A 54,782-nucleotide genomic window follows, 5' to 3' on the forward strand; every position below is an offset into this window, starting at 1 on the left:
TCGTGCCGGTGCTGGTGTTTACGGTCTTCGGGCTGCTCGTCGGCATTCCCGGCCTGATCCTGCTGACGTTCCGCACGTTCGTCGTGCTCAACGAGACGCTGCGCCAGATCGTCATTACCAGGCAGTTCGGCCCGCTGAATCTTCGCAAGCACCGTGATCTCGCCGATTACCATTTCATCAGCATCACCGACGATTACGACGCGGATCTGACGACCTATGAGGTCAATCTCTGTGGCAACAAGGGCACCGAGCCGATCACGCTGATGAGCTTTACCAGGCGCGAGGAGGCCGGCAGGTTCGCAAGCGAGGTCGGCCGCGTCCTCAAACTGCCGGCGCGCAATTATGTCGGCACCGAGCCGGACGCGGACTGAGCAAGTCCGGCCACGGCCTGTTGCTCCCCGTTCCGGAAATTGCCATCCTCGCGGCTGAAAACCGCGATGGAAGGTCATGACCTCAGCGAATAATTCGATCCCTGCGATTCGACCGCGCGGCAAGGGCCATCAGTTTCTCCTGTACGGCGACTCCTGCTCGGGCGTGCCGGGGGCCTTGCACGAAAGGACCTTCGCCGAGGTCAATTCGGTCGTTCAGCGCCTGAGACCGCAGCCTGAATTCATTCTGTTTCCGGGTGACGAGATCATCGGGCTGACGCCGGATCCGGACGCGCTGCGCGCGCAGTGGCGCCATTGGCTGGATACGGAAATGGCATGGCTCGACCGTGCGGCCATTCCGATGTGGCACACGACCGGCAATCACACCACCTACGATGTGATGAGCGAGGCGGTGTTTCGCGAAGCGCTTGATATGCCGGACAATGGGCCGCCGGGGCAGGCGGGTCTCTCCTATTTCGTGCGGCGCGGCGACCTCCTGATGGTGTTCGTCAACACGCTCTGGAGTGGCCTTGGCGGCGAAGGCCATCTCGAGCTCGCGTGGCTGGAAGCAACGCTCAGAGAGCATGGTGATGCCCGGCACAAGCTCGTCCTTGGTCATCACCCGGTGTTTCCCATCAACGGCTTTACGGCGACGTATCAGCGGGAGATCGGCCACGAATATGCGCGCCCGTTCTGGGACATCCTGGTGAACCACAACGTGCTGGCCTATCTGTGCAGCCACATCCTCGCCTTCGATGTGCAGGCGCATCGCGGCGTCCTGCAGATTTGCACGGCGGGCGCGGGAACGGCTCACCGGATGCCGGAAGGTGTCGAGTATCTGCATTGCGTTCAGGCCGCGCTTGACGAGGAGGGCCTGCGTTATCAGGTGCTCGACGTTCACGGCGCGGTCAGGGAGACGTTGGAATGGCCGCTGCGCGATGCTGATCCCGCCCGGTGGAGGGCGCTGCCGCCCGGGGAAGCCGAAGCGCCGTTCAGCGGATGTGTGGAGAGCGGACAGAGCATCGAGCTGAGACTGGTGGGACAAAGCGCTGCGACCGATGTCGCATCAGCCCAGACGATTTTCACGGCTTTCGCGCCTGGTTCGATCGCGCCGTTCTGGCTTGGGCTTCGGGGACCGAGGCAAACTCTGACAGCCATCGTGGGGCGTGAGCCGGGACGCAGTCCATCCTATTGGCTTGGACCTGACCTTCCGGCAGGCGAACGCTTCGATATTCACATCGCGATCTATCCGGATATGGGCCCCGGCGGTCTGCTCTACCGCCATCACGACTCCAAGCGTTGGTCGTCCTTCACATCAGCGACGGCGCGAGGGCTGGAGCAGCTTGCGTGGCCGCGGCACTGGGCGATCGGTCACGGACAAGGCGGCCGCGAAGACCGCGCCTTCAGAGGTGCCGCGCTGAGTTTGCTGATCGCGTGAACGAGCCTGGAGAGATCGGCTCGATCAGCTCAAGATATCCTTCTGCATCTTGCCGCCGTAGAAATGGAAGAACGGCACCGGCGCGTCGTGGCGCAGCGGGCCGGTTGCAAGGCGGGTGTCGAGCTCGTTGAGCACGTTGCGCGTCATCGGATGCAGATCGGCGAGCGGCTTTGAGCCGAGCTCGACCCAGACCAGCTCGACCAGCTCGGCATCGGCATGGATCACGCCGTCGATGCGGTGGGTGATCGCGGAGGCATCCGCGGTGAAGAAGCGGGTGTCGAAGCGCTTGACGCGGCCGGGCGGGGTGATCGCGCGCGCGATCAGGAACAGGCTTGAGGGATCAGGCAGCAGGCCCGCATCCGCGAACGGCTTCCAGGCGCCATCGAGCTTCGGTGCCTTGCCCTCGCTCTTGCGGCCGAGGCAGAGGCCGGTCTCCTCGCAGGCCTCGCGGATCGCGGCGATGGCGAGCGATTTTGCGCGTGAGGCCGGCGTCTTCGGGCTGCCCTTGGCGAGATTGGCTTCGAGCTCGGCGGTGATGGGGGCAGCGCACGGCACGCGGTAGTCGGCCTTGTCGACACGGCCGCCGGGGAAGACGAATTTCCCGGGCATGAACACCACCTTGTCGTGGCGCTTGCCGACCAGCACTTTGGGGATGGCGCCGCTGCGATCGACCAGGATCAGCGTCGCCGCATCCTTCGGGCGGAAATAGGGATGATGGTCGGCTTCCTTGCCCTCGTGGATTTTTGCCTTTTCCGCCTGCGCCGTATCCGTCATGTCCTCACCCAAACCGCTTTTGCTTATTTTCCTTACACCGGCGGAATACCATCCGGAGGGTTCTCGTCAAAGCCGTGCATGCGCAGAGCCCATTGCAGGCCGACCACAGCTCCCTTCACCGGCTGGAGCAGCGCGAGCGAGGCGAAGAACGTGAAGGGCAGATAGGCGGCAAAGCTGATCCAGACCGGCGTGGTGTAGTTGGTCTCGATCCAGAGGATCGTGGGCACCACGATGTGGCCGACGATGACGATGACGAGATAGGCGGGCAGATCGTCGGCGCGGTGCGGCGTGAAGTCGAGGCCGCACACCGAGCAATTGTCCGCCGTCTTCAGGAAGGCACGGAACAGTTTTCCCTCGCCGCAGCGCGGGCAGCGGCCGCGAAAGCCGCGCTTCATGGCCGTCCAGACGTCGCGCTTCTCGACGAGGCCGGTTTCGCGCGTCCAGATTTTTGGCGCCGTGCTCATCGTCACCATGCCTTGCCCTTCTGACCCCCGCCTTTTCCCTTGTTCTTCTTACCCTTGCCGGGCTTCTTTTGCTTCGCCGGCTTGTGCTTCTTCGCCGGACTGCGTCCGGGATGCGCCTTGAACGAGGGGCGGCGCTGCGGACCGGATGGTCTGCGGCCCCGCGGCGCGGTCTCGCCGGTCGATGACGACGACAGCAGCTCGAACCGCAGCGCGCCTGCGATGGGGGCTGCTTCTATCAGACGGACGTCGACCACGTCACCCAGCTGATGCATGGTGCCGCTGCGCGTGCCGACGAGGGCGTGGCGGCCCTCGTCATAGTTGAAATATTCCGTGCCGAGGGACCTTATCGGGATCAGGCCGTCGGCGCCGGTCTCGGCGAGCTTGACGAACAGGCCGGCGCGCGTGACGCCGGAGACGCGGCCCTGAAAACTCGAGCCGATACGGTCGGCAAGGTGATGCGCAATCAGGCGGTCCACGGTTTCGCGCTCCGCCTTCATGGCGCGCCGCTCGGTCACCGAGATATGGGCTGCGACCTCGCTTAAGGTTTCCGGCGTTTCGCTGTCGGGCAGGGCGCCTTCGCCGAGCCCGAGTGCGCGGACCAGCGCGCGGTGCACGACGAGATCGGCATAGCGGCGGATCGGCGAGGTGAAATGCGCGTAGCGGCGCAGGTTCAGGCCGAAGTGCCCATAATTCTCCGAGGAGTATTCCGCCTGTGCCTGGGCACGCAGCACGACCTCGCTCACCAGCGGGAAGTGGTCGTGGCCTTCGAGCTGGGCCAGCACGCGGTTGAACAAAGCCGGGCGCAGTGCGCCTGATTTCGCGAAGGGAACGTCGAGCGTCTTCAAGAACTCTGCGAGCGCGTGGACCTTCTCCAGCGTTGGCTCGTCATGCACGCGGTAGATCAGCGGCAGCGACTTCTTCTCCAGCATCTCGGCTGCCGCGACATTGGCGAGGATCATGAACTCCTCGATCAATTTATGCGCGTCGAGTCTGTCAGGGACGATGACACGATCAACCGTGCCGTCGCTCTTCAGCAGGATCTTGCGCTCGGGCAGATCGAGATTGAGCGGATCGCGCTCGTCGCGGGCGCGCTTGGCGCAGGCATAAGCGGCGTAGAGCGGCCTCAAGATCGGATCGAGCAGGGGGCCGGTGGTGTCGTCAGGCCGGCTGTCGATCGCGGCCTGCGCCTGCGCGTAGCTCAGCTTCGCCGCCGAGCGCATCAGGATGCGGTGGAACGTGTGCGACCGCTTGCGGCCGTCGGGGCCGAGCACCATCCGCACCGCGAGCGCGCCGCGCGGCTCGCCCGGGACCAGCGAGCAGAGATTGTTGGAGATGCGCTCGGGCAGCATCGGCACGACGCGGTCGGGGAAATAGACCGAATTGCCGCGGTCGAGCGCATCGCGGTCGAGCGCGGTGCCCGGCCGGACGTAGAAGCTGACGTCGGCAATGGCGACGTTGACGATGAAGCCGCCCTTGTTGTTGGGATCGTCGTCCGGCTGCGCGTGGACCGCGTCGTCGTGATCCTTGGCGTCGGGCGGATCGATGGTGACGAGCGGGACGTCGCGCCAGTCCTCGCGGCCCTTCAGATTGGCCGGCTCCGCCGCTTCGGCTTCGCGCTCTGCCGCGGGGCGGAATTGCAGCGGAATGTCGTGCGCGTAGATCGCGATCAGGCTGATCGCCTTCTCCGACTTGACCGAGCCGAGCTTCTCCTTGACCCGGCCGGAGGCCAGCCCAAAGCTGCGGGTGCGGACGATGTCGACGCTGACGAGGTCGCCATCCTGCGCGCCGTGCGTGTCGGCGGCGGCGATGTTGAGCTCGCGGTCGGCACCCTTCTTGTCGATCGGGACCAGCCGCCCGCCGCCTTCGGGAAGCACGCGGAAGACGCCGAGGATGCGGCTTTTCGTCTTGTCGAAGACCTTGATGATGTGGCCGCGATAGGCCGGGCCTTCACTCTCATTGGTCGGCTCGACGCGCAGCAGCACGCGATCGCCGACGCCAGCCGTGGTGCCGGGCTTGGGCCGGCGCGGTAGTACGACGAGGATTTTGGGCGGTTCGCCGCTTTCGACCTCGTCCCATTCGGTGGGGGCGGCGATCAGCTCGCCGTCAGTATCGCGGCCGCTGATGTCGGCGACCAGCGTCGGCGGGAGCGCGTCCGGCTCGGAGACCTTGTGGCGCTTTTTCTTGATGGTGCCGTCGTCGGCGAGCTCGCGCAGCATGCGCTTGAGCTCGATGCGATCGGCGTTCTTCAGGCCGAACTCGCGCGCAATTTCGCGGGTGCCGACGTTTCCCTGATTTGCCTTGATGAAGGCGACGATGGCTGCCCGGTCGGGAAAGCCACGGTCATTCTTGCGTTTCACTTAACCTCTTAAGTCGTGCCGGCACTCTTCTTGGCCGGAGCTTTGGCGGCAGCCGCCTTGGTCGGCGACGTTTTGGCCGTCGACGACACGGCTGCGCGCGCCTTGCTGGTGGATTCGGTTTTCGGTTTGGCCGCCTTCTTGGCGGCCGGTTTTTTGGTCTTCGGCGCGGCGTCGTCGCCGTCCGCGGCCTTTTTGGCCTTGGCAGGCTTGGCCGCCTTCTTCGGTTTCTTGCCGCCGCCCTTGGCCGCGCGCTCGTCGATCAGCGCGATCGCCTGCGGCAGCGTGACGGCGTCCTTTTCGAACTCGGCCGGGATCGTCGCGTTGACGCCGCCTGCGGTGACATAGGCGCCATAGCGGCCGCTCTTCACGGTGACGGTGCCGAGCGTCGGATGATCGCCGATCGCCTTGCCGGGGTCGGCGCCGAAGCGCCGGCTCGGGCCCTTGGCGACCTTCTCCGCGATCAGCGTCACGGCGCGGTTGAGGCCGATGTCGAAGACTTCGTCGCCGGCCTCCAGGCTGGCATAGGTCTTCTCGTGCTTTACGAACGGCCCGAAGCGGCCGAGGCCGGCGGTGATCGGCTCACCGGTCTCCGGATGCTTGCCGATCTCACGCGGCAGCGACAGCAGCTTCAGCGCAAGCTCGAGCTCGACATCACCGGGCGAGGTGCCCTTCGGAATGCCTGCGCGCTTCGGCTTCTCGCCTTCCTCGTAATCCTTCTGCTCGCCGAGCTGGATATAGGGGCCGAAGCGGCCGGCCTTGACCCAGACATCGCGACCGGTGTCAGGATCCTGGCCGAGCGAACGGTCGGCGGTGGTCTCGCTGTCGGCGGCGAGCTGACGGGTGTAGCGGCATTCCGGATAGTTCGAGCAGCCGACAAAGGCGCCGAACTTGCCGGCCTTCAGATTGAGCCGGCCGTTGCCGCAGCTCGGGCACTGCCTGATATCGCCGCCATCGGTGCGCGGCGGATAGATGTGCTGGCCCAGCATGTCGTCGAGCACGTCGAGCACCTGGGCGACGCGCAGGTCCTTGATCTCGTCGACGGCGCCGATGAAGCCGGTCCAGAAATCCTTCAGCACCTGCTGCCAGGAGATCTCGTTGTTGGAGATGCGATCGAGCTGCTCTTCCAGATTGGCGGTGAAGTCGTATTCGACGTAGCGGGCAAAGAAGCTTTCGAGGAACGCGACCACGACGCGGCCCTTGTCCTCGCCGTGCAGGCGCTTCTTCTCCAGCTTGACGTAGCCGCGGTCCTTCAGCACCTGGAGGATCGAGGCATAGGTCGAGGGCCGGCCGATGCCGAGTTCTTCCATGCGCTTGACCAGCGATGCTTCCGAGAAGCGCGGCGGCGGCTCGGTGAAATGCTGGGTGACGGCGAGCGACTGCCGCTTGAGCGCGTCGTTCGGGCTCATCGCGGGCAGGCGGCGGGAGTCTTCGTCTTCCTCGTCGTCGCGGCCTTCCTGATAAAGTGCGAGGAAGCCGTCGAACTTGACGACCTGACCGGTGGCGCGCAGCTCCAGCGTGCGGCCGCCGGCCTTCGCCGTGATGTCGACGGTGGTGCGTTCCAGCTCGGCCGATTCCATCTGGCTCGCGATGGTGCGCTTCCAGATCAGCTCATAGAGTCTCGCCTGATCGGCATCGAGCTTGCGGCTCATGCTGTCGGGGCGGCGGGACAGGTCGGTCGGGCGGATCGCTTCGTGCGCTTCCTGGGCGTTCTTGGCCTTGGCCTGGTACTGGCGCGGAGCCTCAGGCACATAGGCGTTGCCGTAATCCTCGCCGATCACCTTGCGCGCCTGGGTGATCGCGGACGGATCGATCTGCACACCGTCGGTCCGCATATAGGTAATGAGTCCGGTGGTCTCGCCGCCGATGTCGATGCCCTCATAGAGGCGCTGGGCGATGCGCATCGTGTGCGCCGGTGCAAAGCCGTATTTGCGGCTGGCTTCCTGCTGCAGCGTCGAGGTGGTGAAGGGCGCCTGCGGATTGCGCCGCGCCGGCTTGGCATCGACAGCGGTCACCGCGTAGGCGGCTGCCTCCAGCGCCTTCTTGAAGTCTTCGGCTTCCGCGCCGGTACCGATGTCCAGGCGCTGGATCTTCTTGCCGTCGGCGCCGACGAGACGGGCCTCGAAGGCATCGCCGCGCGGGGTGAGCAGCGTCGCGATCAGCGACCAGTATTCACGCGCGACGAACTTCTCGATTTCGAGCTCGCGGTCGCAGACCAGGCGCAGCGCCACCGATTGCACGCGGCCGGCCGAGCGGGCGCCGGGCAGCTTGCGCCACAGCACGGGGGAGAGGGTGAAGCCGACGAGATAGTCCAGCGCGCGGCGCGCCATATAGGCGTCGACCAGCGCGCCGTCGATCTGGCGCGGATTCTTCATCGCATCCGTGACCGCCTGCTTGGTGATGGCGTTGAACACCACGCGCTCGATCTTCTGATCCTTCAGCGCGCGCTTCTCTTTCATCACCTCCAGCACGTGCCAGGAGATGGCCTCGCCTTCGCGATCAGGGTCGGTCGCCAGAATCAGGCGGTCGGCATTCTTCAGGGACTTGGCGATATCGTTGAGCCGGCCGGCCGCCTTGGGGTCGACCTCCCAGATCATCTTGAAATTGGCGTCAGGATCGACGGAGCCGTTCTTCGCGGGCAAGTCCCGGACATGGCCGAACGAGGCCAGAACCTCGTAGGACGAGCCCAAATACTTGTTGATCGTCTTGGCTTTCGCCGGCGACTCCACAATGACGATATTCATGTAGTTCCAGTAACTTACGGGGAAAATCTGGGCCGAATTCGACGAGATTCGCGCCGGCCCTTTCGACCCGAACATGGGTGGTGCGACCCTCGCTGTCAAATCGAAGGGTGTTGAAGGGCCCCCGAATGGGAAAAGTTTCATATCGAGAAAGTTGCGAAATACCACCTTGGAGTTGTGGCTGGTGTCAGCGTAGAGTTCCCACGGGGCATGGATTCGGGTGGGGTCTGGTGACAAAGCCAGGAAAGAAACGAGCGCGCTCGGGATCGGGTGCGCCGGGGGGCTCGCGTAACGAGGAACCGGGGGAGGGCGGCGTCGAGGAGGCGGTCGCCTTCATCGCCGAGCAGGTCGGGGCGTTGCGCAAGCTCGCCGAGCGCCACAAGCTCGATGTGCTGCATTATCTCCTGGGGATGACCAAGCTGGAGGCCGACGAGCACCTGCGGCTGCGGAGCAAGCGCAAGCTGTCGTAGTGGCGATTTCGCTTCGCTGCATCAGGGCTGCGGGAAACGCTCACAATGACGGCGTGGTTAGCCGTTGCGGATAGCCATTTTGGCCAATCGCCGGCCGAGATATTCAGCCGTGCTGATGTCGCTCGGTGGCAACGCGCCGTCGACCAAATGTGTCGCCAGGCCAAGCTGGCTGCCTAGACGATTTCGCCCACTCGGATCCTCCCCACCCGGAATATCCAGTCCGCACCAGAGCATGCCGTGCTGCGCGGCCAGAATGGAGAAGTAGGTCAATGTGTGGAGCTGATCGCCGCTTGCGCAAGCGCCCGCGGTGAATCCCGCTGCAATCTTGTTGGCCCAGGCTTGCTTGCTCCATCTGTCGCTCGAAGCGTCCGCAAACGCTTTGAATTGCGCCGCGGGTCCGCCCATGTAGGTGGGGCTGCCAAATGCGACCGCGCCGGCGCGGTCAATCGTTTTCAGCAATTTCTCATTCTGAAACCGGCCCGACACGATGTCGTCGCCTGTGACGCGACAAAGCGCGATGTCCGCCAGGCCATCCGCTCCGCGCGCCGCCGCGTGCGCCAGCTTCTCGGTGGTGCCGGAGATGGAAAAATAGACGATGGCGAGCAGGGGCATGGCGGTGCCATTTTGCGGTGTCTAGCCATCTTTGACGCCGTCGATATTTTGTACAAGCCCCACTACGTCGTCATTGCGAGCGCAGCGAAGCAATCCAGACTATCTCCGTGGAAAGATTCTGGATTGCTTCGCTGCGCTCGCAATGACGGGGTGGCGGCAGTTGCGGCCTATCAGGCCGACCGTCGTCGCGGCGCTGGCCGCAGCTTCACCATCGTATCCGTCTGACTGAGCAAGCGCCCATCCTCCGCGCGCAGCTCCAGCTTCCGCACCGGGCGGCCTTTTTCGCGATCGACCAGGATGGTTGCGATTTCCTCTGGCCGATCGTCGAACGCCTCGCTCCATTGCCGGAGCGCGACCAGGATCGGGAAGGTGCCGCGGCCCTTCGGCGTCAGCACATATTCCTGGTAGGCGCTGCCGTCGGAGGCGGGGGCGGTTTCGAGAATGCCGTGGTCCACGAGTGAGCGCAGCCGGGCCGACAAGATGTTCTTGGCCATGCCGAGCTTGTTCTGAAACTCGCCGAAGCGGCGCAGGCCAAACAGCGCCTCGCGAATGATCAGCAGCGACCACCAGTCGCCGATCGCTTCCAGCGCGCGTGCGATCGGGCAGGAATCGCCCTCGAAGCTGGTTCTCTTCACCATCGTCTTTGGTCCTGTCGCATTCGCCCGATTGCGGCGGCGATCACGCGCTTGTGTGGTTGCATCATAAAACCAAATGGCCTAGATGGCAACATAGTTTTATGATGCAACCACTGGAGGCGAGCATGAGACTGAAGAACAAGACGGCACTGATTACGGGCGGCAACAGCGGCATTGGCCTGGCGACCGCAAAACTGTTCGTGGCGGAGGGCGCGAAGGTGGTGATCACCGGGCGCAACAAGGAGACGCTGGCGGCTGCCGCGAAGGAGCTCGGGGCGAACGGACTTGCCGTCGAAGCCGACATCACCGACATCGCGGCCACGGAAAAGGCGATCGCGCAGGCGGTCGAGAAATTCGGCAAGCTCGACATCGTGTTCGCGAATGCAGGCATCCCCGGCAACACACCCGTTGGCGGCACCACGCTCGCCGCGTTCGAGCAGGTGATCCGCACCAACCTGACCTCGGTCTTCTTCACCGTGCAGGCGGCATTGCCTCACCTCAACGACAACGCATCCATCATCCTCAACGGATCGGTGATCTCGGTGCTGGGCAATCCCGGCTATGCGGCCTACGCCGCGAGCAAGGCTGGCGTGCGCGGGATGGCGCGCGTGCTCGCGTCCGAGCTTTCGCCGCGCGGCATCCGCGTCAATGTGGTGGCGCCAGGCGCGATCCGTACGCCGATCTGGAAGGGCGCCGCACCGACGGAACAGGCATTCGCCGTCCTGGAAGGCCGCATCGCCAAGACGACTCCGCTCGGGCGTATTGGTGAAGTGGATCACATTTCGAAGACGGTGCTGTTTCTCGCCTCGGACGATTCTGCTCACGTCACGAGTGCGGAGATCTTCGTCGATGGCGGCTCGACAGGATCGCCAGCCGGCGCGCCGATCTATCGCGGCTGATCGATCTTTGCGAAAATTGAATCGGTCGGCGCGACGACATCGGTTGCGCCGGCCGGTTCCCTCGTCTTGCGAGACGTATTTTCCGAACCTTTACGTGAGGTGTTGAACCTTCGCATGCGCTGCCAAGACCCTCTTACGGGCAGGGGGTCATAAGACTCATTTCAAGGGAGCCCGTGATGCCAAAGGCAGCTCGCATTTTTCCGTCGATTTCAGAACCGCGTATTTACACCGAACGTTCCGCCATTCCCGCAAAGCGCTCCGACACATCCGAATTCATCGGGGTCGCGATTTTTTCCGGCATCGGCCTGTTCATTTCGCTGATGGCCGTCATCCTCGGCGTGCAGGGCGCCTGGTTTTAGCCCGGCCGGCCTGTTCAGCCGCCGCCGGAAACCGGCAGCGGCTGTTGCGGTTGGCGTGGTCTTTAGGCCGCGTGCAGGCTGGTGGCTGCCTGGAGCGCGCCGGCAATCGCTTTCTCACGATGCTCCGGGCCAACCTGGATGCCGTCGGCGATGATGAATTCAGGATTTGTAATGCCCATGAAGGCGAACACGCCGCGCAAATACGTCTCAAGGTGCTCCAGCGCTGCGGCCGGCGAGCCCGCGCCGTAATAGCCGCCCCGCGAGATCGCGACGATCACGCGCTTGCCGCCGGCGAGGCCCTGCGGGCCGTTCGCGTCATATTTGAACGTCTTCCCCGCCACCAGGACCCGGTCGATCCAGGCCTTGAGCTGGCTCGGAAGCGTGAAATTGTACATGGGCGCGCCGATCACCACGATGTCGGCAGCCAGGAACTCGTTCAGCACAGCCGCGCTCGCGGCAAGGTCCGGTCCGAGTTCCGCCGGCGCAGGCGCGCCTTGGGCTGCCGCCAGATGCGAGCCGGAGAGGTGGGCGAGCGGGGTCTGGGTCAGGTCGCGGTAGACGATGTCGAGCGAGGGCGTCGCCTGCTTGAGACGGTCGACGATGGCGGCGGAAACCTGTCTGGAGACGGAGTGGGGGCCGAGCACGCTGGAGTCGAGATGGAGCAGTTTCATTTGGGTCACCCATGGTATATGTTTGTAACCAGCGCTACATGAGTGACTGTCGAATTCCCCGCAAGAACGCACTTTTTTGAGCCATGGGCACATCATTGACACCTGAGAACACCGATTTGCCTGCCGCGCCGCTGCTGGATCGCGACCATTCCGACTGCCGCGGGGTCGCCTCGATCCTGGCGCGGGTCGGCGACAAATGGAGCGTGTTCGTCATCATGATGCTGAGCGACGGACCAAAACGCTTCAATGAGCTGAAGCGGATGATCAACGGCATCTCGCAGCGGATGCTGACGTTGACGCTGCGCGGACTGGAGCGCGACGGGCTCGTCACGCGCACGATCTTTCCGACCATTCCGCCGCGCGTGGATTACGAACTGACCGATCTCGGCCGCGGGCTTCAGCAGCCGGTGAAGGCGCTCGGCGAATGGGCGATGGAGCATCAGGAGCAGATCGCATCGGCGCGGATGCGCTTTGACGAGCGGAACGGCGGCTAGAGCAGCGACACCAATCCGCCGCCGTGACGTTCGAGCCGGCCGGCGAGTTCGAGCTCCAGCAGCACGGTGCGCACGATCGCGGGCGAGGCGCCGGACATCCGCACGAGATCGTCGATTCCGATCGGCACGGGGCCGAGCAGGCCGGTGATCTGGTCGCGGTCGTGCCCTTGCGGATCGCTCTCGAACGGCTCGCTGTCGGGTTCGCGCATCGGAGCCATCAGCGGCCGCTCCATGATCGGCTGAACCGCGTTGATGATGTCGGCAGCTTCCGTGACGAGCGTCGCGCCCTGCTTGATCAGATCGTTGGTGCCGGCCGCGCGCGGATCGAGCGGCGAGCCGGGGACGGCGAACACCTCGCGGCCCTGTTCGGCCGCCATGCGCGCGGATATCAGCGAGCCCGAGCGGTGCGCGGCCTCCACCACGACCACGCCGAGCGAGGCACCCGAGATCAGCCGGTTGCGGCGGGGAAAATCGCGGGCCCGCGGCTCGTGGCCGAGCGGCATCTCGGAGATCGCCGCACCCGCATGGTCGAGGATCGCTGAGAGCAGGTCGCCATGTTCGGGCGGATAGATGCAATCGTGTCCGCCGGCGAGCACGGCGATGGTGCCGCTTGCGACGCTCGCGCGATGCGCGGCCTGGTCGACACCGCGCGCCAGCCCCGAGATGACGATGAAGCCGGCCTCGCCAAGCTCACGGGCCAGCTGGCCGGCGAATTTCAAGCCGGCGCCGGAGGCATTGCGCGAGCCGACGATCGCAATCATCGGCCGCATCAGGGTCGTGTTGTCACCGCGCACGGCGAGCAGCGGCGGCGCATCGTCGATCATCGCCAGCCGTGACGGATAGCCATCCTCGCCCGGCGCGACCCAGGCGATGCCGAATTTGCGGCTCGCGGCAAGCTCGGCCCTGGCTTCATCCGCGCTACAGATGCGCCCCGATCGCTGCGCACCGCCATGGCGCGCCAGATCCGGCAGCCGCTCCAGTGCGGCGCGCGGGCTGCCGAAATGATCGACCAGCGAGCGGAAGGTGCGCGGTCCGACATTGTCGGAGCGGATCAGCCGCAAGCGGTCGATCCGGTCGGTCTCGGTCAGCTCCACGCTGGGGGTGATGGCGTCCACGGTGTCTCCTTGCAGGCACAGCATGGAACAACCTGAGGGCGTGGGCAAGAACTCCCTGCACTTGCTGCCTTAACCGACTAAAGCAAAGGACGAATGGGGCACAGGCTGACGCGTTCCGCTCGGCGGGAAAGCCGACGTGATCTTTGCCGAGTTGATCAAACGACTGAAGCCCATTGCGTCAAAGGGACCAAGTGCAGGATCATATGAGGCTGCGACGGAGGCCCTTTCCGCGATATTCTTCATAGCTTGTATTGCAGCCCTTGAACTCCAACAGGTAGTATTGAAACAGATTTGAAGCTGGCGGGTATTTGATGTGGCTTTTTTTAGCTCGCGGTTGGCAACTCCTCCGCTCTGAGATTGTTTTTGGATTTCTGATCGGAACAGTGTTTTGGGCAGGAGTGCTCGCGTGGCAAGCCGCCGATGCTCCGACGGATGTTGAGAAGCAAAAATGTTATGAGGTCGCTGAGAAGTCTGGCCACAAGACTGACGAGTGCAAAACCTTCTGGCAGAAGGCTACTTCCGATCCTGTAGCCTTCTTTACATTGTGGCTCGTTATCTTCACTGGCGGTTTGACGGTTTCCACCATCTTGCTTTGGCAAGCTGGTGAAAAACAACGGCATAGTAGTGAGATGATCGCGGGTCGGCAGCGACGTAGCTCTGAACGAGCTGCCTATCTGCAAAGGATGTCCGACAGAAGCGCCAATGAAGCCGCTCATGGAAGCGTAGCAGTCGCTAAGCGCGCCTTGACCACTACTGAAAGGGCATTTGTCTTCATTGACGGATTTAATGTCGAATTGACGACTTTGGCGGACGGCGAGAGAAACGATGCCGCGGAAGCGCATCTTTCCGACAGGTACAAAGCCGACCCGGGCCTCGTCATCACTCGTTTTGCCGCCCAGCCAAGATGGAAAAACAGCGGCACGACCCCGGCAAGGAAGCTAAAAATCCGAGTGAACTGGCGAGGCCCCTCAGGACCTATGCAGCCTGAATTCGAATACAGAGAAGAGGCGACACCGTATTTTCTCGGCCCTCAGGCCGTAGAGCCCAGCGACTACGTTGAGATGACCGGAACCCAGGCGTTGATCAATTGGGTTATGAACCCTTTGCCGCCGTCCCCAATGATGTTCATTTGGGGGCGGGCCGATTACGAGGATGTTTTTGGGAAGCCCCATTTCACCGAATGGTGCTACCAGCTCAGATTGAGCCGGCCGGTCCGAGGAGACCGGATGAGCGCTCAGTTTATCCAATGGGGTGAACATAACCGCACCGATGATGGCTAGAAGTCGGGCGGGTATCGTCCATTTCGCGGATGAACGGCGTTAGGTGCCAACGCTTTCCCAAGGCGGGGGACGACGTTCTTTCTGACTTGCCTTGCCGCAATGGAATTCGAACAGTTGAAGGAGATATGAGCTGCAGCTCATTTATTAAGTTCGTAGAATCGCTCTAGCAAATTGTGACGCTGGGAAAGAAGGCCTTCCTCTATCTGCTGCTTTTCGCGTTCGAGAAAGGCCACAGCCCGTGTGCACTGACGGTGAACAATTGCCCATTTTCTGAGAGCCAATGGATCAATACCGGCCGGTCTATGTTCCATGGGGGTTCGTTCGACCTCATCTTCCGCCGCGTACCCCGCAGATTTTACGATGCCTTCGAATCTTCCTCTCCTATCTGCGCCTGCGTCAAGCTTTCGCCTTACCAACTCTAAGAATTCAGTTTTTGATTTATTCTCCACGTCGAACGACCCGCCAAGTTGGAGCGGGCTGTCAACGCTGTTCACAGGAGCTACTTTGAGTATCGACTCCAACTGAAGCGCTGCGGATTGATAAAGCGCATAGTTCATCAGAAGCAGGATATCGCGATTGAATTGCGGACTCGAAGCTAGCCGATCTATTCGCGCGTCGGTTTCTTTCGTCAGATTTGCTACTGTGGTTACGAGATTGCTATGATCCTCCAAGATGGCGGATGCAGGTGACGTCTCAATTCTATCGACTCGTTCAAGCAGCCCTTGGAGTGCTTTATTCAGAGCTTCCGTCGTGGGATTGGTCTCAGCCAAGGCTCTCTTTTTTGCGCGGCCGGTGAAGGCGACTAGAACAAAAAATAGCACGAGTAGGAGAAACCAAGACTGAGGGTTGGTCGCGACGCTAGTGATCCAACCGGTTAGCGGAGGGTAGATTTCCTTGAGTAAGCCCCAAAGCAATCCAACAAGAAACAGGGCGGCCGCCAGCCCTACGAACGTCCATATCCGCCAACCCGCCGCCTTCACAGCTTCCACGACGGCCAAAAAAGCCGAGGTCCAGAAGAAAAGCTGGATAACGAGGTCTTCTCCAGTAAGCATAGAAAACGCCCCCTATGACAACTTAACCTAGGGGCGGAAGAATCTGAATAGATGCAACCGTCCCGGCGTATATGGACCGCCCGGTGGTATTTGCGCCCTAACACCGCGAGGCCGGACCTTGTCGGAGCGGATCAGCCGCAGGCGGTCGAGCCGCTCTAGCTCGGTCAGCTCTATGCTGGGATTGATGGCGTCCACGGCATCTCCTTGTGCGGGCAGCATGGAACAACCTGAGGGCGTTGCGCAACGGCTTCGTGTGCTTGCGCGGTCTCGCTCCGATGCTAAAAGCGATGGCAATAAGAAGGGTTTTGCCATGATCTCACTTGCCGACCTCCAGCGCCGCATTGAAGCGGGCGAGCTTTCGCCCGATGCCGCCATTGCCCAGTCGCACGCGGCGATCGAGGCCAGGGAGAAGGACGTTCGCGCCTTCGTCCGTCACGACAAATCGGCGAAGGCGCAAGCCACCGGGCCGCTGCGTGGCATCGCGGTCGGCATCAAGGACATCATCGACACCGCCAACATGCCGACCGAGATGGGCTCGGAGATCTATCGCGGCTGGCAGCCGCGCAGCGACGCGCCTGTTGTGATGATGCTGAAGCGGGCAGGCGCCACCATCATCGGCAAGACCACGACGACGGCGTTTGCCTCGCGCGATCCGACCCCGACACTCAATCCGCACAATGTTGGCCATACGCCGGGCGGCTCGTCCTCGGGCTCAGCGGCGGCCGTCGGCGCCGGCATGATCCCGCTGGCGCTGGGTACCCAGACCGGCGGCTCGGTGATCCGCCCCGCCGCCTATTGCGGGGCCGCTGCGATCAAGCCGTCGTTCCGGATGCTGCCGACCATCGGCGTGAAGTGCTATTCGTGGGCCCTCGACACGGTCGGCCTGTTTGGATCGCGTGCGGAGGATCTTGCGCGCGGACTGCTGGCGATGACCGGCCGCAGCGAATTCGACGGCATCGCCGCGGCCAAGGCGCCGCGCATCGGCGTGGTCAGGCAGGAATTTGCCGAGGCCGTGGAGCCTGCGGCCGAGGAGGGCCTGCAGGCCGCGATCAAGGCGGCCGAGAAGGCCGGCGCCAGTGTGAAGACCATCGACCTGCCTGAAGCGGTGCAGGAGGCCTGGCGCATCCATCCCATCATCCAGGATTTCGAGGCGCATCGCGCGCTCGCCTGGGAGTTTTCGGAGCATCACGACGAGATTGCGCCGATGCTGCGCGCCAGCCTCGATGAGACCGTCGGACTGACGCCCACGGAATATGACGACGCACGCCGGGTCGCCCGTCGTGGCCGCCGCGAGCTCGGCGAGCTGTTCGAAAGTTTCGACGTGCTGCTGACCTATTCGGCGCCGGGCACCGCGCCGGCCAAGGAGCTCGCCTCGACCGGCTCGCCCCGTTACAACCGGCTGTGGACGCTGATGGGCAATCCTTGCGTCAACGTGCCCGTAATGAAAGTGGGCGGCCTGCCGATCGGCGTGCAGGTGATCGCCCGTTTCGGCAATGATCCCGTCGCGCTTGCGGCGGCGTGGTTCCTGGAGGATGCGCTGGCGAAATCAGGCTAGCACGGGCTCGGCCGAAACGATGCGCTCGCCGGATGCTGGCGGCGCAGCACTGCCATCTGCGCCTTGGCCGAGCCAGCGTTCGGCGGCTTCGCGGCCGCTCCGGTGCAGGAGGCGGATGAAGCCGCGGCCGAGATCGGTGGACGAGCGGTGCGCAAGCCCGTCAACGGAGTCCTCTGCTGCGATCCTGGAGAGCCGCAGTGAAGGCTGCGTGTGCGACTGCGCCCATTCGAGCGTCGAAATCTCGGCATTGAGCACAGCATTCGCGGTGATCTGATCGAGCCGGCGGTCGATCGCGGCGAGCGTGATCGGCACGTAGCTGTCACGGGACGGGGTGAGCTGCACCAGCAGCACATCCATTGCCGCCGTTTCCTGCACCAGCTTGATCAGCGGCGGATTACCGCCATAGCCACCGTCCCAATAGGCCTCGCCGTCGATCTCGACGGCGCAGTGAACCAGCGGCGGACAGGTCGAGGCCAGCGCGACGTCGGCGGTGATGGCGTCGTTGCGAAAAATCTGCTGCTGGCCGTCGCGGATCCGCGTCGCCGCGATCAGCAGCTTTGGGCAGGCCGCATCGCGCAGCGTCGCAAAATTGATGTCGCGCGACAGCGCCTGCCGCAGCGGATCGAGATCGAACGGATCGAACTGGCCGGAGCGCAGCGTCAGGCCGAACGCGACCGAGCTTCCGGCCGGCGAAAAGCCGCCGACCAGCATCAACGAGCGGAACGAGGCCTCGTGCATCAGGCGGATCCAGAACCGGTTCAGCCGCGCGCGCGCAGCCTCGCGGCCGCCCTCGGCGAGGCCGCAGGCGAGCAGCAGCGCGTTGACGGCGCCGGCGCTGGCGCCGCTGATGGTGTCGATCTCGATATCAGGCTGTTCCAGCAGCCGCTCCAGCACGCCCCAAGTGAAGGCGGCGAAGGTGCCGCCGCCCTGGAGCGCCAGCGAGAGTTTGCGCGGCGGCCATTGTCCAGGGCGAGCCCGGTTGCGCGTGACGGGCTCGGCCGGGGGCACGAATTCGACCGGGGCGGCAGCTTTCGCCACGGGGGCAGGCGGTGCCGGTGGAGCAGCGGGCGCAGGTTCCGGGACGGGAGGCGGCGAGGGCGCATCGGACCAGATGTTGGTCGTCGAGAGCAGTTGGCTCGCCGCGGTGCGCGCAGCACCTTGCGAACCACCGTCGATATGCGCGCCGACAATCTTCTCGCTCATTCTGAGCAACCGCGTATCGCCATTTCCGCCGTCAGGATGACAGGCATGGAACCTGTTCGCCACTACCTGCCGCGCGTAATGCGGAGGTTGCGAACAGGAATTGGCATATAATACGGTCGAGGCGCGTCGGTATCCGTACTTTTTTTTCCGGCGTCAGATTTGTTTTGACGCATTCTCTTGACGCACTTCGCTCGAAAAAGCTCTAGGCCTTCTCGCCGATCCGGCTTTCCTTGCCCGCTTGCAATCGCCTGATGTTCTCGCGATGCGCGTAGAACAGCAGCAGCGTCAGCACCGCCGATAGCGCCGACAGAGCGAGATGGCCGAACCACCACAGGAACAGCGGCGTGATGAAGGACGCCACCAGCGCCGAGAGCGAGGAGTAGCGGGTGGTGAAGGCGGTCGCCAGCCAAAGCACGCAGAACACCAGTGCGGCCGGCCAGAACAGGCCGAGCAGGATGCCGATATAGACCGCGACACCCTTGCCGCCCCTAAACTTGAGCCAGACCGGGAAGAGATGGCCGAGGAAGGCGCCGAGGCCTGCCACCATGGCAGCATTGGGTCCTGCGATGGTGCCGGCGATGATCACGGCCGCGGTGCCCTTGAGCGCATCGAGCAGCAGGGTGCCCGCGGCAAGGCTCTTGCGTCCTGTGCGCAGCACATTGGTGGCGCCGATGCTGCCGGAGCCGATTGAGCGGATATCCTGCGTGCCGGCAAGCCTGGTCAGGATCAGCCCGAACGGAATCGAGCCGAGCAGGTAGCCGATGACCAAGGCCACCGGCAGGAAGGCTTCAAGCCCCATGTTTGCAAAGTCCTTGGCTGCATCCCCATGCTGAACTGCGACGCCACGCATGAATTCGCCCGTCAGACATGTTCGTACACCGTCCGTCCGCCGACAATGGTGCGCACCACGCGGCCTGTAAAGCGGGCCTCGTCGAACGGGGTGTTCTTGCAGGGCGATTTGAGGTCGGCGGGATCGACCACCCAGGGAACATCCGGGTCGATCACGATGACGTCGGCCGGGCTGCCGGCGCGCAGGGTTCCGCCCGGTAGGCCCAGAAGTTCCGCCGGTCGGGTCGACATCGCCCGGATCAGCGTCTTCAGGTCCAGTTCCTCATTATGCACCAATCGCAGGCCTGCGGGCAGCATGGTCTCAAGCCCGATGGCACCGGGTGCTGCTTCCGCGAACGGCAGGCGCTTGACCTCGACGTCCTGCGGATTGTGGTCGGACATGATGACGTCGATGAGGCCGGAGGCGACGGCTGCGACCAGCGCGCGGCGGTCGTCCTCGGTGCGCAGCGGCGGCGACAGTTTCAGGAAGGAACGGTAGGGCCCGATATCGTTCTCGTTCAGCGCAAGGTGGTTGATCGAGGCCGAGGCAGTCACGGCGAGGCCAGCGTCACGGGCGCGCTTGAGCACGTCGAGTGAGTCGATGCAGGTCAGCGAGGCCGCGTGATAGCGCCCGCCGGTCAGCGCGACAAGGCGCATGTCGCGTTCCAGCATCACGGCTTCCGCCGCGTTCGGGATGCCCATCAGGCCGAGCCGCGAGGCGAATTCGCCCTCGTTCATCACGCCTTCGCCGACGAGATCGGGATCCTCGGTGTAGTGCACGATCAGCGCGTCGAAATCGCGGGCGTAGGTCAGGGCGCGGCGCATCACCTGCGCATTGGTCACGCTCTTGTCGCTGTCGCTGAAGGCGATGGCGCCGGCGGCCTTGAGGAGGCCGAACTCGGTCATCTCCTCGCCGTGCATCCCTTTGGTCAGCGCCGCCATCGGCAGGATGTTGACGATCGCGGTGTCGCGGGCGCGGCGCATCACGAAGTCGACCGTCGCCGAATTGTCGATGACGGGCTCCGTGTCGGGCTGGCAGATGATGGTGGTGATGCCGCCGGTCGCAGCCGCCTGGCTCGCGGAGGCAAAGGTCTCGCGATGGCTGAAGCCGGGCTCGCCGACGAAGGCACGCATGTCGATCAGGCCGGGGGCCACGATCTTGCCGGCGCAGTTGACGACGTCGGTGCCCTCGGGGACGCCGGCAGCGCCAATGCCGCGGCGGGTCTCGCGGATGATGCCGTCGGCAATCAGGACATCGCCGGGGCCGTCGAAATCCCTGGAGGGATCGACGACGCGGGCGTTGGCGAGCAGGATGGGACGTCGGTCAGTCAGCATGAGCATCACGCGTTCGGCAGATTGCGGGCGAGCGCTTCGAGCACGGCCATGCGTACGGCCACGCCCATCTCGACCTGTTCGCGGATCAGCGATTGCGCGCCGTCGGCGACCGCGGTGTCGATCTCGACGCCGCGGTTCATCGGGCCGGGATGCATGACGAGCGCGTCCGGCTTGGCGTAGGCGAGCTTTTTCTGGTCCAGACCGAAATAGTTGAAATATTCGGAGGTCGACGGCACGAACGAGCCGTTCATGCGCTCGCGCTGCAGCCGCAGCATCATGACGATGTCGGCGCCGTTGAGCCCCTCGCGCATGTCGCGCGCGACTTCAACGCCCATCCGCTCGATGCCGGGCGGCAGCAGCGTGGAGGGGCCGACGACGCGGACGCGGGCGCCCATGGTGTTGAGCAGGATGATGTTGGAACGGGCGACGCGCGAATGCAGCACGTCGCCGCAGATCGCGACCACCAGGCCCTCGAGCCGGCCCTTGTTGCGGCGAATGGTCAGGGCGTCGAGCAGCGCCTGGGTCGGATGCTCGTGCGCGCCGTCGCCGGCATTGATCACGGAACCGTCAACCTTGCGCGCCAGCAGTTCCACCGCACCCGACGCGTGATGCCGAACCACCAGGATATCCGGGTGCATGGCGTTGAGCGTCATGGCGGTGTCGACCAGCGTCTCGCCCTTTTTGATGGACGAGGAAGACACCGACATGTTCATGACGTCGGCGCCGAGCCGCTTGCCGGCGAGCTCGAACGAGGATTGGGTTCGGGTGGAGGCCTCGAAGAAGAGGTTCACCTGCGTCCGTCCACGCAGGACGGTGCGCTTCTTGTCAACCTGGCGGTTGAGCTCGACATATTCTTCGGACAGGTCGAGGAGGCCGGTGATGTCGGCCGCGGAAAGGCCCTCGATGCCCAGCAAATGCCGGTGGCCGAGGACGAAGGTCGATTTCGATGTCATTAAAGCGAGAGCTATAGGCGCGGATGGCTGGGGGGGCAAGGGCCAATGCCGGGGTGGGGAGTTATCCCCTGATCTGTAGCCTTGTCGTCATTCCGGGGCGATGCGAAGCATCGAACTGGGGTGCGCCCTTGCGCACCCGAGAATCTCGAGATTCCGGGTTCGGCTCTTCGAGCCGCCCCGGAATGACAGGGGAGAACGAATGCGCTTCGTTAGACCAATTTTGATTTCATTTCTCGCGATCACTTCATTCATGCCAGCCCACGCCCAATCGCTCCCCGGCGGCTTCGTCTATCTGCGCGACATCGATCCCGGCATCGTCCAGGACATCCGCTACGCCACATCGAACAATTTCGTTGGCCGTCCGCTCGCCGGCTACGGTGCCGGCGAATGCGTGGTGAAGCGCGAGGTCGGGCTGCGGCTGAAGGCGGTTCAGCAGGAACTGGCGGCGCAAAATCTCTCGCTCAAGATGTTCGACTGCTACCGGCCGGCGCGGGCCTCGCTCGACATGGTCAAGTGGTCGCAGAACGGCCACGAGACGGCAGCCGAGCGGCGCTACAATCCGAAGATCCCGAAGACCGAGCTGTTCCGCCTCGGCTACATCGCGAGCCGCTCGCAGCATTCGACGGGCGCGGCGCTCGATCTCACGCTGGTCGATCTGAAGGCCGACAATTCCGCCAAGTTCGATCCATCGAAAACCTATGCCGACTGCACGGCGCCGGTCGAGGCGCGGCTGCCGGAAGGCAGCGTCGACATGGGCACTGGTTATGACTGCACGGATACGAAGGGGCATACCTCTGCACCGTCGATCACGTCGGACCAGCGCGCCTGGCGCAGGCAGCTGGTGGCTGCGATGGCAAAGCAAGGCTTTGTGAACTATGCGAAGGAGTGGTGGCATTTTTCCCTGCCGGGGGCAGGGGGGGCGGCCTATGATTTCCCGATCCTGCCGCGGCGGAACTGATTCCGGCTGCTAGAAAGCACCATGACTGAGCCCAGCTTCGCGACCCCCGATGTCCCAGACCCCCCGCCGCTCACCGTGACTCCTGCGCCGCCTCGGGTCTGGATGTTCTGGGGCACGGCGGTGTGGGGCCTGCTCATCTTCGTCGCAATGTTCCTCGGCCAGGTCGGCGCGATCCTCTATCTGGTCTGGGACCGTGGCGATCCCCTCGACCTGATGTCGATCCAGCGTGTCGGCCGCGAGCCCGCGGCGCTCGCGCTGTCGGTGACCATGGGCCTGCCGGCGACGCTGGCCGCGGTGTGGCTTGCCATCCGCATCAAGAGGGCCTCGTTCGTCGACTACCTCGCGCTGCACTGGCCGTCCTGGAAGCAACTCCTGTTCGGCGCGGTCGGGCTCATCCTGATCGTGGTCGCCTGGGAGACGATGTCGCGGAGCCTCGGCCGCGAGGCGACGCCGGGCTTCATGACCGATCTGTTGAAATCCGGCCGCGACAAGGGCGCCGCGCTCATGCTGCTGTTCGCATTCAGCGTGGCCGCGCCGATGTCGGAAGAGGTGCTGGCGCGCGGCTTCATGTTCCGGGGCTGGTCGGCGAGCTTCCTGCGCGTGCCCGGCGCGATCATCCTGTCGTCGCTGGTGTGGACGGCGGTGCATCTCCAGTACGACCTGTACTTCCTCGCCGAGGTCTTCTCCATCGGCCTGTGGTTCGGCTACATGCGCTACCGCGCGGGCTCGCTCTGGCTCACGATCGTGCTGCATGCGCTGAACAACATGACCGCGGTGGTGCTGACGATGTGGCTCGGCAGTTGACGCCTGCCGGCAGATAGCGGCTCAACGCCGCCACGTCCGGCCGCGCAGCGCGATCCGGGGCGCCGGTGCGATCGCGAATCCCGTAACGTCCAGAGCCTGGCGTCCAGAGCTTGGCATCCGAGCCGCCGCGCCGGCCTTTGCAGCGAACCAGAGAGGTAACATCCATCGATGTTACCGTTACATCGTTCCGGGAACGGGGCGATTCTGGTCTAATTTGCGTGGGGATTCCGCTTCAAGCGCGTGGGGAATGATGAAGGGCTCGCAGTTGTCTGGCCGGCCGACGCGTCGGCTGCGCGGCTTCGGCCGCGTCCGGCCCGCCAGGTTCGCGGTCGCGGCCTCGATGCCCGTCGCTTGCCCCGTTCCGGTGCCGCCGGACACAGCGCGTATCCCCTGAAGCTTCCATGCCGCCGGCGTCGAGACCCGGCAAATCAGCCCAATCCCGAAAAGGAAATCGATGTCGGAGATCCAAGCTAGCCATGCCAGGCGGACCAGCGTCATGCGGCGCATCCAGGCCATCGTCGCCGTGGTCGTCGTGATCATCTTCGCCGGCTTCGCGGTCTATAATGACATCGCGCAGCGCGCGGCCACCGATGCCGAGCTCGATACGTCGCTGAAGACCATCGGTGACAGCACGGCCCACCATGTCGCCGCCTGGTTCGCCGGCCGGGTCATGCTGACCGAATATGCCGCCTCGCTGGTCTCGGGCCTCGATCCGTCGGCCGACCCGACGCCGCTGTTCGCCCAGAAGACGCTGATCGACAATTTCGCCTTGACGTATTTCGGCGCGGCCGACGGCAAATTCACGAAATGGCCGAAGACGGAGATCCCGTCCGGCTTCGATCCGCGGCTGCGGCCCTGGTACAAGATGGCGAGTGAGACCAACGCCACGGGGCTGACCGCGCCCTACGTCTCGGCGTCGAGCCGTGAGCTGATCGTCACCGTCGCCGTGCCGGTGCGTCGCGCCGGCGCGCTGGCCGGCGTGGTCGGCAGCGATTTCAACGTCGAGGCTCTGGCCCAGATGCTCAGCGGGAACAATCTCGGTGGGCTCGGCCAGATGTTCCTGGTGGATTCCAGGGGCAGGATTCTGGTGCATCCGCAGCGGGACCTGATCAGCAAGACGCTGGCCGAGGCCTATCCTGTCGGCACGCCCTCGATCGGGCCGGGACTCTATCCGGCCGAGCAGGAGGGGCGGGCCAAGCTCGTGCGGTTCGTGCGCATCCCCGGTCTGCCTGGCGCCGATTGGTTCGTCGGCCTCTCGGTCGACACCGCCACCGCCTATGCCGAGCTGAGGCGTGCGCGCTTCTCCGCCGGGGTCGCGACTGTCGCGGCCGTGATTCTGATCATTCTGATCCTGGGCGCGAGCCTCAACCGGATGGTCGCAAGGCCGATCGGACGGCTGATCTCGGTGATGAACCGTCTGGCCCGCGGCGACCTCGACATCGATCTGGCCGACGCCGGGCGACAGGACGAGATCGGCGCGATGGCGAAGGCCGTCGGTGTGTTCAAGGACAACGCGGTGGAGCGGGCCCGGCTGGAAACGGCGCAAACCGTTGCGCGTTCGGCCAAGGAGCGGCAGGCGGCGGCGATCGAGAGGCTGCTCGTTAGTTTTGATCAGGAGATGGCCGGCGTGCTCGGCGCGGCGACCGCGGCGGCCGACCGGCTGGAAACGACCGCGCGCCAGCTCTCGGTGTCGGCCGAGAGGAGCGCCAACGGCGTATCGAGCGCGGCGGTCTCGGCCGAAAGCGCATCGGCCAATGTGCATGGCGTGGCAGCCGCCTCGGAGCAGCTCGCCGCGTCGATCCACGCGATCGCGCGCCAGGTGGACTCCTCGCGCACGATCGCCCTGAGGGCGTCGGACGCCGCGGCTGCGACCGATGGCACCGTGCGGACCCTCGTGGACACCACCCAGCATATCGGGCAGGTGGTCAAACTGATCCGCGACATCGCCAACCAGACCAATCTGCTCGCGCTCAACGCGACCATCGAGGCGGCGCGGGCAGGCGACGCCGGCAAGGGCTTTTCGGTGGTGGCCTCCGAGGTCAAGAGCCTCGCCGATCAGACTGCCCGCGCCACCGAGGAGATCACCGCCCAGATCGAGGAGATGCAGGGCGTCTCCAACTCCGTGGTCACGGCGATCCGCGACATCGCCGCCGTCATTGCCGAGATCAACGGTATCTCCGGCGAGCTCGCGCTCGCCATCGAGCAGCAGCGCAACGCGACGCAGGAAATCTCGCGCAACGTCAACGAGGCGGCGGACGGCACGCAGAGCGTGCTCAACAGCGCCAAGGACGTGACCGAGCGCGCTCGCGAAACCGGCTCGGCCGCAGATGAGGTGCTCGAGGCCGCCGGCTCGCTGTCGCGCCAGTCGATGAGCCTGCGCGACAAGGTGGAGCGCTTCTTCAGGGATATCCGGGCGGCGTAGTTGCTATGCCGCTCCGGCCTCAAGCCACCAGCGCGATCGCAATCGGCATCGTGATGGCCGCCAGAATCGTCTGCAGCGTGATGATCTGCGCCAGCAGCGGCGCGTCGCCGCCCATCTGGCGGGCCAGCACATAGGCGCTGGGTGAGGTCGGGACCGCCGCGCAGATCGCGACGATCGCGAGGCTGTCACCCGAGAGGCCGAACCAGACGGCGAGCACCAGCGCGAGCACGGGCATCAGGACCAGCTTGAACGTCACGCCGAGCGTTGCGCTCACACTCGGGCGGAGCAGGCCGTTGAGCTGCAGGCCGGCTCCGGTGACGAGCAGGCCGATCGCGAGCGAGGAACGGCTCAGTGCATCGGCGACTTCGTGCCAGAGTTTTGGCAGCGGCAGATGGATGACATTGATGATGAGGCCGACGACGCAGGCCCAGATCAGGGGATTGCGGATCACCGTCATGACGATGGCGCGGGCTGACTGTTTTTCGGGTGAGGCATAGTGCGCCAGCACGGCGACACTGAACACGTTGACCAGCGGGATGATCGCGACCATGGCCACGGAGGCCAGCGCCAGCCCGACATCGCCGAACATGTTGGCGGAAACGGAGAGCGCCACATAGGTCTGCCAGCGCGTCGCGCCCTGGAAGATCGAGGTGAAGGCGGGGCCGTCGATGTCGAGCCGCGCCAGGGCCGGGCGCAGCGCGAGGCAGAGCAGCGACATCGCGAGCGCCGACAGCAGCAATGCGCCGCCGACGCCCGCGACTGGTACCTTGGAGAGATCAGCCTTCACCAGCGTCTGGATCAGCAGCATCGGAAACAACACGAAATAGGTCAGCCGCTCCAGCCCGTGCCATTGCGTGTCCAGCCGCATCAGGCTGTGCCGGAGCACGACGCCGAGCACAATGAGGATGAAGACCGGCAGCAGCGCCGCGATCACGACGGCCATGGGATCAACCGGTTCCGCTGCGCAAGTTCGCGAGGCGGTCGAGTGCGCCTTGCAGGATGAAGATCGCGGCGTGCTCGTCGATCACTTCGGCGCGCTTGGCGCGGCTCACATCCATGCCGATCAGCTCGCGCTCGACCGCCGCGGTCGACAGCCGCTCGTCCCAGAGGCCGATGGGGAGTGTGGTCAGGCCGGCGAGGTTGCGGGCGAAGGCGCGGGTTGATTGCGCGCGCGGGCCCTCGCTGCCGTCCATGTTGATGGGAAGGCCGAGCACGAAGCCGACCACCTTGCGCTCGGTGGCAATCGCGAGCAGCCGGGCGGCGTCCTGCTTGAACGCCTTGCGCTGGATGGTCTCGACGCCGGTGGCTAACCGACGATCCGGGTTGGATACGGCGACGCCGATGGTCTTGGTGCCGAGATCAAGGCCGACCAGCCCGCCGCGTTCGGGCCAGTGGGTTGCGGCATCGATCAGGGGCAGGATAAGAGCAGGCATGGTTTTAGCGCATATCACGCGTCGCGCTGCGGAGTGAACCCGGAACATGGATGCACTGACGTTATTCGGCTTGTTTGCCGTCACCGCGATGCTGGTCTGCTATGCGATGGAGGACCGCAGCCACTGGTTCGTGCTGCTGTTCGCCATCTCCTGTGCGCTCGGCTCGGCCTACGGCTTCCTACAAGGCGCCTGGCCGTTCGGGCTCGTCGAGGCGATCTGGGCCCTGGTTGCGCTGCGGCGCTGGCATCTCAGGCCGCAGAGATAGTTCGGGCGAGGGGCCTGCCGGCGGCAGGCGGCTCCTCGCCCGGATGTCAGATCAGCGGATCGCGATCGGGTTGATCATGGCCTGCACGCCGCCGGACCAGCGCGGTTGTCCGAGCACGAACAGGAACTCATAGCCCTTGTCCTTCGCGAGCGCGGCCGTGTCCATGTTCTCGAGGATGTAGGTCCCGTTCATCGCGAGCAGGATCTGGTGCACCTCGAAAATGTTCTTGGACTCGAACGGCAGCACCTCGAGCGCCCAGGTGTCGGCACCGATCGCGACGACGCCCTTGCCGGTGAGATACTTCGCGCCTTCGACGCCAAGACCCGGCTCGCCGGCCGAGTAGCGCTTGTCGTCCTTGCCGATCAGGCTGAGCCAGCCGGTGTGGAAGAGGACGACGTCACCCTGGCGGATCTCGACGTTCTGCTGCTTGGCGGCTTCCTCGATCTCCTTGACGTTGAAGGCGGTGCCTTCCTTCACGATGTCGGTTTTGAAATAGGCGGCCATGTCGAGCAGCACGCCGCGCGTGACGATCGGCGGCACCTTCTCGATGCCGAGCTTCTTCAACCCGTTCGGGTCGGCGAAATCGGCGAGCTTGTTGCCGTTGTAATAGACGTGCTCGACGCCGAGATGGCCGAGACCGTCGAGCTGGCTGCCGATGCCGACCCAGGTGTCGAGGATATCGTCGTTATAGGTTGCCTTGTTGGGCCCGAGACCGGGGATGCCGGCCTGTCCGGGCTGCACGATGGTGAGCTTGAAGGCGCGCGGCGGGTAGGCGGGCGTCTGCGGCGTGACGGGAATGCCGAGGGCGTAGGTCTTGCCGGTCTTCACCAGCGAGGCCGCTTTCAGCACGAGTTCGGGCGTCATGTAGTTGGCGGCGCCGATCTCGTCGTTCGGGCCCCATTTCGATTTGGTCCAGTCCTGTGCGCTTGCAGTTCCAGTCATCGCCGACAACGCGGCGATGCAGCACAACACGAGCGTATTGCGCATCGATAGTCCTCCCGATGTTTTTGCTTCGTTATGGTTTTGCGCCGGCCAGTCGCGCATCCTAACGTAGAACACCTACGGGCTTCAAAACTTTTCGACCTGTAGTGCTGCGACGGCTGAACGCGGCATCGGCCGCGCGCAGCGCGGGATGATTCAAGTACGACAGATTTGTGACATTGAATTGCGCGCGATGGAACGCTGCGCCGGTGTCAGGCCGCGATGACCTGATCGTCTTTTTTTAAGCAGGAGATGAAACCTTGCAGCGCGCTGTATTGGTGTCCGGCGCTGCGCTGGATGAAGAGTGTCTCGACGCGCGCGTGCGATGGGCTCAGCGCGTGGATCGACACGCTGCCATTCATCGCGCTGCGTTCGACGACAGCGCGCGGCAGCAGCGTCACGCCCATATCGGCGGCGACGCAACCGATCATGCCGTCGAGCGTGCCGAGCTCGAAGCGTGCGGCCGACGGCCAGCCGAACTCGACGAACACCTGTTCGAGCCGTTGGCGATAGGTGCAGCCGGTGCGGAACACCAATGCGGTCGGACCGGACTCCGGCGTGCCGGCGCGCAGCTCGGCGAGCGAGCTCCAGCGCCGTGCGCTGACCAGCACCAGCTCTTCGCGGAAGGCGCTTGTCGCAGTGAGGTCGGCATGCGCGATGGGACCTGCGACGAAGGCGCCGTCGAGTGTGCCTTCGAGCACGCCGGCGACGAGGTCTGCGGTGGTTGCGGTACGCAAGGAGAGGCGCACGGCCGGGAAGCGGCGGTGGAAATCGGCCAGCAGCGGCGGCAGCCGTACGGCGGCCGTTGTCTCCATCGAGCCGATCGCCAGCGGTCCCTTCGGCTCGCCATCGTCGCGCGCGGCGAGCACCGCTTCGCGCGACAACGCGGCCATCCGTTGCGCGTAGGGAAGCAGGCGTTTGCCGGCGCCGGTCAGCGTCATGCCGCGGCTGTGGCGCTCGAACAGCGGTGTGCCGATTTCCGCTTCGAGCGCCTTCACGCGCTGGGTGACGTTCGACTGCACCGTGTTCAGCTCTTCGGCTGCGCGGGTGATGCCGCCGGTGCGGGCGACGGCGGCAAAGGTCTGGATATCGCTGAGTTCCATGGCGTCGTTTCACTTTTGTGATGGCAGCGTTCGCAACAATTCATTTTTCGAGAATGCTAGTCGCGCTTACTCTCACTGTCCAGATCGGGAGGGGCCATGCCCATTGCGACGCCGCTGACCACACTGCTGGAGATCAGGCATCCCATCCTGCTGGCGCCGATGGATATCGTCGCGGGCAGCCGGCTGGTGACGGCGGTCAGCCGTGCCGGCGGCTTCGGCATTCTCGGTGGCGGCTATGGTGAGAGGGCGTGGCTGGAGCAGGAGACCGCGAAGCTCGCTCAGCTGCGTGCGCCGTTCGGGATCGGCTTCATCACCTGGAGTCTCGCCAAGCGGCCCGAGCTGCTCGACGTCGCGCTCGCCGCAAAACCATCCGCGATCATGTTGTCGTTCGGCGATCCCGCGCCGTTCGCAGCAAGGATCAAGTCTACAGGCGCACGGCTGATCTGCCAGGTGCAGGATGAGACGATGGCGCGGCAGGCGCTCGATGCCGGCGCCGATATCCTGATCGCGCAGGGCATGGAGGCGGGCGGTCATGGCGCGTCACGCACCACCGTCGATCTCGTGCCTGCGATCGTCGATCTCGCGGCGGGCCGCGTGCCTGTCGTCGCGGCCGGCGGTATCGCCGACGGGCGCGGGCTCGCCGCCATGATGATGCTGGGCGCGGGCGGTGTGCTGCTCGGCACGCGCTTCTATGCGAGCCAGGAGGCCGACGGCGCCGAGGACGCCAAGCGGCGCATCTGCGCGGCGAACAGCGGCTCCACCGTGCGTGGCATCATCTTCGATCTCTCCCGCAACAATGTCTGGCCGGCGCCGTTCACGGGAAGGTGTCTCATCAACGACCATGCCAGGCGCTGGATGGGGCGCGAGGTCGAGCTGATGCAGAATGTTGCCGCAGTCGCGGCGGACTATATCGCTGCGAAAGAAACCGGCAATTTCGATATCGCCGCCGTCATCGCGGGCGAGGCGGTCGGCTTGATCCATGATATTCCACCGGCGGCCGAGATCGTCGAACGGATTGCGACCGAAGCCGAGCAGCATCTCGCCGGCCGGCGCAACTCCATCACGTCCGTCGCCTGAACCATGAGAGACAGCACCATGTGGCCTGACCGTCGACTGATCGACCTTTTCAAGACCGAATTCCCGATCGTGCTGGCGCCGATGGCCGGCGTGATGGATGCGGAGCTGGTGATCGCCGTGGCAGAGGGCGGCGGGCTCGGTTCACTACCAAGCGCGATGCTGTCGCCGGAGAAGGCGCGCGAGCAGGTCAACATCATTCGCCAGCGCGTGAAGGCGCCGGTGAACATGAACTTCTTCTGCCACACGCCGATCGATCTCACGTCGGAGGCCGAGGCGCGCTGGAAGCAGCGGCTGGCGAGCTATTACACTGAGCACGGTCTCGATCCGGCGGCGCCGATCAATGCGGCGAACCGTGCGCCGTTTGACGCCTCTTTCTGCGAGGTCGTCGAGGAGCTGAAGCCGGAGATCGTCAGCTTTCATTTCGGCCTGCCGGAGCCGGCACTGCTCAAGCGCGTCAAGGCGGCGGGCTGCCTCGTCATCTCGTCGGCGACGACAGTGAAGGAAGCGGTCTGGCTCGAGCAGCACGGCGTCGACGCCGTGATCGCGCAGGGCGCCGAGGCCGGCGGCCATCGCGGCATGTTCCTGACCGATAAGATATCGGAGCAGCCGGGCACCTTCGCGCTGGTGCCGCAGGTCGCCGACGCGGTGAAAGTGCCTGTTATCGCGGCGGGCGGTATCGCCGACGGGCGCGGCATTGCTGCCGCGTTCGCGCTCGGCGCGTCCGGCGTCCAGATCGGCAGCGCTTACTTGCGCTGTCCAGAGTCCAAGGTGAGCGCGGCGGGCCGTGCAGCGCTGGCCGAGGGGCGGGACGATTCCACCGTCATCACCAATGTCATGACCGGCCGGCCGGCACGCGGGGTGCAGAACCGCCTGATGCGTGAGGCGGGCCCGATCTCGCCGGATGCGCCGCCGTTCCCCCATGCGGCAACCGCGCTGGGGCCGCTGAAGGCGGCCGCCGAAAAACAGGGCAGGGTGGATTTCACCAATCTCTGGGCCGGCCAGGCCATTGCGCTGGGCCGTGAGGTCCCCGCAGCCGAATTGACCCGCGATCTCGCCAAATCGGCGCTGGCACGCATGAAAGCGCTGGCTGGGTAACGGGAAAGCGCCGGTTGCGGCGCAAAACCGGCCTCTGCTATACGGCAGTTAGATTTCGCCGTGAGAGGCCTTATATAATGTCCGTCGACGCCGCTACCGTCCGCCGCATCGCGCATCTGGCGCGCATCGCGGTTTCCGAGGACGAGGTTCCGCATCTTCAGGGCGAGCTCAACGCCATGCTCGCCTTTGTCGAGCAGCTCTCGGAGGTCAATGTCGAGGGCGTGGAGCCGATGACCTCGGTCACCCCGATGCAGATGAAGAAACGGCTCGACGTGGTCAATGACGGCGAGATCGCCGACGATATCGTTGCCAACGCGCCCGCGACCGAAGGTCACTTCTTCCTGGTGCCCAAGGTTGTTGAGTAATTCAATTCAGGACGCCGTCCGATGTGCATGCTTTGCGACGATGAGAAGGCCTATCAGGCCTACATGAATTACCTCGACAAGATGGAGCGGCAGGGCAAGGCTGCCGACCCCAATGTCGCCGTCAATGCCGTGCTCGACGAGATCGAGGCCGCTGCGAATGCCGCCGCCAAGAAAAACGTCAAGAAAAAAGACGACCCGGCCAACGACAAGACCCTGTCTCCATTCTTCTGCAGCCCGATCAATAAATGACCGATTTGACATCGCTGACGCTCGCCGAGGCCCGCAAGGGTCTCGCGTCCAAGACTTTCACGTCACTCGAGCTGACCGACGCGCATCTGAGCGCGATCGAGAAGGCGCGCGTGCTCAATGCCTTCGTGATGGAGACGCCCGATCGCGCGCGCGACATGGCGAAGGCCGTGGACGAGAAGATCGCCAAGGGCGAGGGCGGCCCGCTCGCCGGCATCCCGCTCGGCATCAAGGATCTGTTCGCGACCAAGGGCGTGCGCACCACGGCGTGCTCGAAGATCCTCGGCAATTTCGTGCCGACCTACGAGTCCACCATCACCTCGCAGCTCTGGCGCGACGGCGCGGTGATGCTCGGCAAGCTCAACAATGACGAGTTCGCGATGGGCTCGGCCAACGAGACCTCGTGCTTCGGTCCCGTCGGCAATCCGTGGCGGCGTGAGGGCAGCAACACCACGCTGGTGCCGGGCGGCTCGTCCGGCGGCTCGGCCTCGGCCGTGTCGGCGCTGCTGTGCATGGGCGCGACCGCGACCGATACCGGCGGCTCGATCCGCCAGCCGGCGGCGTTCACCGCGACCGTCGGCATCAAGCCGACCTATGGCCGCTGCTCGCGCTGGGGCATCGTCGCCTTTGCCTCCTCGCTCGACCAGGCAGGCCCGATCGCGCGCACAACGCGCGATGCGGCGATGCTGCTGCGCTCGATGGCCGGGCACGATCCGAAGGACACGACCTCGGTCGACGTTGCCGTGCCGGATTACGAGGCGGCGATCGGCAGGTCCGTGAAGGGTCTCAGGATCGGCATCCCCAAGGAGTATCGCCTCGACGGCATGCCGGCCGAGATCGAAAAGCTCTGGAGCGAGGGCGCGGCGTGGCTGAAGGCGGCCGGCGCCGAGCTCGTCGAAGTGTCGCTGCCGCACACCAAATACGCGCTGCCGGCGTATTACATCGTGGCGCCGGCGGAGGCGTCCTCGAACCTCGCGCGCTATGACGGTGTGCGCTACGGCTTGCGCGAGCAGGGCAAGACCATCATCGAGCAGTACGAGAACACCCGCGCCGAAGGTTTTGGCGCCGAGGTGCGCCGCCGCATCATGATCGGCACTTACGTGCTCTCGGCCGGCTATTATGACGCCTATTATTTGCGCGCCCAGAAGGTGCGCACGCTGATCAAGAAGGACTTTGAGGATTGCTTCGCCAAGGGCGTCAACGCGATCCTGACGCCGGCGACGCCGTCGGCGGCCTTCGGCATCGGCGAGAAGGGCGGCGCCGATCCGGTCGAGATGTATCTCAACGACATCTTCACGGTGACCGTGAACATGGCGGGCCTGCCGGGCATCGCCGTGCCCGCCGGCAAGGACGCGCAGGGCCTGCCGCTCGGCCTGCAGCTGATCGGCCGTCCCTTCGACGAGGAGACGCTGTTCTCGCTCGGCGAGGTGATCGAGCAGGCCGCCGGCCGCTTCACGCCCGCGAGGTGGTGGTGAATGTCGCTGATTTCATCGCAAGCCTCGACGGCGCTGCGCCCGCGCCAGGCCTGAACGCGCCGCTCGCCGGTCTCTGGTGGGCCGGCAAGGGTGACTGGGACCAGGCGCACGGGATCGTTCAGGACGACAATGGCCGCGACGCCGCCTGGGTGCACGCCTATCTGCACCGCGTCGAAGGCGATCTCGGCAATGCCGGCTACTGGTACCGCCAGGCCGGCCAGCCCGCAGCAAAGGATTCATTGGAAGCGGAGTGGGAGCGGATCGCTGCCACGCTGCTCGGGAGCACGACATGAGCACGGCCACGCACAAGCTTCTCAAAGGCGCCACCGGTGACTGGGAGATGGTCATCGGCATGGAGATCCATGCCCAGGTCACCTCGAACTCAAAACTGTTCTCCGGCGCCTCCACCGCGTTCGGCGGCGAGCCGAACAGCCACGTGTCGCTGGTTGACGCGGCGATGCCGGGCATGCTGCCCGTCATCAACGAGGAATGCGTCAGACAGGCTGTCCGGACCGGGCTCGGCCTCAACGCCAAGATCAATCTGCGTTCGGTGTTCGACCGCAAAAACTATTTCTACCCGGACTCGCCGCAGGGCTACCAGATCAGCCAGTACAAGTCGCCCATCGTCGGCGAAGGTGAGGTCGAGGTCGAGCTGGATGGCGGCAAGACCGCGACCATCGGCATCGAGCGCCTTCATCTTGAGCAGGACGCCGGCAAATTGCTGCACGATCAGTCGCCGACCATGTCCCATGTCGACCTCAACCGCTGCGGCGTGGCGCTGATGGAGATCGTATCAAAACCGGACATTCGCGACGCCGAGCAGGCCAAGGCTTACGTGACAAAACTGCGTTCGATCCTGCGCTATCTCGGCACCTGCGACGGCGACATGGAGAAGGGCTCATTGCGCGCCGACGTCAACGTCTCCGTGCGCAAGCCGGGCGCGCCGCTCGGCACCCGCTGCGAGATCAAGAACATGAACTCGATCACCTTCATCGGCCAGGCGATCGAGTACGAGGCACGTCGCCAGATCGAAATCCTCGAGGACGGCGGGGCGATCGACCAGGAAACGCGGCTTTACGATCCCGACAAGGGCGAGACGCGCTCGATGCGCTCGAAGGAAGAGGCGCACGACTATCGCTACTTCCCCGATCCCGACCTGTTGCCGCTCGAGTTCTCGCAAAGCTTCGTCGACGAGCTGAAGACTGAGCTGCCGGAGCTGCCGGACCAGAAGAAGACGCGCTTCGTCGCCAATTTCGGCCTGTCGGCCTACGATGCGAGCGTGCTCGTTGCCGAGCGCGAGAGCGCGGTGTTCTACGAAACCGTGCTCGACAGGCTCGGCAATCGCGCGCGCGACGGCAAGATGGCGGCGAACTGGGTGATCAACGAGCTGTTCGGCCGTCTCAACAAGGAAGGCCGGAATATTACGGGCTCCCCCGTCAACGCCGAGCAGCTGGCTGCGATCGTCGACCTGATCGGCGAGGGCACGATCTCCGGCAAGATCGCCAAGGATCTGTTCGAGATCGTCTGGCAGGAGGGCGGCGATCCCCGCGCGCTGGTCGAAAGCCGCGGCATGAAGCAGGTGACGGATCTTTCGGCGATCGAAAAGGTGGTCGACGACATCATCGCGGCCAATCCCGACAAGGCGGCGCAGGTGAAGGACAAGCCGCAGTCGCTCGGCTGGTTCGTCGGCCAGGTGATGAAGGCGTCCGGCGGCAAAGCCAACCCGCAGAGCGTCAACGACCTGCTCAAGTCCAAGCTCGGCATCTAGCCTCACACGTTCGAACGAGGTGACGGACACGCTTCGTCACCTCGCGTTCGGTTCGCGATGCGACGCTCGCGCGCGTCCTCGGCGGCAAACTTCATCCCGATCGACAGCGCTAAGGCGGCCGAATCGCCGTCGCGCGATTCGCGCAAAACGGCGGCTTGAACACGCTCCGACGAGCGCTCGCGCCGTTAATCATGAAAATATTTTCGTTGCCAAAACTCGCGACTCAGAGTCCGCGAAGCGCCTTTGCGAGGCGATCTCGCGCGTCGCGACATGCGTCACCGCGCCGATCATGCGCAATGCGTGAGTGCAGGAAAATACTTTCTGCATAGTGTTTTCCTGCAATCACTACTCTCGCAAACACCGATGATGCGCCCACTCTCCGCGATCGCGCGAACACGTCGTGCAGTGCGCTTGCGTCGCGCTCGCCAAGCGCACGTGCCTTGCTGCGTCAACACTTCTTTAAGCGAGACGCTGTTTTTTTCGTTGTGTTGGTGTATTCGGGATGAGTGTGCATTCGATCCCCGACTGCATGCAGCGATTAAAGCCATCTCACACATCGGAGGGCAACATGGCCAAGAAAGCGAAGAAGGCGAAGAAGGCGAAGAGCGCAGTGAAGAAGACTGCGAAGAAGACCCGCAAGGTCGCGAAGAAGAAGAAGTAACTTCGACTTCTGAAGTTGCCGGCTCCCTGAGAGCCGGCACGTCATCAGCGCCTCCTGGAGGTTCTGGTCGACGATAGAGGGTGTCGGCGAGACATCAGGTCAACGGTCGGATCGTTCTCTTGCACGGTCCGGCAGAAGAAACGAGTTTTCTTCGTTCGGTGCGGTGCCGGTTCTCCGGTTCTGCAATTTCACAGGCGGCCTTCGGGCCAACGTGGAATCTGGTCCTGACGTGTTCGCCGACGCCCTCGTTCGTTTGAGGCCGGGGTATTGCCGGCATTCCCATTCCCGACATCGCTGATCTGATTGCGACGTGGCCGCGCTGCGTTGGCCGTACTGCCTTTGGGCAGGCGAGGGCGCCTGCGGCGTTGTGCGCCGTCTCTCCATGCGCGGTGTCATCGCCCGGCTTCGACCGGGCGATCCAGTCCGCCGCAGCTTCCCGAGTGACGACGGCTGTCTCTGGCATGCCGGGTCACCCGCTTGGCGCCTTCGCTGAAGCTTCGGCGTGCCGAGACCGCAAGTCCCGGCGAAGCCTTGGCGTAGCCGGGTCGCGGGTGACGACAATGGGCGGCGTTGGGCCAGCCACCGCGCGCGATGGTTATCGTTCTCCGAAAATCCCAGGGTAAACCGAATCTAACGAACTGCAGAAGTGTTTGCAAAACAGGGACTTCTTGCATTTGCCACGCGGGCGCCGCGCGCTCGCGTTTACGTCTGCTTCATCGCGATACTTAAACTGCCATTCAAATTTGCCCGCCATCATCACCTCCAACAAGCCGGCAAACGGCATCGGGGATGAGTTGAACAGCGCACGGTCCCAGAAGGGATCATGCAAATCAAAGTTGGACGGGAGCCGCGCTCGGGGGAACGAGCCGGCACAAGAAAAAAGGGGATGCGTTATGTTTCAGGGTACTTTCGATCTCGATACGGCAACGCCGATCGATGCGGGCGCGCTGTCGGACGTGCTGTTCGAGCGCGGGATCTATTGGGCGAGCGGCCGCTCCGGCCTCGTCGATCTCGTCGCCGCGCATAAATGGTTCAACCTCGCCGCCCTCAAGGGCCGCAAGGACGCCGTGGCGCTGCGCCAGGAAGTTGCCGGGCAGATGTCGGAGTCCGAGATCTCGGCCGCGCAGCGTGAGGCGAGGGCGTGGGTGTCTGCTCACTGAACTGAGCGCCGCATCCGCACCCGTGTTTTCACGGGCGAGCCCGGTTGCGCTGAATCAAGTTCCTGCATCGTGCCGCCACCTACATCCGCGCGGCATGAGCGACTTCGATATCAATGAACAGTGGCTGCCGATTCAGATCGCCCCCGACGATTGCGATCTGGAACTCGGACGGCCGCACAAGACCGGCATTCTGCCGTTGACCTTCCCATGCCGCCGCAAGGCCGGCGTCTGGTTCAATGTCTGGGCCGGCGAGGCGGTGCTGATCGCGCCTTCGCATTGGCGGATCTGGCGGTCCGGCCGCTAGGTGCGGACACATCTATATAGAGACTGTGCGAATCGCCTGGCCCCGGCAGCACGCGAATCCTTCGTGAGGCTTGCGAGGCCGGCTACCTGTCAGCTTTCAGCTGAAGGAGCGTACGGATTTCGATTCTGCTGCCAGGTGATGGCGGAGAGGGAGGGATTCGAACCCTCGATACAGCTTGAGACCGTATGACGCTTTAGCAAAGCGTTGCCTTCAGCCACTCGGCCACCTCTCCGGTGCGAGCCTTATGCATCTAATTCGTTGGGCCGGTCAATTTGGAAGCGTGTGTTTTCGCTCGAATATTCCCAGCGATCTTCGAAACACGACGGTTTTCTCGCGGGGCGAGAGCGTAACGTCGCGATGATGGACACAGGTCTGGAACGTCCGGTGCGGGCGGCAAGGATAGTTTGTGCGTATGAGAGGCTTTTCTCTCATTTAAGGCACTGAATTTGCTGCAAGATCGAGATGGGACGGCTCGCGCCTGTGTCGAGGGCGAATCCCGCCGTCTCCATCAGCCCAACTGCCCCGATCCCGATAATCCCCGCTATCCGTATAGAGTGTTCGCCGCGCAGCCCTCGGCGCTGCCGTGGCCGCGCTTGCGCCAGGTAAAGGCTCGCGAAGGGGAGGCTGTGTCGTCTCCTTGAATCTCCTTCTGATTCCACGATTCGAGCGTGTCAGAGCCCGTGCACGCCAAGCTCCAGCCCGCGGTGCCTCAAGTGAGGAACTTTGAAGGCAAATGGAACCGCATAAAAAAATCAAATTAAAACAACGGCTTACGAGGTCGGTCCGATCACATCTGCGTGTTATTTGTGCAACACCCGCCGGAAAACAAGCTTCATTGGCCCGTTTCGGAGCGTTCTGTTGTTGTGTGTGCAAGGACGTTCGGTAATTGTGACTGAGCGACGGAGGGGGGCATCCCGAGGTCGTCCCGTTTTAGGTGGTTCGCTTAAGTCCCTCGCGTTCAGCGGGTGTGTCCGAAGGCGCGAAGCGACTAAGCGGTGAGTTAAGGGACAAGGGAACCAACCTTAGGGTGTTTCACCCAGCGGATCCGGAACCTTCCCTATAGAGCAAACTTGGAGGTTTAACATGAAGTTGGTTAAGAGCCTTTTGCTCGGTTCAGCGGCGGGTCTCATCGCTGTTGGCGGAGCACAGGCAGCCGATCTCCCCGTGAAGGCCAAAGCGGTCGAATACGTGAAGATCTGCTCCCTGTACGGTGCGGGTTTCTATTACATCCCGGGCACCGACACCTGCATCAAGCTGGGTGGTTACCTGCGCGCTGAAGTCGCGCTGGGCACCAACTCGGACTACAGCGGCGGTCTCAACGTTTCGAGCCAGAACGCCAACGGTTCGCGCAACCGTCTGACGAACTACTACACCGCTCGCGCTCGTGAAGATCTCAACATCGACACGCGCACCGCGACCGAGTACGGCGTCGTCCGTACCTTCTTCGACGGCGTGTTCTCCTGGACGACCGGCAACTACGCCGGCAGCAACAGCGGAACCGGCGGCACCGTCTACAGCGGCGCTCTGGCTGCTGGCACCAACCCGCTCACCGGCGCTACGACCTTGTATGGTTCGGCCTCGGGGTCCGTCAACCAGACGGACAGCAACACCTCGGGCGGTTCGCTCGGCGTGTACTATGCCTTCATCCAGTTCGCCGGCTTCACGATGGGTAAGGCCGTGTCGCAGTTCGACGCGCCCTGGACCAACTATCCCGGCAACAACTTCGACAGCCTCGTCGGCGGCAGCGGCACGGTCACTGGTGTCAACCAGTTCACCTACACCGCTGATTTCGGTCAGGGCGTGACGGCGGCCTTCTCGGCTGAAGACGTCTCCTCCTACTATCAGGCCGGCAACCTCAACATGACCGGCGCGTCCGCATACGGCATGCTGCAGGGTGCCTACGGCACCAACGCCATCGGCGGCACGCGTTCGCCGAACCTCGTTGGTATGGTGCGTGTCGACCAGGCTTGGGGTCTCTTCCAGGCGTCGGTTGCTGCGCATGACAACCACGTTGGTTACTACGGCGCTTCCGAGCCGACCGGCCATCCCGACGACAAGTGGGGTTGGGCTGTTCAGCTGGCACTGTCGATCAAGAACATCCCGACTGGTGCGGGTGACGTGATCAACATTTCGGGCGTCTACACCGACGGCGCGACCCGCTACAACTTCCAGAACCTGGCGGGCAGCACCTACTCGATGTTCGGCAGCTCGGGCATCGCCTACCAGAGCATTGGCTTCGCCACCGCTCCGGACACGGTGTACGTGACCGGCAGCTCGCAGGAAACCGTCAAGACCTGGGGCTTCCGTGGCGCTTACACCCATAACTGGGATCCCTACTGGAACACCGCGATCTACGGTGCCTACGCTCAGGCTCAGTACGGTACGCTCGCCAAGACCACGCTTTGCGGCGCGGCTGGCACCGGCGGTGTGTTCGGTGGTGTTGCTGGCGTGACTGGCTGTAACCCGGACTTCGCGATCGGCCAGGTGGGTATCATCACCCGCTGGACCCCGGTCAAGAACCTGACGTTCTCGGCTGACCTCGCCTGGACCCACCTCGACCAGAAGTACTCTGGCACGGTGACCCCGGCCGCTCTGATCGCTGTTCCGGCCAAGCCGGCTGCGACCTACGAGCTGAAGGATCAGGACTCGCTCGTTCTGCTCCTCCGCGCTCAGCGCAACTGGTAAGTTCGGTCTAACGACCTGACAGAAGCCCCGGCGGGAAACCGCCGGGGCTTTTCTTTTTGATGGGTTGCTTTGGTGGTCGAGGGACGGACGGTGGTCGCCCGGCAAGAGTAGCAAAGACGATCGCGGTGTCGGCTCTTGATACGAAAAAGGCCGCCAAAAGAGGCGGCCTCCTGGAGTCAAAGCCGAAACCGTTCTTATTTCAGATCGAGGGCCCGGCAATAATAGGAGCTCTCGATATCCGTCCAGCCCCTCTCCATCCTGTTACTTCGGCACTCGTAGAAGGTCTTGAAGTTGAGAACGTTTCTGCAACCGTTGACCGCCGCACCGGAAAGAGAGCACCCGACATAGGGGCTGTTGCTTGTCTTTGCCGCGACTTGCTGAATGGGGGCGGCGTTCATCGGCCCGATCAACAGGGCGGTAAGAGACAGAACGGACACTGCCAGCATCTTCATTAGCCTTCCTCCTTTTTGTTGCCCGGGACAGCAGATGTCCATCCCGAACGGATGCTATCAAGGCGAGCATCGCGTGTCTCGCTCAATCCAGCGGGGGATGATGACGGGGCGGGTTTCCGCTTCGAAAGACGGCGCCGCTACTCAACGGTGCCGGCGCCGCGGCGCAGGTCAGCCTCGATCTGCAAGCGCGTGCCGCCGCCGAAGCGGGCGCGGTAGACCTGCAGGTTCTCCATGATCCGCTGCACGTAGTTGCGGGTTTCGGAGAACGGAATCAGTTCGACCCAGTCGACCGCGTCGACCTTGGGGTCGCGCGGATCGCCGTAGCGATCGACCCACTTCTTCACGCTGCCGCGGCCGGCGTTGTAGGCGGCGAAGGTCATGATGTAGGAGCCGCGATAATCCTCGAGCAGCCCGCCGAGCTCGGCCGAGCCGAGCGTGGCGTTGTAGACCGAATCGTTCTTCAGCCGGCCAAGGTCGTAGGTCGCACCGTGCCGCTTGCAGACATAGCGCGCGGCGTCCGGCGTCACTTGCATCAGCCCGTAGGCTTGCGCCGGCGAGACCACGGCGGGGTTGAACGCGCTTTCCTGCCGCGCGATGGCATAGACGATGCTGCGCTCGACCTCGGGGCCGATCGGCGTGAACTGTGGAATGCCGTTGACGGGATAGGCGTAGAAGTCGAACGGCAGGCCGCGGTTCAGCGCGGCCTTGCCGAGCAGCAGCATGCCGCGTGCGTCGCTGTAGCGCTGGGTCAGCTCGCCGAGGCCGGTGAGCGCCTCGGGATCGCCGTTCTCGCCCATGTCGGCGAGAACAGGCACCGCCATCTCGCGCTCGTCGAGCTCGTAGAGCAGTTGCGCAGCGCGCACGATCTCGAGCCGCTCGGCGCCGCGGCCGCGCGGCTGGCTGTTGAGCTCGATCTGCGGCAGGCCGAGCTTGGCGCGCGCGAGCTGGCCGTAATAGCTGGTGGATTGCTCGGCGGCGCGCGCATAGGCGTTGCGCGCCTCCTGCTGGCGGCCGGCGGCTTCCGCCGCGCGGCCCTGCCAGTAGCCGGCGCGCGCCAGCGTGGTCGGATTGACGCTGCTGACACCGATGCGGGCAAAATGCTGGGCGGCGGTGGCGGGATCATTGAGGAAGCGCAGCGCAATCCAGCCCGCGGTGAACTCCTGCTCGGTCTTGTAGATGTCGCGCGAGGGCAGGGCCGCATCGCGCGCGATCAGATAGGCGCTGCGGAATTCCTCGGTGTCGATCATCTTGCGTGCCAGCAGGCGCCGCTCGATCCACCATTCGTCGAGATTGTAGAGCCGGTTCGGATCCTTCGGTGCCGACAGCATGAGCTGGGCGGCTTCGGCAAACTTCTCCTCGCGGCGCAAGAGCTGGATCTTGCTGAAGATGAAGCCGGGATCATTGTGCAGCTCGCGCGGTACGGCCTCGAGCAGCGCGTGTGCGTTTGGCGCCTTCTTGACGGCGGCGATGCGGGCCTTGGCGAGTGCGACATAGCCGGCACCGAGGCGCTTGGCGGCGCGCAGCGCGGCCTCGTTCTCGCTGCCATAGAGCAGCGTGTCCATCCGCGCCTTCTGATCGCCCGGCGTGAGCAACGCGCCAAACTGGTCAAGCGCATTGTTCTCGGTATCTTCCGACATCGGATCGCTGCGCCAGGCCTCGCGCACCAGCCGCTCGGCATTGGCGCGGTCGCCACGCGCCAGCATCGCCCTGGCGAGCGTGAAGCGGCCCTTGGCGGAAACGGGGGATTCGTTCTCGAACCACGACCACCCGACCGAATCGTCGCGCCTGTCGTCCCACATGGCGGCCTCGAGGCGGCGACGCAGGAAGGTCTGCGACGGCCAGCTCGGATTGGCGGAGAGGAAGGCGCGATAGCGCTCGACGGTCGCACCATTGTCCTCGCTGCGCAGGATGATCCACTCCGCAAGCTTTCGCGCGACCGGATCCGAGATCGAGGCTGCTTCGTTGGTGGCATCGCCCGGCTTGCGCTTGCGCACGAGCTCGATGACGCTCTCCAGCGTGTCCTTGTCGGCTTGCGACGTCGACGAGGTTGCCGCGACGGCGGCCGGTGTGACCGGCTTGCGCGGTGCGGCGTGCTGACGGGTCGCGGGCGCGAGGACGGGCGCTGGAATTGGTTTGGCGGCGGCTGCCGGCGCGGTCGGCCTGACGGTGGCCGTCACGGCCGGCGCGGGTGCGGCTTTGGGGGGCGAGCCGCTGGCGGTCGGTTTTGATTTTGGCGCGGGGGCCGCGGCTGCGGGCTTGTCCTTCGCGGGATCCTTGCCGGCGCTTTTGCCGGCATCCTTACCGGCGTCCTTGGCCGGCTTCTTCGCAGCATCCTTGGCGGGGGCGCTTGCCGCTCCCTTGTTCGCTCCCTTGTCTGCTCCCTTGGCCGCGTCCTTGCCGGTTCCCTTGGTAGTTCCCTGGGTGGTTCCCTTGGCCGATCCCTTCGCTGTGTCCTTGGCTGCAGGCTTCGCAGTGTCCTTGGGCCCTTCCGCGGGCGTCTCGTTGGACTTGGCCAGCGCGGCGCAGCCGATCGACAGCCCTGCCATCAGGCTCACAACCAGACCTGCGGATCGCCATGCGGCACGAGGAAAGGAGGTCACGGCGTTTCGTCGCCCCGAATCAGTGATGTGGCTCAAGATCTATCTGTACAAGATCTGGCTGTATTTGATTGAATATGCGGACAAAATACCAACAGCCGCTTACCTTTGCCGGGTTTGCACCACCACCGCGGCAAAATCGCGGCCTAAACGGTGCGTCACGCGGAAGCGGCCCTTTTACCGGCGGGATAGACCCGGTATGAAAGGGGCTTGCTCTCAAGATTGCCGCGTACGGAGGAAGTCCATGGCAGCCAAGACGAAATTCCGGGGGTCGTTCACCGCCTTGGTCACGCCGTTCAAGAACGGCTCGCTGGACGAGGCGGCGTTCCGCTCCCTGGTCAACTGGCAGATTTCCGAGGGCACCAACGGCCTGGTCCCGGTCGGCACCACCGGCGAGAGCCCGACGCTCAGCCATGACGAGCACAAGAAGGTCGTCGAATGGTGCATCGCTGAAGCCAAGGGCCGCGTGCCCGTGATTGCCGGTGCCGGCTCGAACTCGACCAAGGAAGCGATCGAGCTCGCCCAGCACGCCGAGAAGGCCGGCGCGGATGCCGTGCTGATCGTGACGCCGTACTACAACAAGCCGACCCAGGAAGGCATGTACCAGCACTTCAAGGCGATCAACGATGCGATCGGCATTCCGATCATCATCTACAACATCCCGCCGCGTTCTGTGATCGACATGTCGGTCGACACCATGAAGCGGCTGTGGGAGCTGAAGAACATCGCCGGCGTCAAGGACGCCACCGCCAGCATGGTTCGCGTCTCGCAGCAGCGCGCCGCGATGGGCGAGGACTTCAACCAGCTCTCGGGCGAGGACGCGACCATCCTCGGCTACATGGCGCATGGCGGCCACGGCTGCATCTCGGTGACCTCGAATGTCGCGCCGCGGCTGTGTTCGGAGTTCCAGGCCGCCTGGGCGAAGGGCGATCACGCCACCGCGCTGAAGCTGCACGACAAGCTGATGCCGCTGCACAACAACCTGTTCATCGAAAGCAATCCGGCGCCGATCAAGTACGCGATGTCGCTGCTCGGCAAGCTCGACGAGACGCTGCGGCTGCCGATGGTGCCGGTCACCGAGCCGACGCGCGTTGCCGTGCGCAGTGCCATGGTGCACGCTGGCTTGATCAATTGATGCGCTAGCGCGTCCGGGGAGCTGTTCATGAGCGTCGAGGAAAAGGGCACGCGGATTCTCAAGGAGTTCCGCGAGTTTGCCGTCAAGGGCAACGTCGTCGATCTCGCGGTCGGCGTCATCATCGGCGCGGCGTTCGGCGCAATCGTCACGTCGCTGGTCGGCGACGTGATCATGCCGATCATCGGCGCGATCACTGGCGGCCTCGACTTCTCGAACTACTTCACTCCATTGTCGAAGGCGGTGACCGCGACCAACCTGGCGGACGCGAAAAAGCAAGGTGCGGTGCTTGCTTGGGGCAGCTTCCTCACGCTGACGATCAACTTCATCATCGTCGCTTTCGTGCTGTTCCTGGTGATCCGCGCCATCAACACGCTGAAGCGCAAGGAGGAGGCGGCGCCCGCGGCTCCGCCAAAACCGTCCGCGGAGGTCGAGCTGCTGACCGAGATCCGCGATCTCCTCAAGAAGTGACGCGCGCGCTTCATCCAAACTGTTAGCTTACGTGCGCATCTCGATCAGGTTTGTCCGTCATGGCCGATAAGAACGAACGTCCTATCAAGGTCATGGCGGAGAATCGCAAGGCCCGCTTCAACTATGCGATCGAGGATACGATCGAGGCCGGCATTGCGCTGACCGGCACCGAGGTCAAGTCGATCCGCAACGGCAAGAGCACGATCGCGGAGTCCTACGCCGATTCCAAGGACGGCGAGATCTGGCTGATCAACGCCACCATTCCCGAATACCTCCAGGGCAACCGCTTCAATCACGAGCCCAAGCGGCCGCGAAAGCTGCTGCTGCATCGCCGGCAGATCAACAAGCTGATGGGCGCGGTCGACCGTGAGGGCATGACGCTGATCCCGCTCAAGCTCTATTTCAACGAGCGCGGTCGCGCCAAATTGCAGCTCGCGGTTGCAAAGGGCAAGAAATTGCACGACAAGCGCGAAACCGAGAAGAAGCGCGACTGGAGCCGAGAGAAGGGCCGCCTGATGCGGGCGAGGGGATAGCGGCAAGAGGATTGCGGATGTCGCAGAAGAACCTGCTCGAGGTCGATTGGACCCAGATTCCCGCGCCGACCGATGACGGTGGCGCCGCGCATCTGAAGGGCCTGACCTTTCCTTCGGTCAGCCTGCTCGCGACCGACGATACCTCAGTGACATTGTCGGCGCTGCGCGGCCGAACCGTGGTGTTTGCCTATCCCCGCACCGGCGAGCCCGGCAAGATCGCCCTGGTGGACGATTGGGACATGATTCCGGGCGCGCGCGGCTGTACCCCGCAGACTTGCGCGTTTCGCGATTTGTTTGCCGAGCTGAAGGCCGCCGGCGCTGCGCAAGTGTTCGGCCTCTCGACCCAGAGCAATGCCTACCAGACCGAGATGGCGTCGCGGCTGCATCTGCCGTTTCCGGTGCTGTCGGACGAGAAGCTGGCGCTGACGCGCGCGCTGAATTTGCCGACCATGGACGTCGCGGGCCTGACGCTGATCAAGCGCCTCGCGCTGATCATCGACGATGCCAGGATTTCGCATGTGTTCTACCCGGTGTTTCCGCCCGACCGGAATGCCGGCGATGTTCTGGACTGGCTCAAGCGCAATCCTGCCAAGGCTAATCCCGCCAAGGCCTAGCCTCAGGGCTAGTCGAGGTCGGTCTTGATCTTCGCGAACACCGACCGGAACATGTCGGTCGTCAGCACGCCGGTATTCGTGTTGTAGCGCGAGCAATGATAGCTGTCGTAGAGCTTGAACGCACCGGCCTGGTGCACCGCGCCGTGCCCGAAAGGCGCCTGCGAGGCCTTCAGATTCAGCGGTTTGAGCACCGTGTCGTGCGCAATTCGCCCGAGGGCCACGATCGCGCGCAGGTTCGGCATCGTCGCGAGATTTGCTGCGAGAAACTGACGGCAGGTGTTGATCTCGACCGGCAGCGGCTTGTTCTGCGGCGGCACGCAGTGGACGGCATTGGCGATCCGGCAGTCGACCAGCTTCAGCCCGTCGTCGGGCCGCGCCTGATAGTTACCCTTGGCAAAGCCGTATTCGAGCAGCGTGGCGTAGAGCAGGTCGCCGGCGTAGTCGCCGGTGAACGGCCGGCCGGTGCGGTTGGCGCCTTGCATGCCCGGCGCCAGGCCAACGATCAGCAGACGTGCCTTGATGTCGCCGAAGGGCGGGACCGGGGCGTTGTGCCACAACGGCTCGCGCGCGCGGTTCGCCTCGCGAAAGGCGACCAGGCGCGGACAGAGCGGACAGTCACGGTCGGGGACGAGGGTGGGGGGCTGGCGGGTTGACCGGGCCGCCTCACTCCTCGAAGTCGTCATCACCCCTCGGCGCCATCGTGGTTGCGCGCTGGAGGAACTGCGGGGCGTGGTGGCGGGCCTCGCGATCGCCGCGATCACGCGGGGCGGGGCGTTCGGACGGGTCGCGGCCGAGCTTGGATTGCAGCTCGACGAGGTCGGTGAAGACATCGGCCTGGCGGCGCAGCTCGTCAGCGATCATCGGCGGCTGGCTGGCGATGGTGGAGATCACCGTGACCCGGACGCCGCGGCGCTGTACGGCCTCGACCAGGGAGCGGAAGTCGCCGTCACCCGAGAACAGCACCATCTGGTCGATGTGCTCGGCGAGCTCCATGGCGTCGACCGCAAGCTCGATGTCCATATTACCTTTGACCTTGCGGCGGCCGGAGGCGTCGATGAACTCCTTGGTCGCCTTGGTCACAACGGTGTAGCCGTTGTAGTCGAGCCAGTCGATCAAGGGACGGATCGAGGAGTATTCCTGATCCTCGATGATGGCGGTGTAGTAGAACGCCCGCAACAGTGTCCCGCGGCTCTGAAACTCCTTCAGCAGTCGCTTGTAATCGATGTCGAAGCCCAGAGTTTTCGCCGTCGCGTAGAGATTGGCTCCATCGATGAAGAGCGCGATCTTGTCGGTAGAGGAAGGTGACATTCAGTTTGCTCGCGTAGAGTTCATGATTGATCGTTTATTGTTGGCGGCAGCAAGCCGCGCAGTCCTAAAGTGCCGCCGAGTCCCGTCGAAACCGCAAATCCGGAGAAGTCGGGGCAATCAAGGTATAGTTATGGCGGACGCTCATACACCCGGCGCCACCCTCGATGGCAGCCCGGGAAACCACCCGTCCCAGCCCCAATGTGGGGGTAGCAGAGCCGTTTGGCGAGGCCAAATCACAAATTGGCCTTGCGAAACTGCCCCGGTCCCTATAACTAGCCCCAATCATCCACATATTTCGTCCCACCCACAACGGAGCGACAGTCCATGGCTCGCGTCACCGTAGAAGATTGCATCGACAAGGTCGACAACCGGTTTGACCTGGTCCTGCTGGCCGCCCACCGTGCCCGCATGATTTCGTCAGGTTCACAACTAACGGTTGACCGCGATAACGACAAGAACCCTGTTGTATCTTTGCGTGAAATTGCCGACACGACCATCTCTCCGGAGGACCTCCGCGAGGAGCTGGTGCACTCGCTCCAGAAGTTCGTCGAAGTCGACGAGCCCGAGCCCGATACGGTGCCGCTGATCGGTTCCGCCGGCGCCAGTGTCGATGCCGACGATACTGAAGTTGCCGTTGAGCGCATGACCGAAGAGGAGCTCCTGAAGGGCCTCGAAGGCCTCGCGCCGCCGGAAGAGCAGCCCGAGGAAGACGAGTAAATCGTCCCGTCGCAATCGTCGACTTCTTGTGATCTTATCAGAGGCCCGAACCCGCGTTCGGGCCTTTGCTTTTGTTGGCGTTTTCGTGGTTACCATAGCGTTGCCGGTTCGCGCCGCGCATCTGTCATCGAATTGATCGGACGCGCGCGTGATCGGAGCTAGGATGTATACAACGGACTGTCTCGTGGTCCGTTTGAAGGCAGGATGGCATGGTGTATCGGCGCCGGAGACCAACGCAGATGCTGGCCGCAACCGAATCGGTTGCGGTGGCTCCGACTGCGCCGGTGGCTCGTCCGGCGAAGCCCCGCGCGCGCATGATGCGTCAATATGACCTCGTCGAACGCGTTAGGTCCTACAATCCCAACACCAACGAAGATCTGCTGAACCGCGCCTATGTCTACGCCATGAAGGCGCACGGCTCGCAGACGCGGGCCTCGGGCGATCCGTATTTCTCGCACCCGCTCGAAGTCGCGGCGATTCTCACCGACCTCAAGCTCGACGACGCCACCATCGTGGCTGCACTGCTGCATGACACGATCGAGGACACCGAAGCGACGCGGGCCGAGATCGACCAGATCTTCGGGCCCGAGATCGGCGCACTGGTCGAGGGCCTGACCAAGCTGAAGCGGCTGGAGCTGGTGTCGCGGGAGGCCAAGCAGGCCGAGAACCTGCGAAAATTGTTGCTGGCCATTGCCGACGATGTTCGCGTGCTGCTGGTCAAGCTCGCCGACCGCCTGCACAACATGCGCACGCTGGATTTCGTGCCGACGGAATCACGCCGCCGCATCGCCGAGGAGACGCTCGACATCTATGCGCCGCTGGCCGGGCGCATGGGCATGCAGGAAATGCGCGAGGAGCTGGAGGACCTGTCCTTCCGCACCCTCGATCCCGAAGCCTATTCGGTGGTGATGCAGCGGCTCGACGCGCTCGCCGAGCGCAACCGCAATCTGATCGGCGAGATCGAGGACCAGCTCTCCAACAATCTGCGTCACCGCGGCCTCGGCGCACGGGTCTATGGCCGTCGCAAGAAGCCCTTCTCGATCTGGACCAAGATGGAGCGCAAGTCGGTCGGCTTCGAGCAATTGTCCGACATCTTCGGCTTTCGCGTCGTCGTCAACGATATCGAGGCCTGCTATCGCGCGCTCGGCATCGTCCACACCACCTGGCCGGTCGTGCCGGGGCGCTTCAAGGACTACATCTCGACGCCGAAGCAGAACGACTACCGCTCGATCCACACCACGGTGATCGGCCCCGGAAATCAGCGGGTCGAGCTGCAAATCCGCACCGAGGCGATGGACCAGATCGCCGAGCGCGGTATCGCCGCGCACGTGTTTTATAAAGAAGGCGTGGGATCGCCGACCGAGTTTCTCAAGCGCGAGTCCACCGCGTTTGCCTGGCTGCGGCACACCATCGGCATCCTCTCGGAGAGCGCGAACCCGGAGGAATTCCTCGAGCACACCAAGCTCGAGCTGTTCCACGACCAGGTGTTCTGCTTCACCCCAAAGGGCAAGCTGATCGCGCTGCCGCGCCATGCCAATGTGATCGACTTTGCCTATGCTGTGCATACCGACGTCGGCAACAGCGCGGTGGGCTGCAAGATCAACGGCAAGTTCTCGCCGCTGTCCTCGGAACTCCAGAATGGCGACGAGGTCGAGGTGCTGACCTCGGAAGCGCAATCGGCGCCGCCGTCGGCCTGGGAAACGCTCGCGGTTACCGGCAAGGCGCGCGCCGCGATCCGACGCGCCACACGTACCGCGGTGCGCGACCAGTATGTCGGCCTCGGCCGGCGCATCGTCGAGCGCCTGTTCGAGCGCGCCAAGATCGAATACGCCGACGACAAGCTCAAGGGCGCGCTGCCGCGCCTCGCGCGCACCTCGATCGAGGACGTCATGGCGGCTGTGGGGCGCGGCGAGATCAAGGCCTCCCACGTCGCGCGCGCGATGTATCCCGATTACAAGGAGGAGCGCATCGCGCGCTATGGCGTCAAGAAGGGGCAGGGGCTTGCCGCCAAGCTCAAGGAGAAGTCGCCGGAGCCGCCGCGCAGCCCGGTCGCCATTCCGATCGGTGGCAACAATTCCGACCTGCCGGTGAAGTTCGCGCCGAACGGCGGCGCAGTGCCCGGCGACCGCATCGTCGGCATCGTCACGCCGGGCGAGGGCATCACGATCTATCCGATCCAGGCGCCGGCGCTGAAGGATTTCGAGGAGGAGCCGGAGCGCTGGCTCGACGTCCGCTGGGACATCGAGGACTCCGCGCCGCAGCGCTTCCCGGCCCGCATCAAGGTCGAGAACGTCAACGAGCCCGGCGCGCTGGCGCAGATCGCGACCGTGATCGCCGAGCATGACGGCAACATCGACAACATCAGCATGCAGCGCCGTTCGCCTGACTTCACGGAGACGACGATCGATCTCGAAGTCTACGACCTGAAGCACCTGAGCGCGATCCTGGCCCAGTTGCGCGCGAAGGCCGTCGTCGCCCGCGTCGAACGTGTTAATGGATAGACGCCTGTCGTATCCGTCTGTCCTTCTGAATTTGTGAGCCTTGCAATGCCCGCTTCTCCGCTCCGCCTCGGCGTCAATATCGACCACGTCGCGACCGTCCGTAATGCACGCGGCGGCCGCCATCCCGATCCGGTGCGCGCCGCGCTGCTGGCGATCGAGGCCGGCGCCGACGGCATCACGGCGCATCTGCGCGAGGATCGCCGGCACATCCGCGACGAGGACATGGCGCGGCTGAAAGCCGGGATATCCAAGCCGCTCAATTTCGAGATGGCGGCGACCGATGACATGATGCGCATCTCGCTCGCCACCAAGCCGCACGCGGTGTGCCTCGTGCCCGAGCGCCGGCAGGAGGTGACGACCGAAGGCGGGTTGGATGTGGTCGGCCAGCACAATGCACTCGCACCCTATATCGCTCGGCTGAACGATGCCGGCATCCGCGTCTCGCTGTTCATCGCCGCCGATCCCGCGCAGATCGAGATGGCGGCGCGGCTGCGTGCGCCCGTGATCGAGGTCCACACTGGCGCCTGGTGCGATGCCGTCGTCGACGGCCACACGGAGAAGGCCGAGGCGGAGTGGAAGCGGATCGTTGCGGGCGTGAAGCTCGCCAAGGATGCGGGGCTCGAGGTTCATGCCGGCCACGGGCTCGATTATGCGACGGCGGAGACGATCGCGGCGCTGCCTGACATCATGGAGCTCAACATCGGCTACTACATGATCGGCGAAGCGCTGTTCGTCGGTCTTGCCGAGACGGTGCGCAGCATGCGCGCGGCGATGGACCGCGGCCGGAGCCGGGCATGATCATCGGCATCGGCTCCGACCTGATCGACATCACCCGCATCGCCAAGGTGATCGAGCGCCATGGCGAACGCTTCCTCGACCGCATCTTCACCGCAGCCGAGCGCGCCAAGGCGGAGCGGCGCGCCAAGAACGAGAAGATGGTGGTGGCGACCTATGCCAAGCGCTTCGCCGCCAAGGAGGCCTGCTCCAAGGCACTCGGCACCGGGATCCGGCGCGGCGTCTGGTGGCGCGATATGGGGGTGGTCAATTTGCCGGGAGGGCGGCCGACCATGCAGCTGACCGGCGGGGCGCTGGCCCGGCTCCAGGCCCTGACCCCTGACGGCTTCGAGGCGCGGATCGACCTGTCGATCACCGACGACTGGCCGCTCGCCCAGGCCTTCGTCGTCATTTCGGCCGTCCCGCTGGCCAAGCCCTGACCGTCGCGCGTGAATTTTATAATTCGTATTAAAAATCAATGCTTTATGCAGTTTTGATGCGATCCTTGATTGCGTGACCTCCGACAACCGTCTAAAAGTCCGCGGACGCAAATCAGGCTGGGCGAATTCGGCTTTACGCCGGAATTGGCCCTCATTATCAGAATCAGGACAATCTCCTTGGGCTGCGAACGATGGGCTGTTCGCGGGAGGAGGGCGCTCTGTGACCGCCGGCCGGAATTGAGAGAGCAATGAGCGTGACTTCGGGAACGAAAACTGAGAGCGGCGTCGGCGAAACGATCCGGGTCGTGATCCACGCTCTCCTGATCGCGCTGGTGATCCGCACCTTTCTGTTCCAGCCCTTCAACATCCCGTCCGGCTCGATGAAAGCGACGCTGCTGGTCGGCGACTATCTGTTCGTCTCGAAATATTCCTACGGCTATAGCCACTACTCGATCCCGTTCTCGCCGCCGCTGTTCTCGGGGCGGATCTGGGGCTCGGACCCGAACCGCGGCGACATCGTCGTGTTTCGCCTGCCCAAGGACGACTCCACCGACTACATCAAGCGCGTGATCGGGCTTCCCGGCGACCGCGTCCAGATGAAGGACGGGCTGCTCTACATCAATGACACGCCGGTCGAGCGGCAGCGCATGAGCGAATATGTCGGCGAGGATCCCTGCGGCGCCGAAAGCGGCGCGATTTCGCGGGTGAAGCGCTGGAAGGAGACGCTGCCGAACGGGGTGTCCTACGAGACGCTGGATTGCGCCGACAACGGCTACATGGACACCACCAACGTCTACACGGTGCCATCGGGCCATTTCTTCATGATGGGGGACAACCGCGACAACTCCACCGACAGCCGCTTCCTTGGCCAGGTCGGGTATGTGCCGCAGGAGAATTTGATCGGCCGCGCCCAGATGATCTTCTTCTCCATCGGCGAAGGCGAGCATGCCTGGATGTTCTGGCGCTGGCCGTGGTCGGTGCGCTGGAATCGGTTCTTCAAAATCGTCCGATGAAAGACGAAGCCAAGGACATCGCGACCCAAACGATCGAGGCGCAAGCCGCTCCTGAGGGCGAAGCTGCACCGAAGACGCCTGCGAAGAAGAAGCGGGTACGCAAGGCCAAGGCGACTGACGCGAATGCGGCACTCGAGGCGCGCATTGGTTACAGCTTTGCGGATCCGAACCAGCTGATCCAGGCGATCACGCATGTCTCGGCGCTGAAGTCTGGTCGCAAGCGCGGCGACAGCTACCAGCGGCTTGAATTCCTCGGCGACCACGTGCTCGGCCTCGTCGTCTCCGACATGCTCTATCACGCTTTCCCGAACGCCGATGAGGGCGAGCTGTCCAAGCGCCTTGCCGAACTCGTGCGCAAGGAAAGCTGCGCCGATGTCGCCAAGTCGCTCGGTCTGCTCGACGACATCAAGCTCGGTTCGGTCGGTTCCAGCGCCGATGCCCGCCTGCGCAAATCCATACTCGGTGACATCTGCGAGGCCGTGATCGGCGCCATCTTCCTCGACGGCGGCCATGCGGCGGCATCCGAGTTCGTCAAGCGCAACTGGACCGAGCGCATGCACAAGCCGCGGCGTCCCTTGCGCGATCCCAAGACCGTGCTGCAGGAATGGGCACAGGGGAAGGGATTGCCGACGCCTGTTTACCGCGAGGTCGAGCGTACCGGCCCGCATCACGATCCGCAATTCCGCGTCGCTGTGGACCTGCCGGGACTGGCGCCCGCGGAAGGTGTCGGCGGCAGCAAACGAGCGGCCGAGAAGGTGGCGGCCTCAGTCATGATCGAACGAGAAGGCGTTGGCGGCGGCAATGACGGCTGAAACAAGCGGTGAGGCGGCCGCCGCGACGCGCTGCGGCTTCGTCGCGCTGATCGGCGCGCCCAATGTCGGCAAGTCCACGCTGGTCAACGCGCTGGTCGGGGCCAAGGTCACGATCGTCTCGCGCAAGGTGCAGACCACGCGCGCACTGATCCGCGGCATCGTCATCGAGAACAATGCGCAGATCATCCTGGTCGATACGCCCGGCATCTTCCTGCCCAAGCGACGACTCGACCGAGCCATGGTCTCGACCGCCTGGAGCGGCGCGCATGATGCCGATCTGGTCTGTGTGCTGATCGACGCCAAGGCCGGAATCGACGAGGAAGCCGAGGCGATCCTCACCAAGGCCGCGAGCGTCAATCACGACAAGATCCTTGTCATCAACAAGGTCGACCTGGTCCAGCGCGAGAAGCTGCTGGCGCTGGCACAGGCCGCCAACGAGCGCATGAAGTTCGCCAAGACCTTCATGGTCTCGGCGATCTCGGGCGACGGCGTCGACGACATTCGCAGCACGCTTGCCGAGATGGTGGCCCCGGGCCCGTTCCTCTATCCCGAAGACCAGATGTCGGACGCGCCGATGCGACATCTCGCGGCCGAGATCACCCGCGAAAAGATCTATCGCAAGCTGCACCAGGAATTGCCCTATCAGTCCACGGTCGAGACCGACAAGTGGGAGGAGCGCAAGGACAAGTCGGTGCGGATCGAGCAGACGATCTTCGTCGAGCGTGAAAGCCAGCGCAAGATCGTGCTCGGCAAGGGCGGTGCCACCATCAAGTCGATCGGCGCGGACTCGCGCAAGGAGATCGGCGAGATCCTGGGCGTGCCGGTGCATCTGTTCCTGTTCGTCAAGGTGCGCGTGAACTGGGGCGACGATCCCGATCGCTATCGCGAGATGGGCCTGGAATTTCCCAAAGAATAACCAAGAAAAGATCGGTATCCGATGAGCGTGCCCACGAACGTCCGGCGCTTCGAAGCGCTGCTCTATGCATCGTTGATGCTGGATGCGGTCTCGGTTGCGG

The 54,782-nt window shown here is 64.1% G+C and carries 56 protein-coding genes, 1 tRNA gene and 1 pseudogene (2 of these 58 running past the window's edge); 34 read left to right on the forward strand and 24 right to left on the reverse strand.

Going from position 1 to position 54,782, the window contains the following annotated elements; all coding sequences use genetic code 11:
* Both AC1RR3_RS22780 and AC1RR3_RS22785 read left to right on the forward strand, forming a co-directional pair.
* Window positions 1-371, forward strand: partial view of a hypothetical protein gene (locus tag AC1RR3_RS22780; protein ID WP_492825346.1) — the 3' portion only. 172 nt of this gene lie to the left of the window's left edge; only the last 371 of its 543 coding nucleotides appear in the window; its start codon lies off the left edge, out of view; its stop codon occupies window positions 369-371.
* A gap of 76 nt (window positions 372-447) precedes the next feature.
* Window positions 448-1,806, forward strand: a complete 1,359-nt coding sequence (locus AC1RR3_RS22785) for a metallophosphoesterase family protein (protein ID WP_492825347.1) — start codon at window positions 448-450, stop codon at window positions 1,804-1,806.
* A 24-nt stretch (window positions 1,807-1,830) separates the two neighbouring features.
* On the opposite strand, the gene AC1RR3_RS22790 is transcribed toward AC1RR3_RS22785, so the two are convergent.
* Genes AC1RR3_RS22790 through topA form a run of 4 tightly spaced genes read right to left on the reverse strand, consistent with a single transcriptional unit; the run spans window position 1,831 to window position 8,142 of the window.
* Window positions 1,831-2,580: an NUDIX hydrolase gene (locus AC1RR3_RS22790; protein WP_492825348.1), complete on the reverse strand. Its 750-nt coding sequence runs from the start codon at window positions 2,578-2,580 to the stop codon at window positions 1,831-1,833.
* Between the two features lie 32 nt (window positions 2,581-2,612).
* Window positions 2,613-3,053: a DUF983 domain-containing protein gene (locus AC1RR3_RS22795; RefSeq protein ID WP_492825349.1), complete on the reverse strand. Its 441-nt coding sequence runs from the start codon at window positions 3,051-3,053 to the stop codon at window positions 2,613-2,615.
* A complete protein-coding gene (gene rnr, locus AC1RR3_RS22800) occupies window positions 3,047-5,401 on the reverse strand; it encodes a ribonuclease R (protein WP_492825350.1) in 2,355 nt (784 codons plus the stop codon). Before rnr ends, AC1RR3_RS22795 begins: the two co-directional genes overlap by 7 nt.
* Window positions 5,402-5,409: 8 nt before the next feature.
* On the reverse strand, window positions 5,410-8,142 hold the full coding sequence (gene topA / locus AC1RR3_RS22805) for a type I DNA topoisomerase (protein ID WP_492825351.1): 2,733 nt from the start codon (window positions 8,140-8,142) through the stop codon (window positions 5,410-5,412).
* Between the two features lie 227 nt (window positions 8,143-8,369).
* On the opposite strand from topA, the gene AC1RR3_RS22810 reads away from it, so the two are divergent.
* Window positions 8,370-8,609, forward strand: coding sequence for a hypothetical protein (locus AC1RR3_RS22810; protein WP_492825352.1), 240 nt, complete (start codon window positions 8,370-8,372; stop codon window positions 8,607-8,609).
* Between the two features lie 57 nt (window positions 8,610-8,666).
* Here the strand turns inward: AC1RR3_RS22810 and AC1RR3_RS22815 are convergent, their stop codons facing one another.
* Window positions 8,667-9,221: a flavodoxin family protein gene (locus AC1RR3_RS22815; RefSeq protein WP_492825353.1), complete on the reverse strand. Its 555-nt coding sequence runs from the start codon at window positions 9,219-9,221 to the stop codon at window positions 8,667-8,669.
* A gap of 170 nt (window positions 9,222-9,391) precedes the next feature.
* Window positions 9,392-9,859 (reverse strand): winged helix-turn-helix transcriptional regulator, encoded by a 468-nt coding sequence (locus AC1RR3_RS22820; RefSeq protein ID WP_492825354.1) that lies wholly within the window; start codon window positions 9,857-9,859, stop codon window positions 9,392-9,394.
* Between the two features lie 122 nt (window positions 9,860-9,981).
* Here AC1RR3_RS22820 and AC1RR3_RS22825 point away from each other — a divergent pair, with 122 nt between their 5' ends.
* Window positions 9,982-10,755 (forward strand): SDR family NAD(P)-dependent oxidoreductase, encoded by a 774-nt coding sequence (locus AC1RR3_RS22825; RefSeq protein WP_492825355.1) that lies wholly within the window; start codon window positions 9,982-9,984, stop codon window positions 10,753-10,755.
* Between the two features lie 176 nt (window positions 10,756-10,931).
* Window positions 10,932-11,114, forward strand: a complete 183-nt coding sequence (locus AC1RR3_RS22830) for a hypothetical protein (RefSeq protein ID WP_492825356.1) — start codon at window positions 10,932-10,934, stop codon at window positions 11,112-11,114.
* Between the two features lie 62 nt (window positions 11,115-11,176).
* On the opposite strand, the gene AC1RR3_RS22835 is transcribed toward AC1RR3_RS22830, so the two are convergent.
* Window positions 11,177-11,785, reverse strand: coding sequence for an FMN-dependent NADH-azoreductase (locus AC1RR3_RS22835; RefSeq protein WP_492825357.1), 609 nt, complete (start codon window positions 11,783-11,785; stop codon window positions 11,177-11,179).
* Window positions 11,786-11,868: 83 nt separating this feature from the next.
* Here AC1RR3_RS22835 and AC1RR3_RS22840 point away from each other — a divergent pair, with 83 nt between their 5' ends.
* Window positions 11,869-12,279: a winged helix-turn-helix transcriptional regulator gene (locus AC1RR3_RS22840; protein WP_492825358.1), complete on the forward strand. Its 411-nt coding sequence runs from the start codon at window positions 11,869-11,871 to the stop codon at window positions 12,277-12,279.
* On the opposite strand, the gene dprA is transcribed toward AC1RR3_RS22840, so the two are convergent.
* On the reverse strand, window positions 12,276-13,418 hold the full coding sequence (gene dprA, locus AC1RR3_RS22845; protein WP_492825359.1) for a DNA-processing protein DprA: 1,143 nt from the start codon (window positions 13,416-13,418) through the stop codon (window positions 12,276-12,278). The genes AC1RR3_RS22840 and dprA overlap by 4 nt on opposite strands.
* 287 nt (window positions 13,419-13,705) lie before the next feature.
* Here dprA and AC1RR3_RS22850 point away from each other — a divergent pair, with 287 nt between their 5' ends.
* A complete protein-coding gene (locus AC1RR3_RS22850; RefSeq protein ID WP_492825360.1) occupies window positions 13,706-14,674 on the forward strand; it encodes a hypothetical protein in 969 nt (322 codons plus the stop codon).
* A gap of 137 nt (window positions 14,675-14,811) precedes the next feature.
* On the opposite strand, the gene AC1RR3_RS22855 is transcribed toward AC1RR3_RS22850, so the two are convergent.
* Window positions 14,812-15,726 carry a hypothetical protein gene (locus tag AC1RR3_RS22855; RefSeq protein WP_492825361.1) on the reverse strand — a complete coding sequence of 305 codons (915 nt, stop codon included), beginning with the start codon at window positions 15,724-15,726 and terminating at the stop codon, window positions 14,812-14,814.
* Window positions 15,727-15,813: 87 nt separating this feature from the next.
* Window positions 15,814-15,945: pseudogene (locus AC1RR3_RS22860) on the reverse strand (DNA-processing protein DprA); the annotation flags it as partial.
* Window positions 15,946-16,036: 91 nt separating this feature from the next.
* Here AC1RR3_RS22860 and AC1RR3_RS22865 point away from each other — a divergent pair.
* A complete protein-coding gene (locus AC1RR3_RS22865) occupies window positions 16,037-17,281 on the forward strand; it encodes an amidase (RefSeq protein ID WP_492825362.1) in 1,245 nt (414 codons plus the stop codon).
* Here the strand turns inward: AC1RR3_RS22865 and AC1RR3_RS22870 are convergent.
* The 4 genes from AC1RR3_RS22870 to AC1RR3_RS22885 form a co-directional block, all read right to left on the reverse strand.
* On the reverse strand, window positions 17,273-18,484 hold the full coding sequence (locus AC1RR3_RS22870; RefSeq protein ID WP_492825363.1) for a patatin-like phospholipase family protein: 1,212 nt from the start codon (window positions 18,482-18,484) through the stop codon (window positions 17,273-17,275). The two genes, AC1RR3_RS22865 and AC1RR3_RS22870, sit on opposite strands and share 9 nt — an antisense overlap.
* 202 nt (window positions 18,485-18,686) lie before the next feature.
* Window positions 18,687-19,283 (reverse strand): glycerol-3-phosphate 1-O-acyltransferase PlsY, encoded by a 597-nt coding sequence (plsY, locus tag AC1RR3_RS22875; protein WP_492825364.1) that lies wholly within the window; start codon window positions 19,281-19,283, stop codon window positions 18,687-18,689.
* Between the two features lie 62 nt (window positions 19,284-19,345).
* On the reverse strand, window positions 19,346-20,647 hold the full coding sequence (locus AC1RR3_RS22880; protein ID WP_492825365.1) for a dihydroorotase: 1,302 nt from the start codon (window positions 20,645-20,647) through the stop codon (window positions 19,346-19,348).
* A gap of 5 nt (window positions 20,648-20,652) precedes the next feature.
* Entirely contained in the window at window positions 20,653-21,600 is a 948-nt protein-coding gene (locus tag AC1RR3_RS22885; protein ID WP_492825366.1) for an aspartate carbamoyltransferase catalytic subunit, read from the reverse strand.
* 250 nt (window positions 21,601-21,850) lie between these two features.
* On the opposite strand from AC1RR3_RS22885, the gene AC1RR3_RS22890 reads away from it, so the two are divergent.
* Complete coding sequence (locus tag AC1RR3_RS22890) at window positions 21,851-22,558, forward strand: M15 family metallopeptidase (RefSeq protein WP_492825367.1); 708 nt, start codon at window positions 21,851-21,853, stop codon at window positions 22,556-22,558.
* A 21-nt stretch (window positions 22,559-22,579) separates the two neighbouring features.
* A complete protein-coding gene (locus tag AC1RR3_RS22895) occupies window positions 22,580-23,362 on the forward strand; it encodes a CPBP family intramembrane glutamic endopeptidase (protein ID WP_492825368.1) in 783 nt (260 codons plus the stop codon).
* Window positions 23,363-23,539: 177 nt separating this feature from the next.
* Here the strand turns inward: AC1RR3_RS22895 and AC1RR3_RS22900 are convergent, their stop codons facing one another.
* On the reverse strand, window positions 23,540-23,860 hold the full coding sequence (locus AC1RR3_RS22900) for a hypothetical protein (RefSeq protein ID WP_492825369.1): 321 nt from the start codon (window positions 23,858-23,860) through the stop codon (window positions 23,540-23,542).
* On the opposite strand from AC1RR3_RS22900, the gene AC1RR3_RS22905 reads away from it, so the two are divergent.
* Window positions 23,859-25,784: a methyl-accepting chemotaxis protein gene (locus AC1RR3_RS22905; protein ID WP_492825370.1), complete on the forward strand. Its 1,926-nt coding sequence runs from the start codon at window positions 23,859-23,861 to the stop codon at window positions 25,782-25,784. The two genes, AC1RR3_RS22900 and AC1RR3_RS22905, sit on opposite strands and share 2 nt — an antisense overlap.
* A 19-nt stretch (window positions 25,785-25,803) precedes the next feature.
* On the opposite strand, the gene AC1RR3_RS22910 is transcribed toward AC1RR3_RS22905, so the two are convergent.
* Window positions 25,804-26,727 carry an AEC family transporter gene (locus tag AC1RR3_RS22910; protein ID WP_492825371.1) on the reverse strand — a complete coding sequence of 308 codons (924 nt, stop codon included), beginning with the start codon at window positions 26,725-26,727 and terminating at the stop codon, window positions 25,804-25,806.
* A 4-nt stretch (window positions 26,728-26,731) separates the two neighbouring features.
* A complete protein-coding gene (gene ruvX, locus AC1RR3_RS22915) occupies window positions 26,732-27,217 on the reverse strand; it encodes a Holliday junction resolvase RuvX (RefSeq protein WP_492825372.1) in 486 nt (161 codons plus the stop codon).
* A 46-nt stretch (window positions 27,218-27,263) separates the two neighbouring features.
* On the opposite strand from ruvX, the gene AC1RR3_RS22920 reads away from it, so the two are divergent.
* Window positions 27,264-27,482, forward strand: coding sequence for a hypothetical protein (locus AC1RR3_RS22920; RefSeq protein WP_492825373.1), 219 nt, complete (start codon window positions 27,264-27,266; stop codon window positions 27,480-27,482).
* Between the two features lie 51 nt (window positions 27,483-27,533).
* Here AC1RR3_RS22920 and AC1RR3_RS22925 read toward each other — a convergent pair whose 3' ends face one another.
* Together AC1RR3_RS22925 and AC1RR3_RS22930 are read right to left on the reverse strand one after the other, a co-directional pair.
* Entirely contained in the window at window positions 27,534-28,469 is a 936-nt protein-coding gene (locus AC1RR3_RS22925; RefSeq protein WP_492825374.1) for a cyclase family protein, read from the reverse strand.
* Between the two features lie 206 nt (window positions 28,470-28,675).
* Complete coding sequence (locus AC1RR3_RS22930) at window positions 28,676-29,566, reverse strand: LysR family transcriptional regulator (protein WP_492825375.1); 891 nt, start codon at window positions 29,564-29,566, stop codon at window positions 28,676-28,678.
* Between the two features lie 96 nt (window positions 29,567-29,662).
* On the opposite strand from AC1RR3_RS22930, the gene AC1RR3_RS22935 reads away from it, so the two are divergent.
* From AC1RR3_RS22935 to AC1RR3_RS22975, 9 genes are all read left to right on the forward strand, one after another.
* Window positions 29,663-30,643: an NAD(P)H-dependent flavin oxidoreductase gene (locus AC1RR3_RS22935; RefSeq protein ID WP_492825376.1), complete on the forward strand. Its 981-nt coding sequence runs from the start codon at window positions 29,663-29,665 to the stop codon at window positions 30,641-30,643.
* Between the two features lie 18 nt (window positions 30,644-30,661).
* The gene (locus AC1RR3_RS22940; RefSeq protein ID WP_492825377.1) at window positions 30,662-31,738 is read left to right on the forward strand and encodes an NAD(P)H-dependent flavin oxidoreductase; all 1,077 of its coding nucleotides are present in this window, start codon (window positions 30,662-30,664) and stop codon (window positions 31,736-31,738) included.
* 77 nt (window positions 31,739-31,815) lie between these two features.
* Window positions 31,816-32,103 carry an Asp-tRNA(Asn)/Glu-tRNA(Gln) amidotransferase subunit GatC gene (gatC, locus tag AC1RR3_RS22945; RefSeq protein ID WP_492825378.1) on the forward strand — a complete coding sequence of 96 codons (288 nt, stop codon included), beginning with the start codon at window positions 31,816-31,818 and terminating at the stop codon, window positions 32,101-32,103.
* 21 nt (window positions 32,104-32,124) lie between these two features.
* Window positions 32,125-32,352, forward strand: coding sequence for a hypothetical protein (locus AC1RR3_RS22950; RefSeq protein WP_492825379.1), 228 nt, complete (start codon window positions 32,125-32,127; stop codon window positions 32,350-32,352).
* Window positions 32,349-33,824, forward strand: a complete 1,476-nt coding sequence (gene gatA / locus AC1RR3_RS22955) for an Asp-tRNA(Asn)/Glu-tRNA(Gln) amidotransferase subunit GatA (RefSeq protein ID WP_492825380.1) — start codon at window positions 32,349-32,351, stop codon at window positions 33,822-33,824. Before AC1RR3_RS22950 ends, gatA begins: the two co-directional genes overlap by 4 nt.
* Complete coding sequence (locus tag AC1RR3_RS22960; protein WP_492825381.1) at window positions 33,815-34,117, forward strand: hypothetical protein; 303 nt, start codon at window positions 33,815-33,817, stop codon at window positions 34,115-34,117. Before gatA ends, AC1RR3_RS22960 begins: the two co-directional genes overlap by 10 nt.
* Window positions 34,114-35,592 (forward strand): Asp-tRNA(Asn)/Glu-tRNA(Gln) amidotransferase subunit GatB, encoded by a 1,479-nt coding sequence (gene gatB / locus AC1RR3_RS22965; RefSeq protein WP_492825382.1) that lies wholly within the window; start codon window positions 34,114-34,116, stop codon window positions 35,590-35,592. Before AC1RR3_RS22960 ends, gatB begins: the two co-directional genes overlap by 4 nt.
* A 1,554-nt stretch (window positions 35,593-37,146) precedes the next feature.
* Entirely contained in the window at window positions 37,147-37,413 is a 267-nt protein-coding gene (locus tag AC1RR3_RS22970; RefSeq protein WP_492825383.1) for a hypothetical protein, read from the forward strand.
* Between the two features lie 94 nt (window positions 37,414-37,507).
* Window positions 37,508-37,717, forward strand: a complete 210-nt coding sequence (locus AC1RR3_RS22975; RefSeq protein ID WP_492825384.1) for a hypothetical protein — start codon at window positions 37,508-37,510, stop codon at window positions 37,715-37,717.
* Between the two features lie 139 nt (window positions 37,718-37,856).
* Here the strand turns inward: AC1RR3_RS22975 and AC1RR3_RS22980 are convergent.
* Window positions 37,857-37,949: transfer RNA gene (locus tag AC1RR3_RS22980), tRNA-Ser, on the reverse strand.
* A gap of 851 nt (window positions 37,950-38,800) precedes the next feature.
* Here AC1RR3_RS22980 and AC1RR3_RS22985 point away from each other — a divergent pair.
* Window positions 38,801-40,402, forward strand: coding sequence for a porin (locus AC1RR3_RS22985; protein WP_492825385.1), 1,602 nt, complete (start codon window positions 38,801-38,803; stop codon window positions 40,400-40,402).
* 194 nt (window positions 40,403-40,596) lie between these two features.
* Here AC1RR3_RS22985 and AC1RR3_RS22990 read toward each other — a convergent pair whose 3' ends face one another.
* Both AC1RR3_RS22990 and AC1RR3_RS22995 read right to left on the reverse strand, forming a co-directional pair.
* On the reverse strand, window positions 40,597-40,854 hold the full coding sequence (locus tag AC1RR3_RS22990; protein WP_492825386.1) for a hypothetical protein: 258 nt from the start codon (window positions 40,852-40,854) through the stop codon (window positions 40,597-40,599).
* 137 nt (window positions 40,855-40,991) lie between these two features.
* Window positions 40,992-43,400 carry a lytic transglycosylase domain-containing protein gene (locus AC1RR3_RS22995; RefSeq protein WP_492825387.1) on the reverse strand — a complete coding sequence of 803 codons (2,409 nt, stop codon included), beginning with the start codon at window positions 43,398-43,400 and terminating at the stop codon, window positions 40,992-40,994.
* 295 nt (window positions 43,401-43,695) lie between these two features.
* On the opposite strand from AC1RR3_RS22995, the gene dapA reads away from it, so the two are divergent.
* The 4 genes from dapA to AC1RR3_RS23015 are packed head-to-tail and all read left to right on the forward strand — an operon-like array spanning window position 43,696 to window position 46,201.
* On the forward strand, window positions 43,696-44,586 hold the full coding sequence (dapA, locus tag AC1RR3_RS23000) for a 4-hydroxy-tetrahydrodipicolinate synthase (RefSeq protein ID WP_492825388.1): 891 nt from the start codon (window positions 43,696-43,698) through the stop codon (window positions 44,584-44,586).
* A gap of 27 nt (window positions 44,587-44,613) precedes the next feature.
* Window positions 44,614-45,054, forward strand: a complete 441-nt coding sequence (gene mscL / locus AC1RR3_RS23005) for a large conductance mechanosensitive channel protein MscL (RefSeq protein WP_492825389.1) — start codon at window positions 44,614-44,616, stop codon at window positions 45,052-45,054.
* 59 nt (window positions 45,055-45,113) lie between these two features.
* On the forward strand, window positions 45,114-45,587 hold the full coding sequence (smpB, locus tag AC1RR3_RS23010) for an SsrA-binding protein SmpB (RefSeq protein ID WP_027530006.1): 474 nt from the start codon (window positions 45,114-45,116) through the stop codon (window positions 45,585-45,587).
* A gap of 17 nt (window positions 45,588-45,604) precedes the next feature.
* On the forward strand, window positions 45,605-46,201 hold the full coding sequence (locus AC1RR3_RS23015) for a peroxiredoxin (RefSeq protein ID WP_492825390.1): 597 nt from the start codon (window positions 45,605-45,607) through the stop codon (window positions 46,199-46,201).
* Window positions 46,202-46,209: 8 nt separating this feature from the next.
* On the opposite strand, the gene AC1RR3_RS23020 is transcribed toward AC1RR3_RS23015, so the two are convergent.
* The gene (locus tag AC1RR3_RS23020; protein ID WP_492825391.1) at window positions 46,210-46,884 is read right to left on the reverse strand and encodes a uracil-DNA glycosylase; all 675 of its coding nucleotides are present in this window, start codon (window positions 46,882-46,884) and stop codon (window positions 46,210-46,212) included.
* Window positions 46,865-47,509 carry a LabA-like NYN domain-containing protein gene (locus AC1RR3_RS23025; protein ID WP_018320007.1) on the reverse strand — a complete coding sequence of 215 codons (645 nt, stop codon included), beginning with the start codon at window positions 47,507-47,509 and terminating at the stop codon, window positions 46,865-46,867. Before AC1RR3_RS23025 ends, AC1RR3_RS23020 begins: the two co-directional genes overlap by 20 nt.
* Window positions 47,510-47,833: 324 nt before the next feature.
* Between AC1RR3_RS23025 and rpoZ the strand changes: the two genes are divergently transcribed.
* The 8 genes from rpoZ to AC1RR3_RS23065 all read left to right on the forward strand — a co-directional run.
* On the forward strand, window positions 47,834-48,226 hold the full coding sequence (gene rpoZ, locus AC1RR3_RS23030; RefSeq protein ID WP_008133017.1) for a DNA-directed RNA polymerase subunit omega: 393 nt from the start codon (window positions 47,834-47,836) through the stop codon (window positions 48,224-48,226).
* 209 nt (window positions 48,227-48,435) lie between these two features.
* Complete coding sequence (locus AC1RR3_RS23035; protein ID WP_492825392.1) at window positions 48,436-50,727, forward strand: RelA/SpoT family protein; 2,292 nt, start codon at window positions 48,436-48,438, stop codon at window positions 50,725-50,727.
* 45 nt (window positions 50,728-50,772) lie between these two features.
* Entirely contained in the window at window positions 50,773-51,525 is a 753-nt protein-coding gene (locus AC1RR3_RS23040) for a pyridoxine 5'-phosphate synthase (protein ID WP_492825393.1), read from the forward strand.
* The gene (gene acpS, locus AC1RR3_RS23045; protein WP_492825394.1) at window positions 51,522-51,941 is read left to right on the forward strand and encodes a holo-ACP synthase; all 420 of its coding nucleotides are present in this window, start codon (window positions 51,522-51,524) and stop codon (window positions 51,939-51,941) included. Before AC1RR3_RS23040 ends, acpS begins: the two co-directional genes overlap by 4 nt.
* 248 nt (window positions 51,942-52,189) lie before the next feature.
* Window positions 52,190-52,954 (forward strand): signal peptidase I, encoded by a 765-nt coding sequence (gene lepB, locus AC1RR3_RS23050; RefSeq protein WP_492825395.1) that lies wholly within the window; start codon window positions 52,190-52,192, stop codon window positions 52,952-52,954.
* Window positions 52,951-53,766, forward strand: a complete 816-nt coding sequence (gene rnc / locus AC1RR3_RS23055) for a ribonuclease III (protein WP_492825396.1) — start codon at window positions 52,951-52,953, stop codon at window positions 53,764-53,766. The genes lepB and rnc overlap by 4 nt, the downstream gene beginning before the upstream one ends.
* Window positions 53,756-54,682 (forward strand): GTPase Era, encoded by a 927-nt coding sequence (era, locus tag AC1RR3_RS23060; protein ID WP_492825397.1) that lies wholly within the window; start codon window positions 53,756-53,758, stop codon window positions 54,680-54,682. Before rnc ends, era begins: the two co-directional genes overlap by 11 nt.
* A gap of 21 nt (window positions 54,683-54,703) precedes the next feature.
* On the forward strand, window positions 54,704-54,782 hold the beginning of the coding sequence (locus AC1RR3_RS23065; RefSeq protein WP_492825398.1) for a hypothetical protein. Its footprint extends 302 nt past the window's final position; the window shows 79 of its 381 coding nt (coding positions 1-79); the start codon lies at window positions 54,704-54,706; its stop codon lies off the right edge, out of view.

It is taken from the genome of Bradyrhizobium sp. GW821-FHT13H05 (assembly GCF_058804065.1).

Bases quoted from the DNA above. Each gene is read 5' to 3' on its own strand.
- acpS (WP_492825394.1), top strand. From the start codon at position 51,522: ATGATCATCGGCATCGGCTCCGACCTGATCGACATCACCCGCATCGCC.
- AC1RR3_RS22870 (WP_492825363.1), bottom strand. From the start codon at position 18,484: ATGAGCGAGAAGATTGTCGGCGCGCATATCGACGGTGGTTCGCAAGGT.
- AC1RR3_RS22785 (WP_492825347.1), top strand. From the start codon at position 448: ATGACCTCAGCGAATAATTCGATCCCTGCGATTCGACCGCGCGGCAAG.
- AC1RR3_RS22795 (WP_492825349.1), bottom strand. From the start codon at position 3,053: ATGGTGACGATGAGCACGGCGCCAAAAATCTGGACGCGCGAAACCGGC.
- gatA (WP_492825380.1), top strand. From the start codon at position 32,349: ATGACCGATTTGACATCGCTGACGCTCGCCGAGGCCCGCAAGGGTCTC.
- AC1RR3_RS22850 (WP_492825360.1), top strand. From the start codon at position 13,706: ATGTGGCTTTTTTTAGCTCGCGGTTGGCAACTCCTCCGCTCTGAGATT.
- AC1RR3_RS22895 (WP_492825368.1), top strand. From the start codon at position 22,580: ATGACTGAGCCCAGCTTCGCGACCCCCGATGTCCCAGACCCCCCGCCG.
- AC1RR3_RS22975 (WP_492825384.1), top strand. From the start codon at position 37,508: ATGAGCGACTTCGATATCAATGAACAGTGGCTGCCGATTCAGATCGCC.
- lepB (WP_492825395.1), top strand. From the start codon at position 52,190: ATGAGCGTGACTTCGGGAACGAAAACTGAGAGCGGCGTCGGCGAAACG.
- AC1RR3_RS22920 (WP_492825373.1), top strand. From the start codon at position 27,264: ATGGATGCACTGACGTTATTCGGCTTGTTTGCCGTCACCGCGATGCTG.
- AC1RR3_RS22840 (WP_492825358.1), top strand. From the start codon at position 11,869: ATGGGCACATCATTGACACCTGAGAACACCGATTTGCCTGCCGCGCCG.
- AC1RR3_RS22885 (WP_492825366.1), bottom strand. From the start codon at position 21,600: ATGACATCGAAATCGACCTTCGTCCTCGGCCACCGGCATTTGCTGGGC.
- AC1RR3_RS22935 (WP_492825376.1), top strand. From the start codon at position 29,663: ATGCCCATTGCGACGCCGCTGACCACACTGCTGGAGATCAGGCATCCC.
- AC1RR3_RS22970 (WP_492825383.1), top strand. From the start codon at position 37,147: ATGTTTCAGGGTACTTTCGATCTCGATACGGCAACGCCGATCGATGCG.
- AC1RR3_RS22880 (WP_492825365.1), bottom strand. From the start codon at position 20,647: ATGCTGACTGACCGACGTCCCATCCTGCTCGCCAACGCCCGCGTCGTC.
- smpB (WP_027530006.1), top strand. From the start codon at position 45,114: ATGGCCGATAAGAACGAACGTCCTATCAAGGTCATGGCGGAGAATCGC.
- AC1RR3_RS22925 (WP_492825374.1), bottom strand. From the start codon at position 28,469: ATGCGCAATACGCTCGTGTTGTGCTGCATCGCCGCGTTGTCGGCGATG.
- AC1RR3_RS22865 (WP_492825362.1), top strand. From the start codon at position 16,037: ATGATCTCACTTGCCGACCTCCAGCGCCGCATTGAAGCGGGCGAGCTT.
- topA (WP_492825351.1), bottom strand. From the start codon at position 8,142: ATGAATATCGTCATTGTGGAGTCGCCGGCGAAAGCCAAGACGATCAAC.
- AC1RR3_RS22855 (WP_492825361.1), bottom strand. From the start codon at position 15,726: ATGCTTACTGGAGAAGACCTCGTTATCCAGCTTTTCTTCTGGACCTCG.
- AC1RR3_RS22995 (WP_492825387.1), bottom strand. From the start codon at position 43,400: ATGGCAGGGCTGTCGATCGGCTGCGCCGCGCTGGCCAAGTCCAACGAG.
- plsY (WP_492825364.1), bottom strand. From the start codon at position 19,283: ATGGGGCTTGAAGCCTTCCTGCCGGTGGCCTTGGTCATCGGCTACCTG.
- AC1RR3_RS22830 (WP_492825356.1), top strand. From the start codon at position 10,932: ATGCCAAAGGCAGCTCGCATTTTTCCGTCGATTTCAGAACCGCGTATT.
- AC1RR3_RS22940 (WP_492825377.1), top strand. From the start codon at position 30,662: ATGTGGCCTGACCGTCGACTGATCGACCTTTTCAAGACCGAATTCCCG.
- AC1RR3_RS23020 (WP_492825391.1), bottom strand. From the start codon at position 46,884: ATGACGACTTCGAGGAGTGAGGCGGCCCGGTCAACCCGCCAGCCCCCC.
- AC1RR3_RS23040 (WP_492825393.1), top strand. From the start codon at position 50,773: ATGCCCGCTTCTCCGCTCCGCCTCGGCGTCAATATCGACCACGTCGCG.
- gatB (WP_492825382.1), top strand. From the start codon at position 34,114: ATGAGCACGGCCACGCACAAGCTTCTCAAAGGCGCCACCGGTGACTGG.
- AC1RR3_RS22890 (WP_492825367.1), top strand. From the start codon at position 21,851: ATGCCAGCCCACGCCCAATCGCTCCCCGGCGGCTTCGTCTATCTGCGC.
- gatC (WP_492825378.1), top strand. From the start codon at position 31,816: ATGTCCGTCGACGCCGCTACCGTCCGCCGCATCGCGCATCTGGCGCGC.
- AC1RR3_RS22990 (WP_492825386.1), bottom strand. From the start codon at position 40,854: ATGAAGATGCTGGCAGTGTCCGTTCTGTCTCTTACCGCCCTGTTGATC.
- rpoZ (WP_008133017.1), top strand. From the start codon at position 47,834: ATGGCTCGCGTCACCGTAGAAGATTGCATCGACAAGGTCGACAACCGG.
- dapA (WP_492825388.1), top strand. From the start codon at position 43,696: ATGGCAGCCAAGACGAAATTCCGGGGGTCGTTCACCGCCTTGGTCACG.
- mscL (WP_492825389.1), top strand. From the start codon at position 44,614: ATGAGCGTCGAGGAAAAGGGCACGCGGATTCTCAAGGAGTTCCGCGAG.
- AC1RR3_RS23035 (WP_492825392.1), top strand. From the start codon at position 48,436: ATGGTGTATCGGCGCCGGAGACCAACGCAGATGCTGGCCGCAACCGAA.
- ruvX (WP_492825372.1), bottom strand. From the start codon at position 27,217: ATGCCTGCTCTTATCCTGCCCCTGATCGATGCCGCAACCCACTGGCCC.
- AC1RR3_RS22900 (WP_492825369.1), bottom strand. From the start codon at position 23,860: ATGACGCTGGTCCGCCTGGCATGGCTAGCTTGGATCTCCGACATCGAT.
- dprA (WP_492825359.1), bottom strand. From the start codon at position 13,418: ATGCTGTGCCTGCAAGGAGACACCGTGGACGCCATCACCCCCAGCGTG.
- AC1RR3_RS22825 (WP_492825355.1), top strand. From the start codon at position 9,982: ATGAGACTGAAGAACAAGACGGCACTGATTACGGGCGGCAACAGCGGC.
- rnc (WP_492825396.1), top strand. From the start codon at position 52,951: ATGAAAGACGAAGCCAAGGACATCGCGACCCAAACGATCGAGGCGCAA.
- AC1RR3_RS22835 (WP_492825357.1), bottom strand. From the start codon at position 11,785: ATGAAACTGCTCCATCTCGACTCCAGCGTGCTCGGCCCCCACTCCGTC.
- AC1RR3_RS22820 (WP_492825354.1), bottom strand. From the start codon at position 9,859: ATGGTGAAGAGAACCAGCTTCGAGGGCGATTCCTGCCCGATCGCACGC.
- AC1RR3_RS22790 (WP_492825348.1), bottom strand. From the start codon at position 2,580: ATGACGGATACGGCGCAGGCGGAAAAGGCAAAAATCCACGAGGGCAAG.
- AC1RR3_RS23025 (WP_018320007.1), bottom strand. From the start codon at position 47,509: ATGTCACCTTCCTCTACCGACAAGATCGCGCTCTTCATCGATGGAGCC.
- AC1RR3_RS22815 (WP_492825353.1), bottom strand. From the start codon at position 9,221: ATGCCCCTGCTCGCCATCGTCTATTTTTCCATCTCCGGCACCACCGAG.
- era (WP_492825397.1), top strand. From the start codon at position 53,756: ATGACGGCTGAAACAAGCGGTGAGGCGGCCGCCGCGACGCGCTGCGGC.
- AC1RR3_RS22930 (WP_492825375.1), bottom strand. From the start codon at position 29,566: ATGGAACTCAGCGATATCCAGACCTTTGCCGCCGTCGCCCGCACCGGC.
- AC1RR3_RS22905 (WP_492825370.1), top strand. From the start codon at position 23,859: ATGCGGCGCATCCAGGCCATCGTCGCCGTGGTCGTCGTGATCATCTTC.
- AC1RR3_RS23015 (WP_492825390.1), top strand. From the start codon at position 45,605: ATGTCGCAGAAGAACCTGCTCGAGGTCGATTGGACCCAGATTCCCGCG.
- AC1RR3_RS22910 (WP_492825371.1), bottom strand. From the start codon at position 26,727: ATGGCCGTCGTGATCGCGGCGCTGCTGCCGGTCTTCATCCTCATTGTG.
- AC1RR3_RS22985 (WP_492825385.1), top strand. From the start codon at position 38,801: ATGAAGTTGGTTAAGAGCCTTTTGCTCGGTTCAGCGGCGGGTCTCATC.
- AC1RR3_RS22950 (WP_492825379.1), top strand. From the start codon at position 32,125: ATGTGCATGCTTTGCGACGATGAGAAGGCCTATCAGGCCTACATGAAT.